Here is a 56,650-nt window from a genome sequence, read left to right on the forward strand (position 1 = left end):
AAGGAACGCATCGTCCGGATTGTCACCGAAGCAGAAGCCGCCGGCGCGGCGATGGTCGTTGACGGCCGCGACCTCGTGGTCCCCGGCCATGAGGAAGGCTTCTGGGTCGGACCCACCGTGATCGACCACGTCAAGACCGAAATGACAGCCTACACCGAGGAAATCTTCGGACCCGTCCTCGTGGTGGTCCGGGTGGAGGATCTGGACGCGGGCATCAAGCTCATCAACTCCAACCCCTACGGCAACGGCACCGCGATCTTCACCTCCTCCGGTGCCAACGCCCGCAAGTTCCAGCGCTCCGTGACCGTGGGCATGGTGGGCATCAACGTGCCCCTGCCCGTGCCGGTGGCCTACCACTCCTTCGGTGGCTGGAAGGCCTCGCTGTTCGGCGACAAGCACATCTACGGTCCCGAAGGCGTCTCCTTCTACACCCGCGGCAAGGTCATCACGTCCCGCTGGCCCGAACCCACCCACGCCTCCGGCGCCTCCTACAACTTCCCCTCCAACTGAGAGCCTGCAATGACAGAAAACAAACTCATCATCGGCACGGCCCCGGACTCCTGGGGTGTCTGGTTCGCAGATGACCCCAAGCAGACCCCGTGGGAGCGTTTCCTGGACGAAGTGGCCGAGTCTGGCTACAAGTGGATCGAACTTGGCCCCTATGGCTACTTGCCGAACGATCCCACCCGCCTCGCCGAGGAACTCAAGCAGCGCGACCTCAAGGTCACGGCTGGAACTGTCTTCACAGCCTTCCACCGCGGTGCCGCACAGTACGAGGAAGCCTGGGAGCCCGCACGCAAAGTCGCAGAGTTGACGGCGGCCATGGGCGGCGAGCACATCGTCGTCATCCCGGCCATGTGGCGCGACGACGTCACGGGCGAGGCTGTGGAAAGCGGGGTACTCACCGAGAAAGCCTGGAACGATCTGTTCGCCGGCCACAACCGCATGGGCAAGGTGCTGCTGGAAGACTTCGGCCTGAAGCAGCAATTCCATTCCCACGCAGATTCCCACGTTGGCGCCCAATCCGACATCGAGCACTTGCTCGCCGAGACCGATCCGCAGTACCTGAACCTCTGCCTGGACACCGGACATGCCGAATATTGCGGTGCGTCCAGCTTGGAACTGATCAAGAACTACCCCGACCGCATCGGCTACCTGCACCTGAAGCAGATCAACCCGGATGTCCTGAGACAAGTCAACGAGGAGAACATGACCTGGGCCGCGGCCAACCTGGCCGGTGTCATGACCGAACCGCCGAACGGCCTCCCGGATCTCCGCGCAGTCATTGAGGCCGTTGAAGGACTCAACCGACCGATCTTTGGCATTGTGGAACAGGACATGTACCCCGTGGCCTTCGACGTCCCCATGCCCATCGCCAAGCGCACCCGCAATTACCTGCTCTCGTGCGGCTCCCGCACTACGGTGCAGTAGTACAACAGCCCAGACACCTAAGGACAGAAACAATGACTGACATTCTCCGCGTGGCCGTCATCGGCGCAGGCCGCATGGGCGCCGACCACATCAAGCGGCTCAGCACCCGCATCCACGGCGCCGAAGTGGCCGCCGTCGTCGACGTCGACCTCGCCCGCGCGCAGGCCGCCATTGCAGGGATCGACGGCGCAGTGGCCCTCGCCAGCGCCGAAGAGGCCCTCAATAACGGCGACGTCAACGCCGTGCTGATTGCCACCCCCGGTTTCCTGCACGAGGAAATCCTCTACAAGGCACTTGAGAAGGACTTCCCCATCCTCTGCGAAAAGCCGCTTACCCCGGATGCCGAGAGCGCCTGGAAGGTTGTCCAAGCCGAAACGGCAACCGGCCACAAGCGCATCCAGGTGGGCTTCATGCGCCGCTTCGACGCCGAATACGCCGCCTTGGGTTCCGTGATCCGCGACCGTGAACTCGGCGAGCTGCTCATGCTGCACCACCAGCACCGCAACCCGAACACCCCCGAGGGTTTCACCAACGAGATGCTCATCAACGACTCCGTGGTCCACGAATTCGATGCCATCCGTTTCTTCACCGGCGAGGAAATCACCTCCGTGCAGGTCCGCCTGGGCAAGGCAACGCGCAACGCCCCGAACGGCCAGCACGACCCCCAGCACGTCCTGATCGAGACCGAGTCCGGTGTCCTGGCCGACGTCGAGATCTACGTGAACGCGAAGTTCGGTTATGAAGTTGCCACGCAGGCGTCCTTCGAGGACGGCATCGTGAGCATCGGTGGCGACGGCGGTCCTTACGTCCGCAGCGCCGGCCGCTGGGGCGGCAAGGTCACGCCAGGTTTCGAAGAGCGCTTCGGTGCCGCGTACGACGTCGAGGTCCAGGCTTGGGTGGACGCCGCGCGCCGCGGCGAAATCGGCGGTCCTACCGCCTGGGATGGCTACGCCACCGCTGCTTGCTGCGAGGCAGGCGTCGAGGCCCAGAAGTCGGGCGAAAAGGTCGCGGTACAGCTCAACACCAAGCCCGAGCTGTACAAGTAGGAGTGACCATGAAGATTGCCCTCGACCCCACCCCGTTCCACCACAGCCACGGTCTGCTGGAATTTCCGCGGCTGGCCGCCGATCTCGGCTACAAATACCTCCAGCTGACCCCGCACGCGGACTTCATCCCGTTCTTCAACCACCCCAAGGCCGACGACGAGCTGGTGGGCCAGTTGAAGAAGGCCTGCAAGGACGCCGACGTCGAGATCGCCTCGGTGCTTCCCGTGCTGCGTTGGTCCGGACCGGATGAGGACGCCCGCGAGGCTGCCGTCCGCTATTGGAAGCGTGCCATCCAGATCACGGTTGATCTTGGCGTGCAGACCATGAACACCGAATTCAGCGGGCGCCCGGAGAAGGCAGAGGAGTCCGAAAGGGCCTTCTACCGCTCCATGGAAGAGCTGCTTCCGATCATCGAGCGTGAGGGCTTGGACGTCCTCATCGACCCGCACCCGGACGACTTCGTGGAGGACGGACTTGCAGCCCTGCGTGTCATCCGTGGCGTGAACTCGCCCAACATCGGCATGGTCTACGTTGCCTCCCACACATTCCACATGGGCAACAAGCCGCTCGACATCATGCGGGCGGCGGGGGACAAGCTGCGCCTGGTCCACGTGTCCGACACCATGGACCACCACGCCTCCCACGGGCTGCGCTACATCACCAACCCGCCCGGCAACGCCGTCCGCGTGCACCAGCACCTCAAGATCGGCGACGGCGACGTCAACTGGGACGAGTTCTTTGGTGGGCTCAAGGAAATCGGGTTCCTGGACAAGGACAACACCGTCATGGTGTCCAGCGTCTTCGCCGAGGACGACAACGCCAACGAGGTCTCCCGGTACCAGCTGGAGACTATGGGCAAGTACATTTCCAAAGTCCAGTAGGGGCTACGGGTTCTTGTCGGGGTTGTGGGTGGCGCGTGCGCGGGCGACGTGACTCCGGGCGTGTTCCACGGCGGGGGCCAGTTCGGTGAACAGGTGTTTGTGGTGGCGAAGGGAGTCCAGGACCCCCACCTGGGTGACGAGCCGAAGGTGGCGCTCCTGGATCCCTTTGATCAGCACGGTGATTCCGCGCCGTTCCAGGGCCTGGACGATGTCTGTGATTGTTCTGGCCCCGGTTGCGTCCAGGATCTGCAGTTGCGACATGCGGATGATCACGACGTCGACGTTCCGGATGGCGCTGACCCGCTCCAGGACGCGCTCGGCGGCGGCGAAGAACAAAGCCCCATCGAGCCGGAACACAGCGATGTGCTCGTCCCCTTCGTGGACCGGGCCGGGGATTTCCTCGCGGTGCACTCCGCTGGACCGGACCAAGGCACGCAGGGCGAAGAAGGCGGCGACCGCGATCCCGATTTCCACGGCTTGGATCAGGTCGAAGGACACAGTGATCAGGGCGGTGACGAAGAATACGACCGTGTCGGCGCGTGTTGATCCGATCACGCTGCGCAGCGTCTTGAGGGAGACCATGCGTGTCGCGGTGACCATCAACACCCCGGCCAGCGCGGCAAGGGGGATGCGGGAAACCGGGCCGGTGGCCAGGTACACCACGGCCAGCAGGACCAACGCGTGGGTTATGGCGGCGAGGCGTGTCCGGCCGCCCGCGCGAATGTTCACCGCGGTGCGGGCGATGGCACCTGTGGCCGGCATGCCACCGAAGAATCCGGACGCGACGGACGCCAGGCCCTGGCCCAGGAGTTCACGGTCCGCGTCGTAGGGGCCGGTATCGGAGATCGACGCCCCGACCCGTGCCGAGAGCAGCGACTCGATCGCGGCCAAGGCCGCGATCGTGGCCGCGGACCCGGCCAGCCCGGTGATCGTCGCCAGGTCCAGGGAGGGCACCATCGGGGCCGGCAGGGAAGCGGGCAGGGCTCCGATCCGGGTCACGGGCAGGTCGAGGAACTGCGCGGCCACAGTGGCGATGATGATCGCGATGAGCGAGCCCGGGATCCGGGGGTGGATCCGCGGTGCGGCAACCATGATCACCGCCACCAGAGCTACCACGGCAACCGGGGCAAGAACCGAGGTTGGGGACACAGTGCCGATGGCCTGGATGGCCGAGACGACGGCGTTGCTGCTGGGCCCGGGTTTGGCCCCGACCGCGGCAGGGACCTGCTGCAGGAAGATGATTACCGCGATTCCGACGGTGAAGCCCTCGATCACCGGCCAAGGCAGGAGCGTCACGACCCGCCCGAGTTTGAGTAGCCCGGCGGCCACCACTATCACCCCGGCAAGGACCGAGACTGCGGCCAGTGCACCGAGCCCGTGGGCTGCGATGACCGGGCCCAGAACCACGACCATGGCGCCGGTGGGTCCGGAGACCTGGATATTGGAACCACCGAAGACGGCCGCGATCACGCCGGCGATAACGGCGGTGATCAGTCCGCTGGCCGCCCCCGCGCCGGAACTGACGCCGAACGCCAAGGCCAGCGGCAGCGCGACGATGCCGACGGTGACCCCGGCGACCAGGTCTCCTTTCCAGGTACGCGGCAGCAGCGCGTAATCCCGCCGCACGGGCAGGAAAGCCCGGACCGCGATGAGGCCCTTCACCGGGTGCTAGCCGCTGAGGCTGACGCGGGCGCAGTCGCTTCCGAGGTCTCAAGCTGCGCCCGGGTGGTCTGCAGCATGTCGCCGAGCAGCAGTCTCGCCACGGAGAGGAGTTCCGCGACCTGCGGGTACGCCAAGGTGTAGAACATCTGCAGTGCCCGTCGCTCTCCCTTGACGAGGTGATATCGGCGCAGCACCGACAGATGCTGGGACAGGTGCGAAGCCTCCAGGCCCGTTGCGGCCAGAAGCTCTGTCACTGACACCTCGGGCGCCGCCGACAGCAGCTCCAGTACCCGGATCCTGACCGGGTGGGCCAGCCCCTTGAACAGATTGGCCTTCACCTCGTACAGCGGTGCCCGGAAATCCGCGAACTCTTCCATGACTGCCTCCTTGCCCGTTAGCACACGTCCTTGCTTGACTATTTTATGGATTCATCATCCAGCATACCAAGGACGGGAACGGAAGGCCTTGCGGGCCAGCGCCGAGGGCCTCATCCGAATCTCGGATGAGGCCCTCTCGTTGTCCCGGAACCTGCTATGCCGTCACGTTCAGCGACGCCGAAAGCGCAGCGTCTGCGTCACGCAGGACCTTCGCCGCCACCTCGAGCCCTTCGATCCGGCCGAGTGAAGTGTCTTCGTGTTCGATGTTGACCAGCATGTTCGGGTCCACTTCATGAAGCGCACGCAGGAACTCGGTCCAGTAGGCGGTGTCGTGCCCGCGGCCGAGGGCAACGAAATCCCAGGCCGAGTTCTTGGGCCACTCGTTGGCCCACTCGTCGCCGCCGAGGTTGGTGCGGCTTTCGTCCGGCGCGAGGCGACGGAAGCTGTTGTCGAGGACCCCGTAGAGAGCGGCGTTCGACGTGTTCACGCGGACGTCTTTCGCGGCTGCCTGGAAAACCAGCGGGCCGAGTTCGCGGACCACGGCCACCGGATCCATTTGCTGCCAGAACAGGTGCGAAGCGTCCAGTTCAACGCCCACGTGGGTGGCTCCCGTGAGCTCGATGAGCTTGCGAACATCGGCAGTGTTGAACACGATGTTCTGCGGGTGCAGCTCGAGGGCTACCTTCACGCCATGGTCGGCGGCCAGGCGGTCAGTCTCGCGCCAGAACTTCGCGGCGATGTCCCATTGGTAATCCAACACATCCAAAGCCGCCGAATTCCACGCGTTGACGATCCAGTTCGTCACGGTCGCGCCGGGCTCCCCGCCAGGCAGTCCGGACATGGTCACCACCCGGTTCTGGCCGAGGCGCTCTGCGAGCCGGATGGAGCGGCGGATGTCCTCGGCATGCTTCTCACCGATCTCACGCTTCGGGTGCAAGGGGTTGCCGTTGCAGTTCAGGCCTGCGATCGCGACGCCGGTCCCCTCGAAGATCGCGAGGTAGTCGTCCCGCGCGGCATCCGATACCAGGATGTCGTCGAAGGTGGGGACGTGCACGGCGGGCAGGAATCCGCCCGTGTTGACCTCGATTCCCGTGAGGCCCAGATCAGCAATGACCTTGAGGGCCTCGGGAAGCGGGCGGTCATGCAGGATTGCGTTGTAGACGCCGAGTTTCATAGCGTGATGGTCTTTCCGTTGTTGAGTGCGGATTCCGTGACGGCGCCGAGCAGTTCCATGTTGCGCACGCCTTCGTCGAACGTGGCGCAGCGGGGGAGTGACTCGGATTCCGGCAAACCGGCAACCTCTTCGAGGAACGCCCGGGCCTGGTAGCCGAAAGCGTCGTTCTGGCCGAAGCCGACCTCGGGGGCGTCCATGGCGAGGCCACCCGCAATGTAGGGGTGGCCCGGGCCGAGGATGACCTGGCGGTAGCCGTTCTCCTTGCCCGAGCCATCGTTGAGGAACAGCTGGATTTCGGAGGGACGGCGCTGGTCGAACTTGGCCGCACCGTTCTCGCAGAACACTTCGAAGTTGAGGCTGTTGGCGTGGCCGGCTGCAACGCGGGAGACTTCAAAGCTGCCTGCGCCGTTCTCGAACTCTGCGTTGAAGGCCGCATAGTCGTCGTTCTCCACGGCCTCGAAGGTGTCGCTTACTGCGGCGTGGTCGTGGCCCATGACGGCGGCGAGCGGCAGGGGGCGCTTGTCGATGACGGTGCTCAGGCGCCCGCCGCTGATCGACTTGATGTCGCCGCACAGGAACTCGGAGACGTAGGCTAGGTGGCTTCCGACGTCGGCCAATGCGCCGGAACCGGGGCCGCCCTTGTAGCGCCAGCTCATGGGAGCCGACGGGCTGAAGCCGTAGTCGGTCCAGTAGCGGCCGCTGAAGTGCAGCACCTTGCCGAGGACGCCGGTGCGGATCAGATCGCGGATGTAGGCAATACCGGGCGTGCGGCGGAAGGTAAAGCCGATGCGCGCGATGCTGGAAGCGCTGCGGGCGGCTTCGGCCATGGCACGGGCATCCTCGAGGGAGTCGCTCAGCGGCTTCTCGCAGAGGACATGCTTGCCTGCGGCCAGGAGTCCCTCGACCACCTCGCGGTGGAGGGAATTCGCGATGACGACACTCACGACGTCGATGTCATCCGCTTCGGCGATCGCCTCCCACGAGGTGTCATTGCGTTCGTAGCCAAAACGTCGGGCGGCGAGGGACCCGAACTCTGCGTTCACATCGCCGATGGACACGAGGCGCACCGGCGGAAGCACGGGGCTGTAAAGGGCGGACGCTGTGCGGTAGGCCGCCGCGTGTGCCTTGCCGGCCATTCCTGCGCCGATGACGGCGACCCCTAGGCTCTCAGCCATTGATTTCTCCTTCGAAATTAAGCCTGGGTGCCGAACACCCCTTGCGGCATTTTGGAGCGCTACAATTTAGCACTGGACTCAAAGCCTAATCATGTGAGTATGTCCTGTCAATGTCCTGCGAATACCCTTGACAACAGAGTGGAAAGGTTCCCCGAATCGTGAGTGCGACAAGTCCTAAAACCCGCCGCCCGACCATCTATGACGTTGCCAAACATGCCGGCGTTTCGCCGTCGTTGGTGTCCTTGGTCCTCCAGTCGCCGGAAAGGGTCAGCGACAAGCGCCGCCAAGCGGTCCAGACGGCAATGTCGGCGCTCGGCTACCGTCCCAGCAGGGCCGCGACCACGCTGGCGAGCAATCGGACCAAGAGCATCGGCCTGCTGATTGACGACTACAGGAACCTTTGGTTCGTCGATCTCCTCAGGGGCATGGAGTCGGTTCTTTCGGACCTCGGTTACCACGTCATGCTGGCCGACTCCCGGCCCGGCGAGAACCGTATCAAGGAAGCCGCCGATGGGTTGCTTGCCATGCATGTTGACGGGCTGGTGATCGCGGCGGAGCCGAGCGAGTCCATGCTGGACCGGACCTGGGTTCCCACGGTGGTGGCCGGGTGGCGCAAGGGGGTGCCGACCGGTGCCGATCTCATCACCAACGACGACGACGGCGGGGGCGGCATGGCCGCTGACCACTTGCTGGGGCTCGGTCATACCCGCATTGGCCATCTCTCAGGGTCCGACGGCGCGTCAGCCCACCGGCGCGCCGGTTTCCGGCGCCAGATCGAGGCGGCCGGCGTCGAACTTCTGGTTGCGGAGTCCAAAGGTACTTCGGAGGAAGATGGCTACGCCGCCGCCTCTTGGCTCCTGGACCACCATCCGGACACGACGGCGATCTTCGCGGCCAACGACACCATGGCCGTTGGGGCATTCGCCGCCCTCAAGGCGCGCGGGCTGGGTGTGCCCGGCGACGTCTCGGTGATCGGCTACGACAATTCTCCACTGGCTAAGTCGAGGTACCTGGACATCACCTCGGTCGACAACCGCAGCGACCTTGTCGGCATTGACGCCGCTCAAAGGCTGCTCGCCAGGATCGAGGACCCCGCCCTCAAGCCCGAGCGCACCTTGATTGATCCCGTCCTGGTTGTGCGAAGTACCACGGCCCGGCCGGCCCCCTAGCCCCGATCTGGACGGTGTTCGCGGGGGACCACATGACCAACTCACGTAAAAACATCCTAATGTCAGGACAAAGTATTGACATCTGTGAGGCGAGTCACCATGATCTGTGTAGAGGGCTTTGAGCTCCTGCAGAGTGGCAGGGCCACAACCCCAATCAAAGGAGATAAATCGTGAAGAAGTTTTCCTGGCGGAAGGCGGCACTCGTTGCGGCCGTCGTTCCGATGATGGCTCTTAGCGCTTGTTCCAGCCAAGGCGGGAAGCCAGCTGACAGCGGTAACGCCGCGGGCGGCGGACAAGCCGTCAGCACTCCGCGCATGAAAGTCGCCCTCATCACCCACGCGGCAGCAGGGGACACGTTCTGGGACATCGTCCGCAAGGGTGCAGAAGAAGCGTCTGCGAAGGACAATGTTGAGCTTCTCTACACAAGCGACCCCGAAGCCGGGCGCCAGGCCCAGCTCGTCCAGCAGGCCATCGACCAGAAGGTTGACGGTATTGCTGTCACCCTCGCCACCCCGGACGCCCTCAAGGACGTCCTCAAGAAGGCCACCGATGCCGGCATCCCGGTGGTGAGCCTCAACGCTGGTGAGGGCGTCTCGGCACAGCTCGGGGCTTTCACCCACTTCGGTTCGAATGAGAAGCTCGCCGGCGAGGCCGTCGGAACCAGGCTCGCGGCACAGGGCTTCAAGCACCCGGTCTGCGTGATCCAGCAGCAGGGCCACGTCGGCCTCGAAGCACGGTGTGCCGGCGTCAAGGCGAAGGTGCCCGGAACTGAGATCCTGTACGTCGACGGCAAGGACATGACCGCGGTCCAGTCCACCGCCACCGCGAAGCTCCAGGCAGCCAAGGATGCAGATGTCATCATCGGCTTGGGCGCGCCGATCACCCTCACGCTCCTCAAGTCCGTCACGGACGCCAGCAGCTCTGCAAAGGTGGCCAGCTTCGACCTGAATGCGGACCTCGCCCAGAAGATCGTGGACGGCTCTGTGATCTTCACCGTGGACCAGCAGCCGTGGCTCCAGGGCTACATGTCCGTTGACTCCCTGTGGCAGGCCAAGCGCGGAGGTTTCAAGCTCGGTGGCGGCCAGCCCGTCCTGACCGGTCCCACCATCGTGGACAAGTCCAACGCCTCCGACGTTCTCAAATTCGCCCAGCAGGGCGTCCGCTAGATCCAGGATTCTGGCCGCGCGGCGGGCGACCGCCGCGCGGCCTGACCAACAAGGAGTTCTTCCTATGGCAAACACAGCAACCCTGCCGCCGGCACCGGCTTCGGCCCCCGGCGATGAGCGGATCGGACGCCGTAGCCCGGTCCAGAAGTTTCTGGGCAGGCCCGAAGTCGGCGCCCTCGTGGGGGCGGTCGTCCTCTTCATCTTCTTCGCGTCCGTGTCCCAGACGTTCACGCAACCGAACGCGCTCGCGACCGTGCTGTATGGTTCCTCGACGATCGGGATCATGGCGGTGGGGGTGTCGCTGTTGATGATCGGCGGTGAGTTCGACCTTTCCACCGGCGTGGCCGTGATTTCCTCGGCTCTGACGGCCTCCCTGTTCAGCTGGTATTTCTCGATGAACGCGTGGGTCGGCGTCGTGCTGGCGCTCGTCGTTTCGCTCGGCATCGGCTTCATCAACGGCTGGATCCTGGTCAAGACGAAGCTGCCGTCCTTCATCGTGACGCTGGCGACGTTCCTGATGCTCACAGGCCTGAACCTGGCCTTGACCCGCCTCATCGGCGGCAGTGTTTCCTCGCCGTCGATTTCCAAGCTGGACGGTTTCGAGTCGGCCCACGCGGTGTTCGCGTCCTCGATCAGCATCGGCGGCGTCGAGGTCAAGATCACGGTGTTCTTCTGGATCATCCTGGTCGCGATTGCGTCCTGGGTGCTGTTGCGCACGAAGGTGGGCAACTGGATCTTCGCGGTGGGCGGGGACGCGAACGCTGCCCGTGCGGTGGGTGTCCCGGTGACCAGGACGAAGATCGGTTTGTTCATGGCGGTCGGGTTCTGCGGCTGGATCCTGGGCATGCACAACCTCTTCGCCTTCGACGCCGTGCAGTCCGGTGAGGGCGTGGGCAACGAGTTCCTGTACATCATCGCCGCGGTCATCGGCGGCTGCCTGCTCACGGGCGGCTACGGCTCGGCGGTGGGCGGTGCCATTGGTGCGTTCATCTTCGGGATGGCGAACAAGGGCATCGTGTACGCGCAGTGGAACCCTGACTGGTTCAAGTTCTTCCTGGGCCTGATGCTGCTGCTGGCCACCATCGTGAACCTCATCGTCAAACGCCGCGCAGAGCTCAAGTAGAAGGGCCGGACAAAACAATGAACGCGAAACAGATCGACCAGCAGACCCTGCTCAAGGATGAAAAGGACCCGCTGACCCACACCCCCGTGCACCTGCTCTCCCTGGACGGGGTGGGCAAGCATTACGGGAACATCATCGCCCTGCGGGACGTGACCATGGCCGTGGACAACGGCCGCGTCACCTGCGTGCTGGGGGACAACGGCGCGGGCAAGTCCACGCTGATCAAGATCATCGCCGGACTCCACCAGCACGACGAAGGCGTGCTGAAGATCATGGGGGAGGAGCGGAAGTTCAACTCGCCCCGCGACGCCCTGGACGCCGGGATCGCCACCGTGTACCAGGATCTGGCGGTGGTGCCGTTGATGCCGATCTGGCGGAACTTCTTCCTCGGCTCGGAACTGACCACCGGCTTCGGCCCGTTCAAGTCCATGGATGTCCAGAAGATGAAGGACATCACCCTGACGGAACTGGCCGCGATGGGCATCGACCTGCGCGATGTGGAACAGCCCATCGGCCAGCTCTCCGGCGGTGAACGCCAGTGCGTGGCGATCGCCAGGGCCGTGTACTTCGGGGCGAAGGTCCTGATCCTGGATGAACCCACCGCCGCCCTCGGGGTGAAGCAGTCCGGCGTCGTGCTCCGCTACATCCTGCAGGCCCGCGACCGCGGGCTGGGGGTCATCTTCATCACCCACAACCCGCACCACGCCTTCCCGGTCGGTGACCGGTTCCTGCTGCTCAAACGCGGCAAGTCCATCGGCTACTACGACAAGAAGGACATCACCCTGGACGAGCTGACCGCCCAGATGGCCGGCGGCGCGGAACTTGCCGAACTCGCCCACGAACTCGAACAACTCGGCGGCCACACCCAGGCCCTCAAGGAAGTCCAAGCCGAAGTCGCCGAAGTAACAGAAGTGACCGACGTCGCTGGCGTTGCTGACGATTCAAGGGAAAGCAGCCCGCGGCACGCCTAGCGCGCAGGGAGATAGCGCGGACGGAGACGGGGGTCCGCCGGAAAACCGGACGGGCCCCCGCTCGCGATGCCAACGCGGGAACGTGAACGAACGTAAAAGACGGGAAGACAACATGCCGATCCGGGTAGGCGTCATCGGCGCCGGTGTCATGGGCGCAGACCACATCAGGAACCTCTCCACCACCATCAGCGGGGCCGAAGTCACCTTCGTGGCAGACCTCGACGCCGGACGTGCGGCGGCCGCGGCGCCGCCATCCGCACGCATCACCACCGACCCTTCCGAGCTGATCAACTCCAGTGACGTTGACGCCGTCGTCGTCGCTTCGCATGACTCCACCCACGCCGGACTGGTGCTGGAATGCTTCGAAGCGATGACCCCTGTTCTGTGCGAAAAGCCGCTGGCTCCTACGCTCCTGGAAAGCCGCGAAGTGGTGGAGGCCGAAGCCGATCTCCTTGCCGCAACGGGTGCCCGGCTGTTGTCGATGGGCTTCATGAGGCGGTTCGATCCCGGCTACGTCGCTTTGCGCGAAGCCACCCGGGCGCGCACCCAAGGCGAGCCCTTGCAGGTCCACTGCACTAGCCGGACTGCGTCCGCGGGGCCGGATACAAGCTCGGAATCCGCCATCACGAATTCCGCGATCCACGAACTCGACATCATCCCCTGGCTCCTGGACTCGCCCATCACGGAGGTGTCGTGGCAAGCGGGGCGGAGTTCCCGGCACAGCACCGGTGATTTGAGGGACCCCGCCTTCATGCTCCTGCGCGCGGCCGACGGCACCCTGGCCACCCTCGAGCTCTTCCTCAACGCGCAGTACGGCTACACCACCCGGTGCGAGGTCGTGTCGGAGTTTGGCACGGCTGCGTTGCCGGAACCGGCTGCCCTCGATGTCCGGCAGGCGGGAAGGCGCAGTTCCGAAATTCCCGCCGACTGGCGTCCACGCTTCGCCGATGCTTACCGTTTGCAGCTCCAGGCCTGGATTTCCGCGCTTGAAAAGGGAGAGCCCGCGCCGTTGGCTACAGGGGAGGACGGCCTGCGGGCATCGCAGCTTGCACAGGCCATGATCCGTTCACTCCACAGCGACGGTGCCTACACGAAAGTGGTCTACTGATGGCTTCATCCGGTCTGCCGGTGTCCCGCGTTCCGGATTCCCGTGACGCTCCCGCGTTGCGCTGGGGGATCATGGGGCCGGGGTGGATTGCCGAACGCTTTACGGAGTCGGTTCAGGCCCATTCACGGCAGGTGATCGCCGCCGTCGGCTCCCGTTCCTTGGACCGGTCCAAGGCGTTCGCGGACGCTTTCGGCGTGCCCGCCGCCTACGGGAGCTACGAAGAGCTGGCTGCGGCTCCGGACATCGACATTGTGTACGTGTGCACGCCCCACAACTTCCACCACGGCGCCGCAGTGCTCGCCCTCGATGCCGGCAAGCACGTCCTCATCGAGAAACCGATCGGCCTGAACGCGGCGCAGGCCCAGGATATCGCCGTGCGGGCCAAGGCAGCGGGCGTTTTCGCCGCCGAGGCCATGTGGAGCTTCTTCCTGCCGAAGTTCGACGTGATCCGGCAAGTGCTCGACGCCGGGACGCTGGGTACCGTGACGACCGTCCTGGCGGAGTACGGCGAGCACTTCGAGCGCAGCCACCGCATCTTCGATCCGGATCTGGCTGGTGGGCCTTTGCTTGACCTGGGCACCTACCCGCTGGCCCTCATCACCGAAGTCCTGGGGGCTCCGGAACGGTTGAGCGCTTTCGGCCAGCCGCACGAATCCGGTGTCAACGCCCAGCTCTCCGCCATCATGGAATTCCCGGGCGGAAACCAGGCCGTGATGAACACGCATCTGCATAATTTCACCCCGACGGCGGCGACGATCGTTGGCTCCGAGGCCACGTTGACCATTGATGGCCCCTTCAACATGCCCGGCGGCTTCGAGATCCGGTTCCCGGACGGCACGCGGCTCCGCCACAACGAACCCGCCGGCGGGCATTTCGAAGGCCTGCACTACGAAGCGGCCGCAGTGGCTCGCGCCATCGCCGCCGGCGAGACGGAAACCCCGCAGCGGACCCTGTCCTCCTCCATCCGCACCATGGAAGTTGCCGATGAGATCCGCCGCCAAGTGGGCATTGGATTCCCGGGTGAAGGCAACACCCCCGCCTGAACATTTGTTGTACTGACTATCGAAAGGATGGGCCCATGGCCTACATCGAACAGCACTCCTCCGGACTTCCCACCCCCGTGCGGCTTGGCCTCATAGGCTCCGGCTGGATGGGTGCGTTCCACGGCGAAAGCATAGCCCGCCGGGTTCCCGGTGCGGTCCTGGCCGCCGTCGCCGATCCCAACGTGGACTCCGCAGGGTCCGTGGCGGCCCAGCTTGGTACGGCGAAAGTCACGGCCGATGCCGCGGACATCATGGCCGATTCGGACATCGACGCCGTGATCATTGCCAGCCCGGCACGGTTCCATGCGTCCCTTATCGCCCAAGCCGCAGCCGCCGGCAAGCACGTTTTTTGCGAGAAGCCCGCTGCGCAAAGCCTCGAAGAGCTCGACGCCGCGCTCCTCGCCGTCGAAACGGCAGGGGTGCATTTCCAGATCGGCTTCAACCGCCGATACGCCACCGATTTCCAAGCTGCCAAGAAGGATCTGGCCGAGGGAATTGTGGGGGAACCCCAGCTCCTGCGCTCGCTGACCCGGGATCCCGGCACCGGGAGCATCGGCCATGCAGCCAGGATTCCGGCCTGGACGATCTTCCTGGAGACCCTCATCCACGATTTCGACACCCTGAACTGGTTCAACGAAGGTGCCGAGCCGGTGGAGGTCTACGCTGCGGCCGACGCGCTCGTGGAACCGAGCCTGCGTGACCAGGGATTCCTGGACACCGCCGTGGTCACCATCCGCTACAGCAATGGAGCCCTGGCCGTGGCCGAAGCCAACTTCAGTGCTCTTTACGGCTACGACGTCAGGGGAGAGGTCTTCGGTTCCAAGGGCATGGTGCAGGCCGGACGGCCCACTGAAACGGCCGCCCTGAGGTACACAGCAGAGGGCCTTTCCGCCGAAACTCCGAGGCTCAACGTGGAACTGTTCCGCGATGCCTACACCGATGAACTCGTGGACTTCGCGGCGGCAGTCCGCGCACGCCGTGACGGCGAGCAGCCGCCGCCGGGCGCTTTCACCCTCACCCCGGGAGCAGCTGACGCGCGCCGCGCCCTCGCGATGGCTTTGGCCTGCATCGAGTCGGTCAAGCAAGGCGGACCGGTGGCGGTCCCCGCCGTGTCGAGCAACAGCAAGGCCGGTGTCTGATGCGGCTGGCCGTATGCGCCGAAATGGTCTTCACGGAACTGCCGTTCGCCGAACGGGTACGTCGGATCCACGAGGCCGGATTCGACGTCGAACTCTGGGACTCGAGGAGCAAGGACATCGCGGCACTCAAGGCGAGCGGCGCAGTCTTCTCCTCCATGACCGGGTACACCGCCGGGAGCCTGGTCGACGCCGACACCGCCGACGACGTGGTGAAGACGGCCGAAACGCTGATCCCGACCGCCTTGGAACTCGGCGTCAGCCGCATGGTGGTGCACTCGGCGGAGTTGATCGACGGGAAGGCAGCCCGTCCGGTCTACCGCTCCAACGGCAACATGTGGATCACGGGTGCCCGGACCTTGGAGCGACTCGGCGCACTCGGGGAGAAGCACGGGTTGACGTTCTGCCTTGAGAACCTCAACACCGTGCTGGACCACCCCGGAATTCCACTGGCCCGTGCCAAGGACACTTTGGCGCTGGTGGAAGCCGCCGGACACCCCAATGTGAAGATGATGCTGGACCTGTACCACGCACAATTGGGGGAGGGAAACCTCATCGAGCTGGTCCGCGCAGCCTTGCCTCACATCGGCGAGATCCAAGTGGCGGATGTGCCGGGCCGCTGCGAGCCCGGCACCGGCGAAATCAACTACTCGGCCGTGGCCCGGGCGCTCGCGGCTGCGGGCTATGAAGGGACCGTCGGCATGGAGGCGTGGGCCAGCGGAGACGACATGGCGGCGCTTGAGGCGTTCCGCCGGGCGTTCACGGTTGAGGCTACGGAGTCCCGGAACAGTTCAGCTTTTTCAACGGAGGTAGCACTATGAAAGACGTCGTTCTCGGGCTGGTTGGAGTAGGGCGGATCGGCGTGATGCACGCCAACAACATCGCCGCCCTCAACGGGGAACTGAATTCCCAGGGCATCAACGTGGAGTTACGGCTCACGGACGTCGCCGAAGACCACGCCCGCAAGGTGGCGGCTGGTCTCGGCGCTAAATTCCTGCCGTCGGTAGAGGCCTTGATCGCCTCCGGAGTGGACGGACTGGTGATCGCGACCGGAACGGGCACCCACCCGGAATTGATCCGCGCGGGAGTGGACGCCGGTATCCCGGTGTTCTGCGAGAAGCCCGTGGCCATGAATGTGGCCGATTCGCTGCCCGTCCTGGAACACATCCGTGCCAACGACGGCGTGGTGCAGATCGGCCACCAGCGCCGCTTTGATGCCGGTTACCTCGAGGCCAAGCGCGCCTACCAGGCCGGGGAGCTCGGCTGGATCCACTCGCTGCGTGCCGTGACCTGCGACATGGCCCCGCCGCCCGTGGAATTCCTGGCGACGTCCGGCGGGCTGTTCCGCGATTGCTCGGTCCACGACTTCGACGTCCTGCGCTGGTTGACCGGCCGCGAAATCGTGGAGGTCTACGCCAAGGGTTCCAACAACGGTGATCCCGCCATCGGGGCAGTGGGGGATGTGGACACAGCGCTGGCGTTGATCACGTTCGACGACGGGACAGTCGGCACGGTATCCGCCACCCGTTACAACGGTGCAGGGCACGACGTCCGCCTCGAAATCCAGGGTTCGAAGCGTTCCATCATGGTCGGCCTGGACGACAAGACAGCCATGGAATCAGCCGAGGCCGGGATCGCCTTCCCGTCCGGAGAACCCCACAAGACCTTCGCCGAACGCTTCGACCAGGCCTATCGCTCCGAAATGGCGGCCTTCGTTGAACTGGTCCTGGGCCAGCGGGAAAACCCGTGCACCCCGGAGGACGCAGTCGCGGCGTCACGCGTGGCGGATGCCGCGCAGGAGTCCCTGGCAAGCGGTGTTCCGGTCAGGGTGGAGCTTGTGACGGCCTAGGCCGGTTAGGCGTTAGGGGCCCCAACTGACTCGCAGTTGTTGTCGTTTTGGGCCGTCGAAACGACAACAACTGCGAGTTAGTTGGGTGCGCGGACTCCTTAGGCGCCGAACGGCAGTCGGGGGTCGATGTCCTGTCCATCCCAGCTTTGCCGCACCCAGCCATGGTGGGGGTCGTCGCTGATGAGCCATTCGCGCACGGGTCCCGGGCCGGCCATGACGTTCAGGTAGTACAAGTCGTAGCCGGGAGCAGCCATGGCCGGGCCGTGCCAGCCATAGGGAACCAGCACGACGTCGCCCGTGCGAACCTCTGCGGCCACATCGATCGGGCGCTCATCGGAGGCGTAGACGCGCTGGTAGCCGATCGCATCGGCGTCTATAGGGGCAGCAGAGCCGTCAGCCACGCGGGTCTCGAAGTAGTAGATCTCCTCGAGTTGCGTCTCGCCGTCCTTTTCCTCGTCGTGCTTGTGCGGGGGATAGGAGGACCAATTGCCTGCGGGGGTAAGCACTTCGCACACGATGAAACGGTCTGCCTCGAGGGCTGCGGGGGTGCCGAAGTTGTGCACCTGGCGGGAACAATTGCCTGCGCCACGCAGTTCCACGGGGGTTTCCGCGGCGGTGACCAACCGGGTCGGATACGAAGCGTTGGCCGGGGCCGTCGCAACGGCGACGCGGCCGCCGTCGGGCGAACTAATGGTGACAGCGGTGTTGGTGCCGGAATACAGGACATCGCTGGGGCCGTGGAAAACGGACGCCCGCCCCGCGAGGGGGTACTCGACGTCGTCGACCCTCACCGTAAAGCCGCCGTTGAGCGGCACAATGATCCGCTCTTCCGCTGCGGCGGGGAGTTCGACGGCGGTGCCCGCGGCGAGCGTGGCGACCTTGAGCCCGGTGTGGGCCCAACCATCCACGGCCAAGGCGGAATCGGAGGTTCCGAGCGAAATGTCCCAATCGCCGTCGTTGGCGGTTCCCAGTGGATAGACCCAGTTGGCCATGAAGTTAAGTCCTTGCGTTAGCGCTGTACGAGTGTCATTTCAAAGCTGTAGGAGTCCGCCCGGTAGACATGGTGGCCGGTTTCCACCATGCGTCCCGTGTCGTCGACGGCGGTGCGCTCCATGGTGACCAAAGCCGAGCCGACTTCCGCCTCCAAGAGCGGAGCCTGGTAGTCGTTGGCGATCATGGCGCCGATCCGCTGCGAGGCGAGGCGGAAGTTGACGCCGCCGCGGCGCAGGATAGCGTAGAGGCCTTCTGCTGCGAGCATGGACTCGTCCATGGTGGCGATGTCGTCCCGGACCCAGTTCTCCATGAGTGCGAGCGGCTTGCCGCCCACTTTGCGGAGACGGGTGAAGTGATAGACCTTGGAACCGGCTGGAAGCTGGAGGGCGGTCAGCGTGGCTGCGTCGGCTTCCATGTGGGAGAAGCTGAGCACCTGTGTGGTGGGCTTCTTGCCGTTGTTCGTCAGATCGTCGTAGAGACTGGAGAGCTCCAGGGGCCGGCGGACCTGGCTCGACACCACCTGCGTGCCGACCCCGCGCTTGCGGACCAACAGGCCCGAGCGGACGAGTTCATCCATGGCCTTGCGCATGGTGGGCCTGGACAGGTTGAGTTGGGCGGCGAGGTCTATCTCGTTATCCAAGCGGCTGCCGGGTTCCAGCACCCCGCTGTGGATGGCGGCCTCGATGCCCTGAACCACCTGGTGGTACAAGGGCACAGGGGAAGAACGGTCGATAGTGAGGCCAAGTTGATTCGCCATTGCATGCTCCCTCGTGTTCCGGGACTGTCCCGGACGTGGCAGCATGTCCGCTCATGTTCGCTTGATAGGACATACTGCTTTATCGATGATAGCAGGAGCGTTGGGCTGGTCAAGGGAATTGGAGGCGGGTGTTCGGGCCGCTGGTTGGCGCGTTTTAGGACATGTCCAGTCGTCAGTACCAATCGTGGTCAACGTGCCGCACGTGCATTTCAGCGGAGCCGGACGCCCCCTTCAGCGAAGGGGGCCGCGTGTCGTTCACCGACGGCGTCGCCGGGCGCTGCCGCGTTGCCTGAGGTAGCCGACGCCTGCCAGGGCGGCGCCCAGTCCCTCGGCGACGGCGCTGAGGGACTTCTCGAAAAACCATACGGGCTCGTACATGGAGGGGATCGGACCTAGGGCAGGTATGTCGACGTAGCGGTAGAGAAGCACCGCAATGAAAGCGCTTCCAGCGACGACCACCGCGGCCGCGTAGGCCGGCCGACTGCCGCGGAGCAGGACATACAGGCCGACGAGAACTGCAGCGACGGCCTCAATCCGGAACAGGTTGCCTTCCCCGATTCCGCCAGGGGCACCCAATTGGTAGCCGGAGGCAAGATCGAAGTGCACCACTGCGTCGACGACCAGGGCTGCCGCCACAAACAGTCGCAGCAGGATGTCCTTGGGCCTGCGGTTTATCGGCTTGCGGCGGGCCGGTTCACGGGTGCTCATTTCACTGTGCTCATTTCCCGCGCGCTCATTTCACGACCAGGGTTCCATGCATATTGGAGTGGTACGCGCAGTGGTAGGGATAGCTGCCCGGGTTGGTGGGTGCCGTGAACTGGCCTGTTCCGCCCCCGCCGTCGACGGCCGCGTCGAAGGCTTTTCCATCGTCTGAGGTGATCGTGTGGGCCTGGGTGTCCTCGTTCTTCACCGTGACTTTGGCGCCTGGGCTCACCGAGACCGGTCCTTGATAGCCGAAGTCCTTGATGGTGATGGTGAGCGATTGGGAGGACGCGGCGGAAGGTGGGCTCGACGATGCGCCCTGGTAACCACCACCAGACGACCCGCACCCGCTCACGGCGATCAGGGCGGCCGCAGCAACGATCGCCAACGTGGCTTTGGGGTGGTTCCTCATGATTGGTTCCCCGCTTCTCGTGTCCGGTGGCCCGAATGTGCTTGCCACATTGATGAGACGAATTCCAGAGCGGTCGGGTTCACGGGGACGGGCAATTGCCTCCGGCGGGCGGAGGCTGGCCGTCTCGCTCACCCCACGGGACGCAGCGTCCTGCAGACCTCCACGAAAGCCTTGAACGGGGCGAGGCGCTCCTCATCAGGCAGCTGCGAGGCCTCCGGGTGCCATTGCACGGATGCGACCCAGCGCTGTGGATCCTCAAGGGCTTCCACCGTGCCATCCTCTGCTACCGCGGTCACCACCAGGCCGTCGCCTACCCGGGCCACGGCCTGGTGATGTCCCGAAGCAATCCGCACCGAGTCCCGCGAGCTATAGAGCCCGGCCACTTTTGAACCCGGGGAAAGTTCGACGTCGTGCCACGCCCAGGTGCTTAGCCCACCCTCCGCCGGGGTCAGGCCGTTGTGCTCCACCGACGACGGGTGCATGTCCTGGATGAGCGAACCGCCGTACACCACGTTCAGGAGCTGGTGGCCGCGGCAGATCCCGAAGGTGGGCAAACCGGCGTCGAGCGATCCACGGGCCACCGCCAAGTCGAGGCGATCCTGGTCAGGGTTGACGTCGTAGCAGGCCTCAGTCGCTTCTTCTCCGTAAAGGCGCGGATCCAGGTCCCCGCCGCCCGGCAGCAGGACCCCGTTGAGGGAGCGGAGCTCGGTGGCCAGCCGGCCGGCTTCGTCGGTGAAGGAGGCGTCCAGCAGTACAGGCTCCGCACCGGCGTCGCGCACTAGTTCGACGATAAAGTCGAAGAGCTCATTCGCTTCTCCCACACGGGCATCGGCGTCTTCGGAGCTGCTGAGGCGGACGGGAATGCCGATCCGGGGCCGGATGCTGCTCTGCTGTTCGGAAGTCTGCATGCTCCATGATGCACCGGCCGGGTGACTCCTGCGCAACGGGAACCTCGGGCTTACGCTGATGCCATGAATCCGTCCCGCGCCCTGACTCCCAGTCCCCGCACGCTCGACATTGAGAGCGTGGCCCATTTCGACCGGCTGCTCAGCTCCGGCGCCGCAACGATGCACGGCTGGCACGCCCAGTCGCTGGACCTGCGGGGCCGTCGGGGCGACTTGGAACGGCTGGATCCGCAAGGCGCCATCTTCCTGGGCTGCACCTTCGACGACGGTGTGGAAGACTCCCTCCGCAGCCGCGGCGCCCTCATCTTTCCGAAGCTGCGCGGCGTGCCGTTCAACCCCTACCGCGGCAGCCTCTACAGCGCCGCCGAACTGTACGAGGACATCGACTCCACGGAGTACGAAGCCACGCTCGACGCCCAGGTGTACCAATGGAGCATCATGCCGGGGCAACGGACCAGCCTGGACGCCACCCTCGCCGCCGCGCTGCACGATCACGCCATCGGAGATGCCCTCGATGAACTCCTGGGCAACGGGGATTTCGCCGGGAACAAGATCGTGGGAGTCATGGGCGGGCACGTCGCGCAACGCGGAACACAGGATTTCGACGACGCCGCGCGACTGGGTCGGCTCTTGGCCCTGTCCGGCTTCACGGTGGCCACGGGTGGCGGGCCGGGGGCCATGGAGGCGGCCAACTTGGGCGCCTACCTGAGCGGCCTGCCCGACGGCGACTTCGCCGTCGCGCTCGAGGCGCTCGCGGCGGTGCCGGGTTTCCGTCCCTCGGTGACCGCGTGGGCGCGGGCGGCGGCCGCCGTCGTCGAGCACCATCCGAGCGGGACGACGTCGCTGGGCATCCCCACCTGGTTTTACGGGCACGAGCCGCCCAACCTCTTCGCCACCCACATCGCCAAGTACTTCGCCAACTCCATGCGCGAAGCGATCCTGCTCGAGCTATGCAACGGCGGGATCGTCTTCCTCCCGGGTTCCGCCGGCACCGTGCAGGAAATCTTCATGGACGCGTGCGAGAACTTCTACGGCGCCCCGGAAACCGTCACGCCCATGGTGCTCGTAGGGCGCGATCATTGGGAGCACAGGTATCCCGCGTGGCCTATGTTGCAGAGCCTTGCTGCCGGGAAGGTGATGGAGGGCCGGATCTTCCTGGTGGACAGCGTCGAGGAAGCGCTCGCCGTGGTCGCGGGCTAACTGCTTGGGTTCCGCCCGGCTGGCCCAACTAACTCGCATTTGTTGTCGTTATGGCGGCTCATAACGACAACAAATGCGAGTTACTTGGGAGTTAGTGCGGGGCGCGGCCGCCCAGGCGCGTGGTGATTTTGCGGGCTGCGTCTTGGCATGCCTCGCCGAGGCTAGCGAGCGTGTCCTGCGAGACCCGGAATTTCGGCGCCGGGATCAGGACGGAGGCCACGATGTCTCCGCGGTGGTCAAAGACGGGGGAGGCAACGCCGACTTCTTCGATGGATGTTTCGCCGAAATTGAAGGCCCAGCCCCGCTCCACAGACTCCTGGAGCCGGAGCAAGTAGGCCTCGAGGGCTTCCTCATCGAGACCCGGCAACGTGATGGAGCCGCTTCGCAGGAGCTTGCGCACGCGGTCGGCGTCTTCGGCGGCAAGGAAGACCTGCACCGAAGAGCTGAGCGCTTCGTTGTAGCGGGCACCCAGCGGAGTGAGGTGCTTGACCTGGTGACGGCTGGCGATTTGCTCAACGCACATGGATTCGTTCCCGTTCCACACCATGAGCGCGCTCGTCTCGCCCGTCCGTTCGCTCAGTTCGCGCAGCACGGGATAGGCCACCCGTCGCTCTTCCAGTTCGGCAAGGAGCGGGCCGGCAAGTGCGATCATCCCCAGGCCCAGCCGGAAGCGGCGGGACTCGGGATCGCGCTCCACGAGGTGTTCCTGTTCGAAGGTTGCCAGGATCCGGGACACGGTGCTCTTGTGCAAGCCGATCCTGCCGGCGATCTCGGTGACTCCCAGCAAGGGTTCCACGGCGGTGAAGCTGCGGAGCACGGCGATGGCGTTCTCGAGTACCGAAGCGCCTTTGGAGTCGCCGTTGGCCGGGGTTTCGCTCGTGGCTGCACGCGGTTCTGCTGGGGTCATGATGGTCACTATATGGCTCTTTTTATTAGGACATGCCCAGCCGTGGCCTGGAGCAATGAGCATATGAGTCATATGTCCACTGCTCGGGCGCAAGGCTGGGCATGTCCATTGGAGGTGGGGGTCAGGCGCCGATGATGTTGTATTCCGGGCCGAACGGGAACTTGGTGATGTTCTCGGCACCGTCTTCACCGACCACGAGAATATCGTGTTCCCGGTACCCGCCGGCACCCGGCTGGCCGTCGAGGACCGTGATCATCGGTTCCATGGAGACCACCATTCCTGGCTCCAGGACCGTGTCGATGTCTTCGCGCAGCTCCAGTCCGGCTTCGCGGCCGTAGTAGTGCGAGAGGACCCCGAAGGAGTGCCCGTAGCCGAAGGTTCGGTTGGCGAGCAGTCCGTGCGAAACGTAGATTTCGTTGAGCTCCGCGGCGATGTCCTTACAGACCGCCCCAGGCTTGATGAGCTCCAGTCCGCGCTTGTGCACCTCCACGTTGATGTTCCATAGTTCCAGCGAACGGGCATCGGGTTCGCCGTAGAACAAGGTCCGCTCCAGGGCCGTGTAGTAGCCCGAGGTCATGGGGAAGCAGTTCAGCGACAGGATGTCGTGTTCCTGGATCTTGCGGGTGGTGGCCCAGTTGTGGGCGCCGTCAGTGTTGATGCCGGACTGGAACCACACCCAGGTATCGCGGATCTCGGAGTCGGGGAACGTCCGGGCGATCTCGTGGACCATGGCTTCGGTGCCGATCAGGGCGACCTCGTACTCGGTGATTCCTGCCGTGATCGCATTGCGGATCGCCTCGCCGCCAAGGTCGCCGATCCGGGCGCCGTGCTTGATCACCTCGATCTCCTCGGAAGACTTGATCATGCGCTGGCGCATCGCGGCCTGGGCAACGTCCACGAGCGTCGCGCCGGAGAAGGCAGCCTGGATCTTGTTGCGGTTGTCCAGCGGAAGGGAATTGTCCTCCACACCCAGGCGCCGGACGCTGATCCCTCGGGTGCGCAGCACTTCCTGGATGCCGAAGATGTAGTTGTCCCGGCGCCAGTCCGTGTAGACCAGGTTGTCTCCATAGCTGCGGCGCCACGGCATTCCGGCGTCGATGTTGGCGGTCACCGTGACGGTGTCGTCGGCCGTGACCACCATGGCGTAGGAGCGGCCGAAATAGGTGAACAGGAAGTCGGAGTAGTACTTGATGGAGTGGTAGCTGGTCAGGACAACGGCGTCCAGTTCCTTCTCGGCCATGATCTGGCGAAGCCCGGCAAGGCGTCGCTCAAACTCTGCGTCGGAGAAGGTCAGGGAGACCTTCTCTCCGTTGTTGAGGACCTTGAGGCGCTCAAGCTTGCTGACGTCGCTTACGGCTTCATTCTCGGTGATGGTCATGGGTGGTGTTCCTTTCAATGGATGGGTTGTTTTCAGTCCTGCTGCAGGGGCTTCTTGGAAGTCTCCACAGCGAAGAGGACCGCGATGAGGGAGATGACGGCGGCCGCCACGAGGTACCAGCCGGGAGCCAGCTGGTTGTGGGTCAGGCCGATGAGGAGGGTTGCCATGAATGGGGCGGTGCCGCCGAACAGGGCATTGGAGAGATTGAAGCTGACGGCGAAGCCGCTGTAACGGACCCTCGTGGGGAAGAGCTCGGCAAGGAAGCTGGGCAGGGTGCCGTCGTTGAGCGTGAGCATGCCGCCCAGCAGGATCTGGACCAGGACAATGACCAGGAAGTTGCCGGTGTCGAGGAGCATGAACGCCGGAACGGTCAGCACCACGAACAGTACGGAAGCCGTGATGAGCATGCGCTTGCGGCCGAACCTGTCCGATGCGATCCCGGTCAGGAAGATGAATCCGATGTAGCTGAGGAGGGCAATGGTGGTGGCCAGGAACGATTCGGCCGCACCGAAGTGAAGCTCCTCGGAGAGGTACGTCGGCATGTAGCTGAGGATCACGTAGAAGCCGACGGCGTTGAGCAGCACGGCGCCCGTCGCGATGATCAGCTGCTTGCGGTACGTCTTGAACATCGCGAAGGCCGGAGCCTTGACCGCGGTGTCTTTCGCGGCCATTTCCCGGAATGCCGGGGTGTCCTCTAGTTTGGTGCGGATGTAGCGGCCGATCAGGCCCATCGGGGCGGCCAGGAGGAAAGGCAAGCGCCAACCCCATTCGCCGAGCTGCTCGGCGCTCAGCACCGAGCTGAGCAGTGCCGCGAGGAGGGAACCGAGCAGCAGGCCCGCCGCTGTACTTGCAGGTACGACGGCGGCATAGAGTCCGCGCCGATTGGCCGGTGCGTATTCCACCAGGAAGGCCGAGGCACCTGCGTATTCGCCTGCTGCCGAGAAGCCCTGGACAATGCGGACGAGCAGCAGGAGGACTGGTGCCATGACACCGATGGTGTTGTAGCCGGGGATCAGGGCGATGCAGAACGTTGCCACGGACATGAGCACGATCGACAGGGAGAGTGCCTGTTTGCGTCCGAGCCGGTCACCGATGTGGCCCCAGATGAATCCGCCCAGTGGACGGACGAAGAAGGAGACGGCAAAGACGCCAAACGTGGCGAGAAGGGCGGTCTGCCGGTCCGATGCGGGGAAGAAGACCGTCGAGATAATCCCGGCAAGGTAGCCGTAGACGGCGTAGTCGAACCATTCGACGAAGTTGCCGATGAAGCTTGCAGTGATGACGCGGCGGCGGGTGTCCTTGCTGACCGTGTGGTTGTTGGCGGGCTTTGACGGGCCGCCCGGGGTGGCTGTTGCGTCGGGAAGGCTGCCGGATCCGCCTTTGGATCCGGCACTAGCGCTTCCCGGGATGGCTGCCACGGAGGATGTTTCGTTTTTCATGAATCCACCAAGAATTTTGGGGTTGCATTCAACGCAACGCTGTTGCATCAGAATAGATGTGTTGCGCGTCACCGTCAAGAGGTGCCGGTTTCCGCCCAACTAGCTCGCATTAGTTGTCGTTATGAGGGGTCTAAACGACAACAAATGCGAGTCAGTTGGGGAGGGGTGGTTGCAGGTAGGGGGAAGGCGGCGCAATTACTGCAACGCGGTTGCGTTAGATGAGTGAGATGGAGCCTTGAAATGCAAAAAGAAGCTCCCCGGATCCAAGGATCCGGGAGCTTCACAGCGAGCGTTAAGGGACTATTTGAGCCAGGCAGCCACCACATCCGGGTGGGCGTCGACCCATTTCTTGGCCGCGGCGTCAGGCTTCATGCCGCTTTGGATATCGGTCGCGACGGAGTTCTGGTCAGCGTTGGTCCATGAGAAGGCCTTGGCCAGTTTGGCGGCGGGGGAGCCGCTATCCGCGAACTTCTTGGACATCACCTTGTTCAGCTTGTAGTCGGGGTAGTCACACGCCACCTTCTCGGCATTGGCATCGCAGCCCGGAGTGTACGCGGGCAGGCTGACTTTCTTGAGGGAGACCTCGGAAAGGAACCATTGCGGTTCGTAGAAGTAACCCAGCAGGGGCGTCTTGTTCTTCTCGGCCGATCGGAACGACTGGATCAGGGCTGCTTCCGAGCCGGAGAAGACCACTTTGTAGTCGAGGCCAAGGTTTTTGACGAGGGCCTCATCGTTGGTTACGAACGCGGGGTCGCCGTCCAGGACCTGGCCCTTGCCGCCTGATTCGGACGTGGCAAAGAGGGAAGCATATTTGTTCAGGTTCTTGCTGTCCGTGATGTCCGGGTACTTTGCTGCCATCCATGGTGGCACGTACCAGCCGATGTGGCCTTCATTGCCGGTGGGTCCGGCGTCCACCGCCACCTTCTGGTCGGTGATGTATTGCTTCGCGAGGTCATCGTGACCCCAGTTTTCAAGGACGACGTCGACTTCACCCGAAGCGAAGCCCTGCCAGGAAATCTGTTCCGACAGGTCCTTCTGGACCACCGTGCAGCCGAGCTTGTTTTGGGCGACGTAGCTGTACACGGCCGCATTCGCCGTGTAGCCCACCCAGGCGTTGAGGGCCACGTTGACGCTTCCGCAGGGGGTGCTCGAAGCACCGGCTGCGGCCGCCTGATTGACTGTGGCGCCGCCGCAGCCGGCAAGCAACAGGGCGGCAGCCGCGGTTCCGGCGAGTGTGGGGATTGTTCGTTTCAACAGCAGTCCAGCTTTACTCATGGTGGGATCTCCTTGTTGGGGGGGCAGTGCGTGAGCGTCAGAGCCGTTAGTGGGCGGTTGATTTTGCTGAAGGGACTTTTCGGACGGGGTGGGCTGCGGCAGCCTGCGTCATGCGGTCCAATAGGATGCCGAGGAAAACGATGGCCAGGCCTGCGGCGAGGCCCTTGCCGAACAGTGAACTTTGGACAAAGCCGGCGACGACGTCGTACCCGAGGCCACCTGCTCCGACCAGCGCTCCGACTACCACCATGGCCAGGACGTAGATCAGGCCCTGGTTGGCGGCCAAGGCCAAGGACTGCCGGGCCATGGGCAGCTGGACCTTGGTGATGACCTGCCACGGGGTTGAGCCGCTGGACACTGCGGCTTCCATGACGGTGGGTGAAATCGCGGCGATGCCGTCGGCCGTGATCTTGATGGCCACGGGTGCGGCGTAGATGATGCCGGCGATGATGGCGGTGAACCGTGTGGCGCCGAAGAGGCCCAGGAACGGAACCAGATAGACGAAAGCAGGCATGGTCTGTCCCGCGTCAAGCATGGGCCGCATGATCTGGTCCACCTTGTTGGACCTGCCCATGGCCACGCCGAAGATGACGCCCAGGACCATCACCACGGCGGTGGCAACGAGGGTGCCGGCCAGGGTGACCATGGCATCGCTCCACAGGCCAAGGTAGATGATCACGGCGAGGCACGATGCCGTGACCGCAGCAAGCTTCCAGCCGCCGAGGGCAAAGGCCGCTATGACAATGACCGCGACCAAGAGGTAGAACGGTGTTTCCGTCAGAAGCGACTGGAACGGGTTGAGGATCCCGTTGGTGACTGCCTCGCGGAAGGACACCGTGAACAGGAAGAGGTTGGTCTGCAGCCATTCGCTGGCCGAGCCCACTCCACTGACGATGGCCGGGCCAATGTTGAGGTCCTTCGGGAAGGCGGCGGCCCAGAGCATCGTGCGGGACAACTGGACCATGACGAGTACCACCAGCAGCGTCGCCGCCAGCAGGATGTACCTGGTTCGCCGCGATATCCGGCGTTTGCGGTTTGCCCCGGGTTCGGCCCGGCGGCTCGCGGCCGTTGTGACGCGGTCCAGCACGATGGCGAGCAGGACGATCGACAGTCCCGCGTTGACTGCTGTGCCGACGTCGAGCGATTGCAGGGCGCGGACAACCACTTGTCCCAGCCCGGGTGCAGCGATGAGCGCCGCGATGGTGACCATGGACAGCGCAGCCATGGTGCTCTGGTTGATCCCCATCACGATGGTGCGCCGTGCCAAGGGAAGCTGAAGGGTGAGGAGCCGCTGCAAACCGGTGGTTCCCAAGGAGTCGGAGGCTTCCCGGGTGTTCTCCGGGATGCACCGGATTCCATGCGCCGTCAGTCGGATGACCGGAGGTGCCGCGTAGATCACGGTGGCGATCACTGCGGAGGCGGGGCCGATCAGGAAGATGAGGGCCAATGGAGCCAGATACACGAAGGTGGGAAGGGTCTGCATAAAGTCGAGGACCGGAGTGATCACCTTGGCAACCCGGCCATAGACCCCGGCCAGTACTCCGAGGGGGATGCCGATAGCCAAGGTGAACAGCACGGCTGTGAGGACGAGGGCGAAGGTGTAAGCCGCTTCCACAAACAGCCCTTGGAGGCCGAAGAACGCGAAGACGGCTGCGGTGAGCAGCGCCACCCGGGCATTGCCCACTGCGAAGGCGATCCAGCTGAGCAGCGCGATGGTTCCCAGCCAGCCGATTTCCGGCAAGCGAAGCCCGGTGGAGCTGGCCGCGAAAATGCCGATGAACAGGTTTGCGACGGCGTCGACGGCGGCCCGGAAGGGAGTGAAGACGTACTGGAACACCGGATTGTCGGCGCGGTTCGCTGCCACCCAGGCGTTGAATTGGTTGAGGGAGCGATGGAGGTCCGTCAGCTCCGACGCCGGCAGCGTGAGGGTCGCCGTGCCGTGGAGGAACAGGAATCCAATGAGCCAGACGACGGCGGCCCCGCCTAGGAGCAGCGTGCGGCGGCTTAGCCGCTTGCGCGGTGCGCGGACGGGGATGTGGTTGGTATGAACCGGGGCTCGGTCACGAACGAGAGTGGACATCACGCCGCTACTTCCGTGCCGCGGATGACCGACAGGATGCTGTCGCGGTCGATCTGGCCGGTGATCTTGCCGGAATCTTCAACCAGGACGGGACACGATGAGTTCATGACCGTGGGGATGGCGTCGCGGATGATCGTGCCGGCGCTCAGGACGGGCGCGTCCCCGGGAGTGCCGGATCCTATGGGGTCGGTGATCCACTTGAGCGTCAGGACGTCCGCGCGGGGTACTTCGGAGACGAAATCGGCGATGTACTTGTCCGCCGGTGATCCGACGAGGTCATCGCCGGTGCCGCACTGGACTGTCTCGCCGTTGCGCATGATCAGGATGCGATCCCCGAGTTTGAGCGCTTCGGATAGGTCGTGGGTGACGAACACCATCGTCTTGCCCATCTCTTTGTGCAGCCGGATGACCTCCGCTTGCATGTCGCGCCGGATGAGCGGGTCCAGGGCCGAGAACGGTTCGTCGAAGAGAATGGTGTCCGGGTCGCCGGCCAAGGCGCGGCCCAGCCCGACGCGCTGCTGCATTCCGCCCGAGAGCTGATCGGGGAAATGCTGCTCGTAGCCCTTGAGTCCCACGAGGTCGATGATTTCGCGGGACCTGGCATAGCGCTCGTTCTTGGCGGCGCCACGGATCTGCAATCCGTAGGACACGTTGTCCAGCACGGTGCGGTGCGGTAGGAGGCCGAAATGCTGGAAGACCATGGACATTTTCCGTCGACGCAGCTCCCGAAGCTCGCCGGTTCCCGCCTGCATCACGTCCTTGCCGTCCACGAGGACACTCCCCGACGTCGGTTCGATCAGGCGGGTGAGGCATCGGATGAGGGTGGACTTTCCGGACCCGGACAGGCCCATGACGACGAACACCTCTCCCTTGGCGACGTCGAAGTTCATGTCCCGCACGGCAGCATTGCAGCCGGTGCGCTCAAGCAATTCGGCGGAACTCAAACTCGACAGCTCGGGATCCTTGGGGATCTTTTCCCCTCCGGGTCCGAAGACTTTCCAGAGGTTGCGCACTGATATGTCAGGACTGTTCATTGCTGTACTCCTGCCTGTGGCGGCTCGAACCAGTGGCTGGGCCCGGGGCTGATATTTTGCCAGATGTGTTTTGTTTCTCGGTATTCGGCCAAGCCCGCGAGCCCCAATTCGCGGCCATTGCCTGACTGTCCGAAGCCGCCCCATTCGGCCTGCGGAACGTACGGGTGGTAGTCGTTGATCCAGACCGTCCCGTGGCGCAGTGCCCCGGACACCCGCTGGGCCTTCGAAGCGTCCGCCGTCCATACGGCTCCGGCCAGCCCGTAGACAGTGTCATTGGCCAGCCGGATAGCTTCTTCCTCGGTGGCGAACGTTTCCACCGTCATGACGGGTCCGAAGGATTCCTCCTGCACCACACGCATCGAGGTGCTGCAACCGTCCAGGACGGTGGGCGGGTAGAAGCTGCCACCGGCCAGCTCCGGGGTTACGGGAATGAAGCCGCCGCACAGCAACCGGGCGCCTTCCGCAACACCGGCCTGCACGTACGCGTGGACTTTTTCCCGGTGGGCCGTGGAGATCAGCGGACCGGTCTGTGCTTCCTCGTCGAAGGGGCCGCCTAGCCGGATCAGCCGTGCACGACGCACCACCTCGGCCACGAATTCATCGTGGATGGATTCTTCGACAATGAGCCGTGCTCCCGCCGAGCAGACTTGGCCCGAGTTCAGGAAGACGGCAGTCAAGGCGTTGTCGATCGCGGCCTCCCGGTCGGCGTCGGCGAAGACCACATTCGGGTTCTTGCCGCCGAGCTCCAGGGCCACGCGCTTGACCGAGGCCGCGGCGGCCACCATGATCCGCTTGCCGGTTTCCAGTCCGCCTGTGAAGGAGACAAGATCGACCCGCGGATCCGAACTGAGCACAGCCCCCACGTCCGGTCCCGTTCCCGTCACGAGGTTCGCGACGCCGTCGGGCACGCCTGCTTCGCGGAGGGTGTCCATGAGCAGGATGGACGTGGAAGGTGTCAGCTCACTGGGCTTGAGGACAAAAGTGTTGCCGGCCAAGAGCGCAGGAGCAACCTTCCACGAAGCCTGGAGGAGCGGATAGTTCCACGGCGTGATGAGGCCGCAGACGCCTACGGGCGCATGGACAACCCGGCTGATTGCGCCGGGCCGGCCGGTATCGATCACGCGGCCCGCGTCAGTTCCAGCCACGCTGCCGTAGTAGCGGAAGCAGGCGATGACGTCGTCGATGTCGTACTCGGCCTCGACCAGGCGCTTGCCGGTGTCCAGGGCTTCGGCCGCGGCGTATGCGGCCTTGTCCCGCTGCAGCAGCTCGGCGACGCGAAGCAGGATCGCGCCGCGTTCCAGTTCCGGCGTGCTCGGCCACGCGCCGTCGTCGAACGCCTTCCGGGCGCTCGCCACCGCGGCTTCGGCGTCCGCCGCACTGCACTCGGCGACGTCGGCAACATGCGTGCCGTCCGCCGGGCAACTGATGCTGCGGATTCCTCCGGTGGACTGCCGCCAGCCGCCGTCGACGTAGCTGCCGCGAACGGTGTGGGCCTGCGTGAGTTGTGGACTGTTCATGCCGCCCCCTAGTTCCGTGCCGAGCTGGCTTCGGGCTGGCTGTCTAAGCCGTCGAGGCTGTCCGGAACCGGCCCGTCCGCCTCCGGAACCGGAGTCGCGCCGTGACGGTAGAACTCGGCGGCGATCGGAGCGAGGGGTTCGCGGCCCTGAATCAAGTCCGCGGCCTTCTCGGCCAGCATCATGACCGGTGCGTAGATATTGCCGTTGGTCACGTACGGCATCGCCGAGGCATCCGCCACGCGCAAGCCCGAGGTGCCATGCACCCTCATGCTGAGCGGATCCACCACGGCCATGGGATCTGTCGCCGGACCCATCTTGGCTGTGCAGGACGGGTGCAAGGCGGTCTCGGCGTCGCGGGCTACCCAGTCGAGGATTTCGTCGTCTGTCTGGACAGATGGACCGGGGAGAGCTCGCCGCCATTGAACGGGGCCATGGCCGACTGTTCCAGGATGTGCCGGGAAATCCGGATGGCTTCCACCCACTCGCGCCGATCCTGGTCCGTGGAAAGGTAGTTGAACTTCATGGACGGGTGGGCGGTTGGATCCGTGGAGGTGATCTTCAGGCTGCCACGGGCATCGGAGTACATGGGGCCGATGTGCACTTGGTAGCCATGCTTGGCATCGGCCTTCTGGCCGTCGTAGCGGACGGCAACGGGCAGGAAGTGGAACATGAGGTTGGGGTAGGCCACGTCCTCGTTGGAGCGGACAAAGCCGCCTCCTTCGAAGTGGTTGGTGGCCGCAGGGCCCTTGCGCCCGAACAGCCACTGCAGGCCGATCCACGGATAGCGCCACAGGCTCAGGCTTGGCTGCATGGACACCGGTTGGGTGCAGGCGTGTTGGATGTAGACCTCCAGGTGGTCCTGCAGGTTTTCGCCGACGCCCGGGAGGTCAACAACGGGTTTGATGCCCAGCGATTTGAGGTGCGTTGAGTCCCCGACGCCGGACAACTGCAGCAGTTGCGGGGTGTTGATGGCTCCGCCGCACAGGATGACTTCCTGGGCATCCACGCTGTGCTTCTTGCCGTTCCGGCGGTAGCTGACGCCCGTGGCCCTGACGCCGGAAGTACCGGTGCCGTCGAAGTTGATTTTCGATACGAGCGCCCGGGTCCTTACCGTGAGGTTGGGGCGGTTGAGGTGTGGGCGCAAGTAGGCCCGGGAGGCTGAGAGCCGCTGGCCCTTGTGCACGTTGCGGTCGAAGGGGCCGAAGCCCTCCTGCCTGTACCCGTTGACGTCGTTGGTCCGTGCGAATCCGGCCTGTTGGGCGGCGCGGAAGAATGCTTGGAAGAGGGGATTGCGCGCCGGGCCGCGTTCCAGGACCAGCGGTCCGCTGTGTCCCCGCAATTCATCGTCGGGTTCGGCCGCGAGGGCGGTCTCCATGCGGTTGAAGTACGGGAGACAGTGCGCGAAGTCCCAGGTCTCCATCCCGGCGTCGGCTCCCCAGCGTTCGTAGTCCAGGGGGTTGCCGCGCTGGAAGATCATCCCGTTGATGGAACTGGAGCCGCCCAGGACCTTGCCGCGGGTGTGGGCGATCCGGCGTCCGTGCATGTGCGGCTCGGGGTCGGATTGGTAGCGCCAGTCGTAGAACCTGTTCCCGCTTGGGAAGGTGAGCGCCGCGGGCATCTGGATGAACAGGTCCCAGGGGTAGTCGCTGCGGCCCGCTTCCAGGACCAGGACGGTCTTGGTGCGGTCTGCGCTGAGCCTGTCCGCCAGCACCGATCCGGCACTGCCCCCACCGACAATGACGTAGTCAAACTTTTCGTTAGCCATTAGTTGAACTCCTTTAAAGTGATCCCCATTGCTGTGTCCGGTAGCCAGGAGGGGCGTCAGCCCCGCAGCTTTTCCATGTTTGGATCCACGAGGGGATCGGCGGAGATGGTGGCGGCGATCCGCTTGCCGAAATATTCGATCTCGACGGCGTCACCCTCGCCCGCTTCGGCGGGTAGCCAAGCATAGGCGATCGGCTTGCGGACCGTATAGCCGTAAGCGGCACTCGTGACATATCCGGAAGGCTCTCCCCGGAAATAGACAGGTTCCTTGCCCAACACCACTGACGTGCCGTCGTCGACCGTCAGGCAACGCAGGCGGCGGTTGACGGGCAGTTCGCGGCGGGCTTTGAGGGCCTCGGCGCCGACGTATCCTTCCTTGTCCTTGCTGACAGAGAAGCCCAGGCCGGACTGGAACGGCTCGTGCTCCGGAGTCATGTCGGTACCCCATAGCCGGTAGCCCTTCTCGAGGCGGAGGCTGTTGAACGCGCCGCGGCCCGCCGCGATGATGCCCTGCTCCTGGCCCGCCTCGAACAGCAGGTCCCAGAGTCTTTGGCCGTTTTCCGCCGTGGTGTACAGCTCCCAGCCCAGCTCGCCAACGTAGGAGAGCCGCATCGCAGTGACCGGAATCCCGCCGATCCGGACCTTTTTGGTCCGGAAGTACTTCAATCCGTCGTTGCTGAAATCGTCATCGCTGACCTTCGCGATCACTTCGCGGGCCAACGGTCCCCAGAGACCCACACAGCACGTGGAGCCGGTGATGTCGCGAACCTGGACCCACTGGCTGACGTCCTGGGCGGTCTGCTTGCGGGCTTCGGTGGTGAAGTAGTCGAAATCGATGTTGCCGTTGGCCCCCACCTGGAACGTGGTCTCATCCAGCCGGGCCACCGTGATGTCGCTGCGGATGCCGCCGTCGTCGTTGAGGAGCAGGCAGTACGTCACCGCGCCCGGCTTCTTGTCGACTTTTCCGGCGCTGAGGCGCTGCAAGAGGGTTACGGCGCCGGGACCGGAAACCTCCAGCCGCTTGAGCGGCGTCATGTCATAGAGCGCGACGGCGGTGCGCGTCTTCCATGCTTCGGCGGCGGAGATCGGGGAGTGGAACATGGCGGCCCAGGGCTCGCGCTCCGGCGCCTGCCATTCTTCCGGGAGCTTTTCAAGCAAGCCGCGGTTGGCCTCGAACCAGTGCGGGCGCTCCCAGCCGTGGGCTTCGAGGAAGAACGCCCCGAGCTCCTTCTGCCGGGCATTGAACGGGCTCACGCGCAGTTCGCGCGGGGAGACCCTCGGCTGCAGCGGGTGCAAGACGTCGTAGATCTCCACGAAGTTCTGTTGCGACGTTTCGCTGACGTAGCTCTCCGCGGTCTGGATCTCTTCGAAGCGGGAGACCTCGCATTCGTGGAGCGGAATGCGGGACTGGCCCTCGATGAGGCGCTCCGCCAGGGCACGGGCCACGCCGGCGGAGTGCGTCACCCATACGGCCTCGGCCACGAAGAAGCCATCAACGTCCTTGGACTCGCCCACGAGGGGACCGCCGTCGGGAGTGAACGAGAAGATCCCGTTGAAGCCATCGGCGATCCGGGCGCCGGCGAGTGCCGGAAGGAGTTCCTTCGAGTCTTCCCAGCAGGGCAGGAAGTCTTCTTCCGTGAAGGGCAGGCGGGACGGCATCCGGTGCTCGGACATGTCGGCCGCAGCAACCTCGGGCAGCTCCCGGAGGTCCACGGGCATGGGCTTGTGGGCGTAGGAGCCGATGCCCATCCGGTCCCCGTGCTCGCGGTAGTAGAGGTCTTTGTCCTGGTGCCGGAGGATCGGCATCCAGGCGCCGTTGGCCGGATCAAGCAGCCGCGAGGTATCGTTCCGGCCCACGAGCTCCGGCACGGCGGTGGTCTTGACGTATTGGTGCGCCAGGGGCAGGAGCGGCACGGACATGCCCACCATGGCGCCGATCTTGGGCCCCCAGAACCCGGCGCAGGAGACCACGATGTCTGCCGGGATCACGCCGTCGGGCGTTTCGACGCCGGTTACCTTACCCGCGGACTGTTCGATGCCAGTCACGGGTGTGGAACCGCGGAACGTGACCCCTGCGGCGCTCGCCTTGGCGATGAGCAGGCCGACGGCGCGGGCGGCGGAGGCCAAACCGTCGGAGGGAACGTAGAGCCCGCCGAGCACCTTTTCCTGGTTGAGCAGCGGATAATGCTTGGCGCACTCGTCCGGGTCAATGAGCCGGCCTTCCACCCCCCACGACGCCGCGTAGCCCAGCTTGCGCTTGAGGTCCTCCAGGCGCTCCGGAGTGGTTGCCACCTCGAGGCCACCCACCTGGTTGAAGCAGGAGACGCCGGATTCGCTGAGTGAGAGCAGCTTGTCCACGGTGTAGGAGGCGAATTGGGTCATGGTCTTCGAAGCGTTGGTCTGGAACACCAAGCCGGGGGCATGCGAGGTGGAGCCGCCCGCCAGCTTCAGCGGGCCCTGCTCGAGCACGGTGATGTTGGTCCAGCCGCGGGTGGACAGTTCGTCCGCGAGATTCGCGCCGACGATGCCGGCTCCGATGATGACGACGCGGGGTGTTGTGGACATGCGGGAAGCTCCTGAAGTAGAAGGGCAGGGTCTGGACGTTTTGGGGTACCTAGACGTGGCCGTCGACGGTCAGCCCCGGCGGTAGGTTGGGGGCGTCCTCGGATTCTTTGACCATGATCTGGCCGTCCACCACCAGGACTTCGTGGACCCGGACGGGCAGTTTGGCGGGAGGCGCATCGGCGGCTCCCGTGCGGAGGTTGAACTTGGAAGCGTGAAGGGGGCACTCCACCCAGCAGTCCTCCACCCAGCCGTCGGCGAGGGAAGCGTCTTGGTGCGTGCACGTGTCGTCAAGGGCGAAGAGTTCGCCCTCTTCGGTATGAAATACGGCAATGGGCGGGGACGTCTCGAGTCGAATCGCGTCCCCCGGAGCCAACGAGCTGAGCGGGCAAGCACTGTGCATCTCAAGAACCTCTTTCACCGGATTGGTCAAAACCTGTGGGGTGGTTGTCTCATGATCAACGCTGATCACAATACGCAACAGAGTGATTGACCTCACAGGGGCTTGTCAAGGGGTCGAAGTTTCCTCGCGGATTCCTTGACACGCGTTGTGAAGTCCGTCACGCTGTTTCGCATAATGAAGTTTGTTGCGTAATGCGCAATAAACTTTCGAACGGCTCGGCGAGGAGGAAGCCATGGAGACATTGGCGATCGTGGGCGCATCATTGGCGGGTCTTTCCGCCGCTCGCGCTGCCCGGGCGCAGGGCTTTGGTGGCCGGCTACTCATCATTGGAGATGAGCAACAGCGGCCCTATGACCGTCCGCCCCTGTCCAAGGAGTTCCTGGCAGGAAAGATCGGCATCAAGCACTTGATGTTGGAGGCGGAAGAGGCGGGATCGGAAGATCCCTTGCAGGCTGAATGGCTGCTTGGCTCGCCTGCGCGGAGCTTTGACGCCGCGACCAGGACCATCACCCTCGGCGACGGACGCACGGTGGCAGCTGACGGCGTCGTCATTGCCACCGGAGCCTCAGCCCGCACGCTGCCCGAACTTGCGGGCCTATCCAATGTTTTCACGCTGCGGACCCTCGAGGATGCGCAGGATCTGGCTCCGGAACTCGTTCCTGGCAGCCGACTGCTGGTGGTTGGCGCCGGCTTCATTGGCGCGGAGGTGGCATCGACGGCCAAGGGCCTGGGAATGGATGTGACCATCATCTGCAAAAGCCCGATGCCGCTGAGCGCTCCGCTCGGTCCGGAGATGGCTGCCGTCATGGCCACGCTCCATGGGATCAATGGAGTGGAGCTGATTTGTGACACGGGAATCGACTCGTATTACAGCTACGAAGGAAATGTGACCGGTGTCCGGCTCAACGACGGACAGTACCGTCCCGCAGATGTCGTACTCCTCGGAATCGGGGCAGTTCCCAATGTCGGATGGCTGGCCGGTTCGGGCCTGGCGATCGACGACGGCGTCACGTGCGATTCGATGGGACGGACAAACGTCCCCGGCGTGGTTGCCGTGGGGGACTGCGCGGCCTGGTTCGACGAACGCAGCGGGCGGCACCACCGCGTGGAGCATTGGGCCGGCGCACAGGAACGTGCCGCCCTTGCGGTCGCCGGGCTCTTGGATCACTCGGCCGCACCCCAACCGCTTAACCTGCCGTACTTCTGGTCGGACCAGTACGGAGTGACGCTCCAGTTCGCCGGCCATGCCCGGGACGCCGAGCGCGTCGAAATCGAAGCGGGGCAGCTCGAGAACCACAGTTTCCTCGCGGTGTACTACCGGGGCGAGGAGCCGGTGGGCGTCCTCGGGGTGAACCAGCCGCGTCTGTTCACCCGCTGGCGCCGCCAACTCAACGCCCGCAACTCCCAGCCTGTCCTGGCAACCCCATAAACCTTCCAAGCCTCAACCACGTTCATCACTGAATAGGAGTCAGCATGACCACTGAAGTTGTTTCCCCCAGCCTGATCCCCACTCTCCCCGGCCACACTTATGTCAGTGAAGACATCTTCCGTGCCGAGCAGGAACACATCTTCGAGCAGATGTGGTTCTGCGCAGTGCGGACCGCGGACCTGGAAAAAGCCGGCTCGTTCAAAACCGTGCAGATCGGCCGCGAGAGCGTGCTTATCAACCGCACCCGCAAGGGAGAGATCCGCGCGTTCTACAACATCTGCCGGCACCGTGGCGTCAAGCTGTGCATGGAGGAGTCCGGCGAGGCCAACCGCTCGTTCCAGTGCCCCTACCACGCCTGGACCTACGACCTCGAGGGAAAGCTCATCGCAGCCCCCAACCTGACCAAAATGCCGGATATCGACCGCAACGAATACGGACTCGTGAAGGTCCACGCCCGCGAATACATGGGCTACGTGTGGGTCTGCCTCGCGGATGAGCCGCCGTCGTTCGAGGAAGACGTCATGGGGGCTATCGAGGAGCGCCTCGGGGACCTGCGTGCCGTTGACGACTACGACATCGCCAACCTGAGCCTTGGCCGCCGCATCAAGTACGACGTCAAGGCCAACTGGAAGCTCATCATTGAAAACTTCATGGAGTGCTACCACTGCGCCACGATCCACCCCGAGCTGACCGAAGTCCTGCCCGAATTCGCCGACGGACTGGCAGCCCAGTACTTTGTGGGCCATGGCGCCGAGTTCGGTGAGGACATCAAGGGCTTCACGATCGACGGCTCCGAGGGCCTGGATCGCATCCCCGGAGTCGGCGACGACCAGGACCGCCGGTACTACGCGGTGACCATCAAGCCGAATGTCTTCGTCAACCTTGTTCCGGACCACGTCATCATCCACCGGATGTTCCCGCTCGCAGCGGACCACACGATCGTCGAATGCGACTGGCTGTACCTGCCCAGCGTGGTGGAATCCGGCAAGGACGTCTCGGCATCGGTTGAGCTCTTCCACAGGGTCAATGAGCAGGACTTCGACGCCTGCGAACGCTGCCAGCCGGCCATGGGCTCGAAGATCTACGCCAAGGGCGGCGTCCTGGTGCCCAGCGAGCACCACATTGAGGCGTTCCACAGCTGGGTCACCAGCAAGATTGCCGACGTCCCCGCTGAGGGCTAGCCGCCGCTGGATGCTGTGTAACCCATCTTGACGCTGATTGAATGCCCGGCCTGCTTGAGCGCATCAAGGAGGCCGGGTATTTTTTCCGGCTCGAAACGGAAGGCGGGGCCGGAAAGGCTGATGGCTCCGATCACCGTGCCACTGTGGTTGCGGATCGGAACGGCGACGGCGTTGAGTCCGCGTTCGAGTTCCTCATACGTGGCCGCGTAACCCTCCTCCGCAATGACCGGCATTTGCTGCTCCAACTCGTCGCGGTCGGTGATGGTGCGTGGCGTGTATTGCGCCTGGCCTGCTTCCCTGAGGACACGGTCGCGCGTCGCTGGAGGCAGGGCGGCAAGCATGACCTTGCCGCTGGATGTGGCGTGGAGCGGCGTGAGGCCGCCGATCCAGTCCTGCGTGCCAAGCGTATTGGGGCCAATGGCCTGGTCCACGTTGACCGCGAAGTTTGACCGCAGCACGGCCAGGTTGGCGGTCTCAGCGAACTTCTCGGCAAGGGCTTCGAGGTCTTCCCGCGCTTCCCTGACCAAGCTGAGGCGGGCCGGGATGGCACTGGCCAAGCGCAGGATGTTGAAGCCGAGTTGGTATTTTCCGCGCTCGTGGTTCTGCTGCACCATGCCGCGGGCATCCAAAGCGCTCAGCAGTCGCGACGCCGTTGATTTGTGGACGCCCATTTCCTCCGCGATCTCACTCACGCCGGCGTCGCCGTTGCGCGCCAGGATTTCGAGCACGGTGATGGCCCGGTCCACGGACTGCACACCGGCATGGTGTGCGCCGGCGGGATCGGTATCGGGGTCGTTGGCAGGGCTTGCGTCAGCGTCCATGTGGTTCATCGTCTCAAACGCGGTCAAGTGGGCGGCCACTCTGGGCTGCGTGTCTTGGGATGCTGCATCGTGTATTACCGGGTTATAGGATCGGGCGGTATGGGGTTGCGACTTGTTCAGGTGAATTTCAAGGCTCGGGATGACTCGGCGCTCGGCCGGTTTTGGGCAGACGCCCTCGGCTGGGGTGTCTCCAGCGAGGGACCCGGCGTGACAAATGTTGAACCCGTGGGCTTCGTCTGGCCGGACCCCGCAGCCGTCTGCATCGATGTCGTCACCGTCCCGGACCCCGAGACTGTGAGGTACCGCGCGCACCTCGATCTCGCCACTACCTCTACGGCCCATCAGGCGGAGCTGGTCGCGCACCTTTTGGAACTCGGTGCGACGCCCGCCGACGTGGGCCAAGGGGACGTGCCGTGGACGGTCCTTGCAGACCCGGAAGGAAACCTGTTCTGCGTGCTGGAGCCGCGATCGATCTACCTGGACACCGGGCCCATCGCCGCTGTGGTGGTCAACTGTGCTGATCCGCGGGCCATGGCCCGGTTCTGGGGCCAGGCGATGGAATGGACCCTGCACGAGGTGACTGACGATCTTGCGCGGCTGCGTTCGGCCAAGGGCGTTGGGCCGTATCTGGAGTTCGTTCGCACACCCGCCGTGAATGCCGTGTGTGGCCGGGTCCATCTCGACCTGAGGCCGTACCCGGGCGATGATCAAGCGGCAGAGGTGGCCCGGCTGCTGGCCCTGGGTGCTACCGACGCCGACGTCGGCCAGGGAGACGTGCCATGGGTGTGCCTCGCCGACTCAGAGGGCAACGAGTTCTGCGTCCTCACCCCGGGCTGACGCGGCCCGATGAGGGTTGGCTGGGGCGTCTAGAGGCCATCGTTGTAGTTCCAGTGCTCCTGCCAACGCCAATCGATCGGTTCCGAAGCCCGCTGGTAGCGGATGTCGGTGGAGAGCCGGATCCGGTTGAGTGGGTCGACGTTGTCGGTGCCCGCATGAACCATGTAAGAGGAATGGACCATGACGTCGCCGGCGCGGTAGTCGGCCAGCAGCCAGCGGCCGTCGTGCTCGTCGGCCAGCGCTGGCAGGTCGGCGGTCATTGAGGCAGCTGGACGCTGCAGTCCACGCTCCCGTTCATCGGCCATCGCCCAGTGGTGGCTTCCTTCCAGATAGGTCAGCCCGCCCATCTCGACGGGGCAGTCACCGAGCGGGATCCACATGGAAAGTACTCGTTCGCTGCCTTCCCGAAGGTAGATCAAGTCGTAGTGTGCCTGGGTTGCCGTGCCGATGCCGGCTTCTCCCGGGCGGATGTGGCGGATGATCTTGCGCTTGTGAAGGTGGACTTCACCTTCCAGGAGCCACTCGAACCATCCGTGAATGGCTGGATGGCTGGTCAACGCCTCGTAAGCAGCCCCGGGGACGATCTCCCCGAAGAGGATTTCCCGCACCTTCCCGAGGTCGACGGCGCCCGTCGCGCCGACGCCGGTGGCTGGATCGGTTCCGGGTTCCAGCAGTCCTGTGCCGACCATCTGTGAAAAGTAGTGTTCCCGGAACGATTCGACCATGCCCGCGTCAAGATGGTTGGTGAGATAGAGGTACCCGTCCCGGCGAAGCCTGGACCACAGGGAATCCCTGTCGCCTCGTTCTGTTGTGGGGACCGGCTCAAGGTAGCCCAGGCGTACCGGTGAATCGTCCAATTCGTACCCGTTTGATGTGACCATACTGATAGCCTCGTTCAGGCTTGGACAATTCTCCATGGACTATTGTCAGAAATCATTGGATTTTCGCGGGTCAGAACCATGCCTTGGATTATTCGCACAATTGGGCGCTCTATTCGACGTCACCATTAACGCTGGGCCATGCTGCTGTCGCCTGTCTTGGGGCCGGAGAACAGGTTGCCACCGTCCCGTCCCCGAGGGACCGGAAGCTTCCCTGCCACGCGGTGGTCTACATTTCATCGGGAACGGGCTGGTACATCGAAGGGGAGCCGCGAGAGCCCAAAAGGACGGTACGAGCTCCAGCCCTCATCTCGGTGCCTCCGGGCGTCCGCCACACCTACGGTCCAGACGGGGATGGGTGGACCGAACACTGGGTCTTATTCACCGGTGCAGGCGTCCAGCTTTACAGAGATCTGGGACTTCTAGACCCGGGTCGACCGGTCACGGGACTGCACGCAAAGCCGGAGCGGGTTGCGGCCGTGTTTGTTGAACTTCACGCCGCCCTGTCCACGGTGGGGCTGCGCGGGAGCATCGAAGCGTCCGTGGCTACCCAGCGGCTGCTCCTGGCCTTTCTGGCCTCGGGAGTTGTGGATGCCGCACCCATGGGCCGGGACCGTCAGGTACTGGCCGCTTTGAAGAGCACAGCTTTCCGGCCCCTTGCAATGTCCGACCGCGCCAAGGCGGCCGGGGTCTCGCTCACCGACTTGAGGCGGATCGTCCGCGAATCCACTGGCCTGAGCCCCTTGAGCTACATCCTCGAGACACGAATCTCCCTGGCACAGTCATTGCTGGCTGAAGGTCTGTTGCCGGTCGGCAAGGTGGCCAGCCGAGTTGGTTATGAAGACCCTGCGTATTTCACGCGGTTGTTCACCCTGCATGTCGGCGTCGCGCCCACAGAATTCCGGCTGCAGCAAGCCCGGCTTCCTGGCCTGGCCCCCGACGCCTGAGCACGACGGCGACACGCCTCGAAAAGGACGTGTCGCCGTCGTTGTTAGTTTCTTCATTGCGGACCGCCATTGATCGCTGAGGCCGTTCCTTCTGAGGCGCCGTCGTGCCACACTTGGTGGACTATCGATTGACTGGGGGGATCCGGGTCAGGAGATTGGTATGTGTGTTCTGATGCAACCCCGCACCTCGGGCCGCCGAGCGGTGGTGACCGAGCCATGATGGCCGGGTGGGCTTATTTCATGGCGGGAGTAATGACAGTGGATTCGCTCTTGCTGGGATTGCTGCTCTTGAACGTGAAGTGGCCGAAACACTGGAAGAGGAACGGCTAGCGGCAGCGGTATCCCACGAACCTAAAGCACCTTGCGGATCGTCTCTTCGAAACTCACCACGTGGTGCAGGGCGAGCGCGGCCGCGCGGTCTTCGTCGCCGTCGGCGATTGCGGTGAGGAGCTCAGCGTGCTCCGCGACGTGGCCCGTCACTGAGGGCATTTTGTCCAGCATGTGGCACCAGATGCGTGTTGCCAGGTTGTCGTAGCGGATCAGCACATCCTCGAGGTGCGGATTGGCCGCGGCTTTGTAGATGAGCCGGTGCACCTGGATGTCGTAGCGCATGAGTTCCTGCTGGCCGGCGTCGTGTCCTTCGAGGCCGCTGATCGCGGTGGCAACCTCGCGCAGTTCTTCCCGCAGCTTGGGGCTGGCCATGCGGGCGGCCCGCCTTGAGGCCAGGGGCTCAAGCAGTTCCCGGATTTCGGAGACATCCGCCAATTGCGTGATGTCGACGCCGGTAGCGAAGGTTCCGCGCCGGGGATAGGACACCACCAAGTGGTCGCTTTCGAGCCGCTTGATGGCCTCGCGAACGGGTGTTCGTCCAATGCCGAGTTCCGCGGCAATCTGGCCATCGTTGATGGGGTCGCCGGGTTTGATCTCCAGCATGATGAGCCGGTCGCGCAGGAGCAGGTAAGCGTTTTCCGCCAAGGATGTTCCCTGCGTGCCTGTGTCCAGTGCTTCCAATGCAGTGCTCATGTGCTCTCTCCCGTTTGCCGCAATTCCAAGTCTGGCGGATCAGTTGCTGCCGGGCTGTTGACGGTTCTGTGATCTTCAACATACTATGGCAATAGTTCTAATATATCAGTTGCTGATTAGTCAGTAAATATAAGTATCTCAAGAGGAGAACATGATGGTTGAACCGCTGATCCGCCCGCTCGCCCAGGCGGACCCGGAGGTTGAACAGGCGATCGCCCAGGAACTCATCCGGCAGCAGTCCACGCTGGAAATGATCGCCTCCGAAAACTTCGCCCCTGCCGCCGTCATGCAGGCCCAGGGCTCGGTCCTGACCAACAAGTACGCGGAAGGCTACCCGGGCAAGCGCTACTACGGCGGCTGCGAGCACGTGGACGTCATCGAGCAATTGGCCATCGACCGCGTGAAGGCACTCTTCGGCGCGGAGGCCGCAAATGTCCAGCCGCACTCCGGCGCCCAGGCCAATGCGGCAGCCATGTTCGCGCTCCTTGAGCCGGGGGACACCATCATGGGCCTCGACCTCGCGCACGGCGGCCACCTGACCCACGGCATGCGGATCAACTTCTCGGGCAAGCTGTACAACGTCATCCCGTACCACGTCCGCGAATCCGACCTCCGGGTGGACATGGCAGAAGTCGAAGCCCTGGCCCTGGAACACCGCCCGAAGCTGATCGTTGCCGGGTGGTCCGCGTATTCGCGCCACCTTGATTTCGCCGAATTCCGCCGCATCGCCGACCTCGTGGGCGCCTACCTCATGGTGGACATGGCACATTTCGCCGGCCTCGTCGCCGCGGGCCTGCACCCCAACCCCGTGCCGTATGCCGACGTCGTGACCACCACAACCCACAAGACCCTCGGCGGTCCGCGCGGTGGCGTGATCCTCTCCAAGGAGCAGTACGCACGCAAGATCAACAGTGCAGTCTTCCCCGGCCAGCAAGGCGGACCACTGGAGCATGTCATCGCGGCCAAAGCCGTGGCGTTCAAGATGGCCGCAGAGCCAGAATTCCAGGAACGTCAAGTACGGGTGTTGGAAGGCGCCAAAATCCTGGCTGAACGACTCCTGCGGGAAGACGTCGCCGCAGCAGGAATCTCGGTGGTCAACGGCGGTACCGACGTCCACCTGGTCCTCGTGGACCTGCGCCACTCAGAACTGGACGGCCAGCAGGCCGAGGACACACTTCACCGCATCGGCATCACCGTGAACCGCAACGCGGTCCCGTTCGACCCCCGCCCGCCGATGGTCTCCTCCGGACTCCGGATCGGAACCCCGGCACTCGCCGCCCGCGGCTTCGGGGCCGAGGAATTCGTGGAGGTCGCGGACATCATTGCGACGGCGCTGATCGCGGCAGCCAGTACGGGCATAACAAGCGATGGCACCCTGGGCGACCACACCGCCGTCGAACTCCGTGCGAGGGTGACCGCGCTTGCCGAACAGTTCCCGCTTTACCCACACCTTTCCCAGGAAGGCAGTGGCAACGACGCCGCCGCCACCGAACGTGAGGCAGAAATGATTGGAGCAGCCCAGTGAGCGCAGACCAACTCCCTGAACACCCGGATTTCCTGTGGCGTAACCCGGAGCCCAAGGCATCCTACGACGCCGTGATTGTGGGCGGTGGCGGCCATGGCCTGGCCACCGCGTACTTCCTGGCCAAGAACCACGGAATGACAAACATCGCCGTCCTGGAAAAGGGCTGGCTGGCCGGCGGCAACATGGCCCGCAACACCACCATTATCCGTTCCAACTACCTTTGGGACGAGAGTGCCGCGATCTACGAGCACGCGCTGAAGCTCTGGGAGATCCTGCCCGAGGAGCTTGAATACGATTTCCTCTTCAGCCAGCGCGGCGTCATGAACCTCGCCCACACGCTGGGTGACGTCCGCGAAAGCGTCCGCCGCGTCGGCGCGAACAAGCTCAACGGGGTCGACGCCGAATGGCTGGACCCGCAGCAGGTCAAAGAACTCTGCCCCATCCTGAACATCAGCGACAACATCCGCTACCCGGTCATGGGCGCCACCTACCAGCCCCGCGCAGGCATCGCGAAGCACGACCACGTCGCCTGGGCCTTCGCCCGCAAATGCGATGAACTCGGCGTGGACATCATCCAGAACTGCGAAGTGACGGGCTTCCTCAAGGACGGCAACCGCGTGGTGGGCGTCCAGACCAACCAGGGAACCATCCACACCGAAAAGGTTGGCCTCGCCGCCGCCGGCCACAGCTCCGTCCTCGCCGAAATGGCCGGCTTCCGCCTCCCGATCCAGTCCCACCCCCTTCAGGCGTTGGTGTCGGAGCTGCATGAACCCGTCCACCCCACGGTGGTCATGTCCAACCACGTGCATGTCTACGTTTCCCAAGCACACAAGGGCGAACTGGTCATGGGCGCGGGCGTCGACTCCTACAACGGCTACGGCCAGCGCGGCTCCTTCCACGTGATCGAGCACCAGATGGCTGCCGCCGTGGAACTCTTCCCGATCTTTGCCCGGGCCCACGTGCTCCGGACCTGGGGCGGAATCGTGGACACCACCATGGATGCATCGCCGATCATTGGGACCACCCCGGTGGAGAACATGTTCGTCAACTGCGGCTGGGGAACGGGCGGCTTCAAGGGCACGCCCGCTGCCGGCCTGACCTTCGCCCACACGATCGCCACCGGCACGCCGCACGAGCTCAACAAGCCGTTCGCACTGGAGCGCTTCGAGACCGGCGCCCTGATCGACGAACACGGCGCCGCCGCCGTCGCCCACTAGCCGCAGCCCCACTAGCCGCAGCCCTTTAGGAGACCAACCATGCTGCTCATCAGCTGCCCCAATTGCGGGCCACGAGACGAAACAGAATTCCACTACGGCGGCCAGGCCCACGTGGCCTATCCGGAAAACCCGGACGCGCTGACTGACCGCCAATGGGCCGAGTACTTGTTCTACCGCGACAACACGAAGGGCGCCTTCGCCGAACGCTGGGTCCACAGCACCGGTTGCCGCCAATGGTTCAACATGCTCCGCGACACCGTCAGCTACGACATCCAGGCCGTCTACGCAATGGGCGAACCGCGCCCTGACATGGAACGCGCCGTTGTGAACACCTCGGCAGCCACCACTCCGGAAGGAGCCACGAAGTGACCCCGCAGAACGCCCGCCTCGCCACCGGCGGCCGCATCGACCGCAGCATTTCCTGGCGGTTCACCGTGGACGGCCAGGAATACACCGGCCACCCGGGAGACACCGTTGCTTCAGCATTGCTTGCCAACGGCCGCATCAACGCAGGCAACTCGCTCTATGAGGATCGGCCCCGCGGCATCATGTCCGCCGGAGTGGAAGAATCCAACGCCCTGGTCAAGGTGGCCGCCCGCTTCCCCGGCCATGTCGCAGAGTCGATGCTTCCCGCGACCACCGTGTCCCTCGTGGACGGGCTCAGCGTCGAGCTCCTGAACGGCCTCGGCAAGCTGGACCCCAACGAGGACCGCGCCGAGTACGACAAGAAGTACGTCCACACCGACGTCCTGGTGGTTGGCGGCGGCGTTTCCGGCCTCGCCGCGGCCCGAGAGACGGTCCGCACCGGCGCCCGGGTCATCCTGATCGACGACCAGCCCGAGCTCGGCGGCTCGCTTCTCTCCAGTTCCACTGCTCCGGAACTGGCCGAGGTGATCGAGGGCAAAGCGGCGCTGGAGTGGATCGCCGACGTTGAGGCCGAGCTTGTTTCCGCCGCCGAATGCACCGTCCTCAACCGCACCACGGCCTTCGGCTCCTATGACGCGAACTATGTGATCGCGGCACAGAACCGTACGGACCACCTAGGCAGCCCGGCCGCGGACGGCGTCTCCCGCCAGCGTATTTGGCACATCCGTGCTAAGCAGGTCATCCTGGCCCCCGGCGCCCATGAGCGTCCGCTTGTTTTCGAGAACAACGACCGGCCCGGCATCATGCTGGCCTCGGCAGTCCGCAGCTACCTCAACCGGTATGCCGTCGCTGCCGGGCGGCGGGTAGTCATCGGTACCACCAACGATTCCGCGTACCTGTTGGCTGCGGATCTGCTGGCCGCGGGCGTCAAGGTCGCCGCCGTCGTCGACGCTCGTCCGAAGCTGAGCGACAAAGCGGCAGCCGCCGTCGAAAGCGGCATCCGCGTCCTCGTCGGCAGCGCTGTCGCCGATACCTCCGGCGCGGGGGAGAACGGCCGGATCGACGGCGTCACCATCCGCAGCCTCAACGACGACGGCGAAGTCACCTCCGGCGTCGAACGGCTCGCTTGCGATCTGCTGGCGGTTTCCGGTGGCTGGAGCCCGGTAGTCCACCTCCACAGCCAGCGACAGGGCAAGCTGCGCTGGGACGATGACCTGGCCGGCTTTGTGCCGAGCAGCCTGGTCAGGGACCAGCAGGTTGTCGGCTCAGGCCGCGGAAGCTACGAGCTCGGAGATTGCCTCGGCGAAGGCATCTCTGCCGGCGCCGCGGCCGCGATCGCCGCGGGGTTCAGCACCCAGACGGTGCCCGCCGAGACGAAAGCGCCCGTCGCCTCCGCCCCCACCCGCCAGTTGTGGCTGGTGCCGGGGCAGACCGGAAACGCGGGGGACTGGCGCCACCATTTCGTCGACTTCCAGCGCGACCAGTCCGTGGCCGACGTGCTCCGTTCCACCGGGGCCGGTATGCGCTCCGTGGAACACATCAAGCGTTACACCTCCATCAGCACCGCCAACGACCAAGGCAAGACGTCCGGCGTCAACGCCATCGGCGTCATCGCTGCGGCCCTTAAGCAGGCCGGCGAAGCATCCCGTGGCATCGGCGACATCGGAACCACCACGTACCGTGCCCCGTTCACGCCGGTGGCCTTCGCGGCGTTGGCCGGACGCCAGCGCGGCGAGCTGTTCGATCCCGCCCGCGTCACCTCCATCCACCCCTGGCACGTTGCCCGCGGAGCGCTCTTCGAGGACGTCGGCCAGTGGAAGCGCCCGTGGTTCTACCCGCAAGCGGGCGAGGACATGGACGCCGCCGTGCTCCGTGAATGCGCCGCGGTCCGGGAGTCGGTGGGCTTCATGGACGCCACCACGCTCGGCAAGATCGAGATCCGTGGCAAGGATGCCGGTGAGTTCCTGAACCGCATCTACACCAATGCGTTCAAGAAGCTCGCCCCGGGTTCCGCCCGCTACGGGGTCATGTGCACCCCGGACGGCATGATCTTCGACGACGGCGTGACCCTGCGCCTCGACGAGGACCGCTACTTCATGACCACCACCACCGGCGGCGCCGCCAAGGTCCTCGACTGGCTCGAGGAATGGCACCAGACCGAGTGGCCCGAACTTGACGTGGTGTGCACGTCTGTGACCGAACAGTGGACGACGATTGCCGTCGTCGGGCCCAAATCCCGTGCGGTGATCGCCAAAGTTGCCCCGCAACTGGCGGCCGACGGCGGGCTGGACGCCGAAGCGTTCCCGTTCATGACGTTCCGCGAGACCACGCTGGCCTCCGGGGTCCAGGCGCGGGTTTGCCGGATTTCGTTCTCCGGTGAGCTTGCCTACGAAATCAATGTCCCCTCCTGGTACGGGCTCAACACCTGGGAATCCGTGGCTGCCGCAGGGGCCGAGTTCAACATCACTCCGTACGGCACGGAGACCATGCACGTGCTGCGTGCCGAGAAGGGCTACCCGATCGTCGGACAGGACACGGACGGCACCGTCACCCCGCAGGACGCAGGGATGGAATGGATCGTTTCCAAGGCCAAGGACTTCATCGGCAAACGTTCGTACACTCGGGCTGACGCCCAGCGCGAGGACCGCAAGCACCTGGTCAGCGTCCTGCCGGTGGACGGCTCGTTCCGTCTTCCGGAAGGCACCCAGCTCGTGGAAAAGGGAATTCCGGTCAACCCGGCGTACGGCCCCGTGCCGATGCAGGGCTTCGTGACCTCGAGCTACCACAGTGCCGCTTTGGGTCGGTCCTTCGGCCTGGCACTGATCACCAACGGCCGCAACCGGATCGGCGAGACCCTGGTGGCCTCCGTCGGGGACCAGCTGTTGGACGTCGTTGTGGGAGAAACCGTACTTTTCGACGCTGAAGGGACCCGTAAAGATGGCTGAAACAGCAACACCCGCAAACCCCGAGACGCTCCGTGCGGCACGCCGCAGCCCGGCGTCGCACCTTGCGCCGACCTTCGAGTCCGGTTCCGTGGCTGGAACCGTGGCGTTGAAGGAGATCCCGTTCCAGACCATGGTGGGGATCCGGGTTGACAAGGATTCCGACGCCGGAGCCCGCCTCGCGTCCGTGACCGGCGGACTGCCGGCCGCCTGCGGTGAGATCAGCGGGGATGAGAGGGCAACCACTCTCTGGCTCGGGCCGGAAGAATTCCTGGTGGTCGCACCGGAATCTGCCCACGATTCCCTCGGCGGAGACCTGGTCCGCGCACTGGTGGAGGCCCTGGGCGAGGACCCGGGCCAAGTGGTGGACTTGTCCGCCAACCGCACTACCTTCGAGCTTTCCGGCATCCGCGCGCGGGACGTCCTTGAAAAGGGTTGTTCGCTGGACTTGCACCCCCGCGCCTTCAGCACCGGGACAGCCCTCGCCACGGAAATCGGCAACATCCCCGCGATGCTATGGAAGACCAGTGAGGAGAGCTTCCGGATCTTCCCGCGGGCTTCGTTCGCCGACTTCCTGGGCCGCTGGCTGCTTGACGGCATGAGGGAATTCGCCTCTCCTGAGGTCCCCTGATGGCACTGAGCGTGCTTGACCTGTTTTCCATTGGCATCGGGCCGTCGTCTTCGCACACGGTTGGCCCCATGCGGGCGGCAAAGCAGTTCACCGAAGGCCTGGAATCCTCCGGGCAACTCGCGGCAACGGTGCGCGTCCAGGCAGAGCTTTTCGGCTCATTGGGCGCCACCGGCCGCGGCCACGGCTCGGACAAAGCCGTGGTGCTTGGACTCCAAGGCCAGGCGCCGGAGACGGTGGACACGTCCACTGCCGACGACCAGGTAGCGGCCGCAGCCCTGGACGCCGAATTGCGGATCGCCGGACATCACCGCGTGGACTTCAACTGGGACGAAGACGTGGTCCTGCACCGACGCAAATCCCTGCCTGCCCACCCCAACGGCATGACCTTCCGGGCCCTCGACCATACTGGGGAAGTGCTGCGCGAACGCAGCTACTACTCAATTGGCGGCGGTTTCGTGGTGGACGGCGATGCGTCCGGAAGTGACAAAGTGGTTGCCGACAGCACAGTGCTGCCTCATCCCTTCAGCACGGCGGACGAGCTCCTCGCCATCTGTGCACGGGAGGACATGTCCATTTCCGACGTCATGCTCGCCAACGAGCTCGTGTGGCGAAGCGAGGCCGAACTTCGCGAGCGCCTGCTGCAGATCTGGGCTGTCATGCGCGAATGCGTGGACAACGGCTGCGCTGCGGAAGGAATCCTGCCGGGAGGCTTGAACGTCAGGCGACGGGCGCCGTCGTTGTTCAAGACGCTTGCCGCCACGGACGCCGGATTGCAGGGTTCAAGCTCGGCAGATCCGCTGCTTGCCATGGAATGGGTGAACCTGTTCGCGCTGGCCGTGAACGAGGAAAACGCCGCAGGCGGCCGCATCGTCACCGCGCCCACCAATGGTGCGGCCGGCATTGTGCCGGCGGTGCTGCATTACTACGCGAAGTTCGTGCAAGGAGCCGACGACGACGGTGTGGTCCGGTTCCTGCTCGCGGCGGCCGCCGTCGGGATCCTCTTCAAGATCAACGCGTCCATTTCCGGAGCGGAAGTCGGCTGCCAAGGTGAAGTGGGCTCTGCTTGTTCCATGGCAGCCGCCGGCCTGTGCGAAGTCCTAGGGGGTACCCCCGAGCAAGTGGAAAATGCCGCAGAAGTGGGTATTGAACACAACCTCGGCCTCACGTGCGATCCCGTAGGCGGGCTGGTGCAGATTCCGTGCATCGAACGCAACGCCATCGCCAGCGTGAAGGCCATCAACGCCGCCCGCCTTGCCCTGCACGGCGACGGCAGCCACAAAGTGTCCCTTGATAAAGCCATCAAAACCATGCGAGAGACAGGAGCGGACATGAAAAGCAAGTACAAGGAGACCTCCCGCGGAGGCCTCGCCGTCAACGTAGTGGAGTGCTAGCCATGACTGTCACACAGAACGAACCCGCCCAGCGACGTGGAGCGGCGCTGCCGGCCACCACCGTTGAGCATGTCCTGACGCTCGATTGCCCGGAAACGCGGGGGATTGTGCACGCTGTCTCCGGATTCCTCCTGGAACACGGCTGCGACATCATCGACAACAAGCAATTCGACTCCCAACTGGATCACCACTTCTTCATGCGAGTCCATTTCGCATCGGACGGGGACCAGTCGACCATTGACTCGCTGCGGGAAGCCTTCGCGCCTGTTGCCGAAAAGTTCGGCATGCGTTGGCAGCTGAACCGCCACGGGGCCAAGCGGCGGGTGCTGATCATGGTCTCCAAGTTCGAGCATTGCCTCAACGACCTCCTGTTCCGGGCCCGCATCGGGGAATTGCCCATCGACATTGTCGGGGTAGTCTCCAACCACCCGGACCACAGGCGGACCGTCGAATGGCATGGCATTCCGTTCTTCCATGTGCCCGTCACGCCGGACACCAAGGCGGCGGCCGAGGGGCAGCTTCTCGATCTCATCGATCGCCTGGACGTCGAACTGGTGGTCCTGGCGCGCTACATGCAGGTCCTCAGCGACGATCTTGCCCGGAAGTTGGATGGCCGTGCCATCAACATCCACCATTCGTTCCTGCCAAGCTTCAAGGGTGCCAAGCCGTACCACCAGGCCTACGCGCGAGGCGTCAAGACCGTGGGTGCCACTGCCCACTACGTCAACGGTGAGTTGGACGAGGGACCGATCATCGCCCAGCAGGTGGTGGAAGTGGACCACACCTTTGGTCCGGACGACCTGGTGGCAGCCGGTCGGGACACCGAGTGTAAAGCGCTCAGCAACGCCGTCCGCTGGCACTGCGAAGGCCGTGTGATCCTTCAAGGCAGCAGGACGGTGGTGCTGAAGTAGGGATTGAACGGCCCACCAACGGGTGGGCCGTTCAGGCTCGGCGGCGTGAGTAGTGGAGCAAAACCACGCCGTTGCCGAACGTCCGCGTCCCCTCAAGCTTGAGGTCCAGGTGGACCTCGGGGGACTCGAACAGCGGCCTGCCCTGCCCCAGGACCACGGGATGAACGAGAATTCGGAATTCGTCGATCAGGCCGTGCCGCATGAAGGTGGAAGCCAGATTGGCGCCACTCAAGGCGATGTCGCCGCCGGGCTGCGCTTTCAGTTCCGTGATCTGTTCAGGTACGACGTCGTGAATCACCGCTGTATTCCAGCCCGCCTGCGTGAGGGTCCGCGAAAACACGAACTTGGGCATCTCACGCCAGATCCCGGCGAACTCCGCCATAGGCGCCGAGATTTCCGGATCCTGCCCGGCAGTGGGCCAGTAATCGACCATCAGCTCATGGGTGACGCGCCCGTAAATGAAGGCTCCCATGGCTCGGAACTGCTTGTTCAAGTATCGGAGGAGCTCGTCATCCACCACGTGCCAGCTGATGTCGCGATCGAGCGTCTCGAAGAATCCATCCAAGGACACCGACATCATCAGGATGATCTTGCGCATTCGAGTACCTCCCGTTGCGGCGAAAGGCGACGCGGCCGCCGTCGTGCTTTCCAGTTAAGCACCCCAGGATCAGGCGGAACAGGACCCGGTCCAGCCGGCAGCCTACGCCGATCGTCCCGTTGCGGGCCGGGTCTTTCCTCGCATATGGTTGCACTTGCCGGACACCCGGCAAAATATTGGGGGGCGAGGTACTCGCCATTTAGAAAGGCGCGTACATTCGTGGTCCGTCGAAAAGGCGGCATAATAGCCGCGTGCATTTTTGCCGTCACTGCAGCCGCAGCGACAGCTGTCCCTGCCCAAGCCGTTGATCCAGTCATCACTATCGATCCGACACCTGCCTGGGCGCAGATCTACGCCAACAACCCACCGGTACAGCTGTCGTCGTCGGCCACGACCCTCGACCTTAGACTCCCGTCGGATGCTTCCGCGGTGCTCGGCAAGAGCGTGAACAGCACACTCCAATACAGGGTTTACAACACTGAGGACAACACGGCCACGCCGCTTCTCGCCGGCGACGCCGTGGCAGACTCCTCAACCCTCCACCTGTCGATCCCCATCCCGCAGGGTCTGGGGAGCCTGACCCCGGGATCCATGCAGTACTGTCATGACGCCACGGGGAACTGCAGCGCCAGCACTGTCCCGCCTCAGGACTATTCGGGCTTCGCAGTGGTGGTCACGGGGACCCCCATTGCGCCGGGAAACGGCGGGATCTTCGTCCAGAGCGGGCTGACGGCCGGAGGGCCAGCCGGGTCCCCGTCTGTTTCGATCGACCTTGGCCTTTCGCAGGCCTTGCCACGGACCTTCTTCATCCAGAAGGACTCCACCACCTCCTTTGCTTCCTACACGGACAAGCTGATCTTCCGCAGCGTGCCAGGGTATTTCACCTCCGGCCCGGACAAGACCTGGACCAACGCCTTCCCCTACGGCTACTTCTGGAAGACGGGCACTCCCGGAACCAGGATCGACGCCCAGGTGAGCTACAGCGCCGACGGAAGCAAGGCGATCGCCACGGTACCTACCGGCTCCATCCCGCAGGTGTGCTCCACACACCCGGAATATTTCGTCATGGGTGTCGCAGATGGCGCGATCGACGCGGCGCGGTACGCCCTCGCCAAGGTCGCTCTGGGAACCCCGCAGTGTACCCAGCGTTTCTCCGACGCCCCCATCAACAGCCAGTTCTATCGCGAGATTCAGTGGCTGGCGAGCCAGGGCATCACCACAGGCTACCTCGACGGAAGCTACGGGGCATCCCTCCCCGTGCACCGGGACGCGATGGCCGCCTTCCTCTATCGCCAGGCCGGCTCGCCCTCCTGGACGCCGCCCGCAACCTCACCATTCGTGGACATGGCACCCAATTCCCCGTTTTACAAGGAAGTCACGTGGCTGGCGTACTACGGCATCACCACGGGCTGGGTGGACCCCAACAACGGGCACCGAAGCTTCCGCCCCGGTGACAATATCAACCGGGATGCCATGGCCGCGTTCCTCTACCGCTTCAGCGGAGCACCCAACTGGACTGCTCCCGCCACGTCACCCTTTACCGACATCACCCCGCACTCGCCTTTCTACAACGAGATCACCTGGCTGGCTGCGGCCAGGGTCAGCACGGGCTACCAGGATGGAACGTTCCGGCCGTTGAACGCAGTCAACCGTGACGCCATGGCCGCGTTCCTCTACCGCTGGCAGACCGGGTGGTACCTGGGCACCCAGTAGTGGGCGGCCCCTACAGTGTCGCCAGGCGGGTTGCCAGATGAAGTGCCGCCAGCCGCCCGGTTCCGCGCGGGCCTCCACCGCACAGCTCGAAGAGCCGTTGGAGCCGGTGATGCATTGACGCGGTGGTGGGGGTGGGCCGGGCTACAGGGTGCGCCAGTCTACAGGTCGCTCCGGCATGGCGCGGATGCGAGTTTGTAAAGGCCGTTCAGGTCTCCGGCCGCCAAGCCATCCGGGGCGCCGATCTCTGGGTACATGAGTTGGATGGGATCGTCCACGTGGTCAAGGCCCACCACATGGCCCAGTTCGTGTTGCACCACCGCCGATACGTAGTGGGCGCCGCCGGGGACACCCAGGAGTTCCCTGATTTGCGGGCCGTCCAGGTCCAGGCTTCCCGTCACATAGCTTTTGGGGCCGGAGCCGAAACTGTACATAGTGCTGCCGCCGGTGCCGATAACCGATCCAGCCAACGCCGGGGCGGCCGCTGGAGTGGTCCACGAAATCAGCAGGGGTGCCCAACGATCCCCGTAGAGCGCTGGCTGGTATGGCTTGCGCTTCTCGGAGGGGGTTTCCGTGCTGGCGCCGTCGTTGACGAATCTGAGGCCCGTGGCAGCGGCGATCTTGGCGATGGCGTCGGCGATGAGCCCTTCGGAGCCGTCAGGGGCGAGGGTCGCATTGACCACGTAGTGCAAGGGCCGGCACGGTGAGTAGCCCACCGGAGTGCCGTCGGCGTTGGTGGCCAAGAATTTGTAGGAGTTGCTTGCCATTGCTGGCTTGGTGGGGGAGCCGAGCGCGTGGCCGGCTTCCTCCAGGCCAGGTGGCGGGGTGTCCGGGGCACGCGCGGCTTTTCGCGCACCTGGCCCGGGATCGGCGCCCTGGGAAGAGTTGTGGCTTGGGGCCTGGGCCGAAGGAGGCAAGTTCGGAAGAAGGCCCGTGATGCGGGGATCGCCCCGGAGGAAACCACTCACAAGCACGGCCACGGCCGCGACGATCGCCACTACCATCAGGTTCCGGAACAGTGCGACGGCGGTACTGGGACGCCGCTGCGGAGGCGGGGGACCGCCGTCGTACCCGTAGTTCGAATGCACGTCTTCCCCCAAGTCCCTGATTCCCGCGCCCCAAGCGGGCAGACGCTACTAACCGATGACCGCGCCGAAGACGAGTCCCAGCCCATACGTGGCCGCGGCCGCACCGAGTCCGATGGCGAGCTGCCGGAGGCCGCGGGTCAGCGGTGAGGTTCCGGACAACAGGCCGACGACGGCGCCCGTGGACAGAAGCGCAATGCCCACCAGCGTACCGGCCACAGCGAGCGCAGCGAAGCCCGTCATGCCGAAGATGAACGGCAGGATCGGCACAATGGCGCCCGAGGCGAAGAAGCAGAAGCTGGAGATGGCAGCACCCCAGGCGGAGCCAACCGCCTCGTGCTCGTCCACCGCCTCTTCAGCTTCGGGGTGGAGCGAGAGGCTGGGATCGCAATCGCAGTTGTAGAGGCCCATGCGTTCGGCGGCCCGGTGTTCCGCAGCTTCGTGGGACATGCCCCGGGCCAGGTAGACCAGGACGAGCTCATTGTGTTCGATGTCCAGGGACGGGGCCGCAGTCAGCGT

The 56,650-nt window shown here is 64.5% G+C and carries 50 protein-coding genes and 1 pseudogene (2 of these 51 only partly in view); 26 read left to right on the plus strand and 25 right to left on the minus strand.

Going from position 1 to position 56,650, the window contains the following annotated elements:
* The 4 genes in view from ACX5I4_RS04495 to ACX5I4_RS04510 are tightly spaced (at most 32 nt apart) and all read left to right on the plus strand, a layout consistent with a single transcriptional unit that may run on beyond the window.
* Nucleotides 1-510, plus strand: the 3' portion of a protein-coding gene (locus ACX5I4_RS04495; RefSeq protein ID WP_461835603.1) for a CoA-acylating methylmalonate-semialdehyde dehydrogenase. 999 nt of this gene lie to the left of the window's left edge; the window shows 510 of its 1,509 coding nt (coding positions 1,000-1,509); the start codon falls outside the window, past its left edge; it ends in the stop codon at nt 508-510.
* Nucleotides 511-519: 9 nt separating this feature from the next.
* Nucleotides 520-1,431 (plus strand): sugar phosphate isomerase/epimerase family protein, encoded by a 912-nt coding sequence (locus tag ACX5I4_RS04500; protein WP_461835604.1) that lies wholly within the window; start codon nt 520-522, stop codon nt 1,429-1,431.
* 32 nt (nt 1,432-1,463) lie between these two features.
* Complete coding sequence (locus ACX5I4_RS04505) at nt 1,464-2,477, plus strand: Gfo/Idh/MocA family protein (RefSeq protein ID WP_461835605.1); 1,014 nt, start codon at nt 1,464-1,466, stop codon at nt 2,475-2,477.
* Nucleotides 2,478-2,485: 8 nt separating this feature from the next.
* The gene (locus ACX5I4_RS04510) at nt 2,486-3,358 is read left to right on the plus strand and encodes a sugar phosphate isomerase/epimerase family protein (protein WP_461835606.1); all 873 of its coding nucleotides are present in this window, start codon (nt 2,486-2,488) and stop codon (nt 3,356-3,358) included.
* A 3-nt stretch (nt 3,359-3,361) separates the two neighbouring features.
* On the opposite strand, the gene ACX5I4_RS04515 is transcribed toward ACX5I4_RS04510, so the two are convergent.
* The 4 genes from ACX5I4_RS04515 to ACX5I4_RS04530 all read right to left on the minus strand — a co-directional run bounded on the left by ACX5I4_RS04515 (nt 3,362) and on the right by ACX5I4_RS04530 (nt 7,746).
* On the minus strand, nt 3,362-5,020 hold the full coding sequence (locus tag ACX5I4_RS04515; protein ID WP_461835607.1) for a SulP family inorganic anion transporter: 1,659 nt from the start codon (nt 5,018-5,020) through the stop codon (nt 3,362-3,364).
* Nucleotides 5,017-5,397 (minus strand): ArsR/SmtB family transcription factor, encoded by a 381-nt coding sequence (locus ACX5I4_RS04520; protein WP_461835608.1) that lies wholly within the window; start codon nt 5,395-5,397, stop codon nt 5,017-5,019. Before ACX5I4_RS04520 ends, ACX5I4_RS04515 begins: the two co-directional genes overlap by 4 nt.
* A gap of 154 nt (nt 5,398-5,551) precedes the next feature.
* Entirely contained in the window at nt 5,552-6,571 is a 1,020-nt protein-coding gene (locus ACX5I4_RS04525) for a sugar phosphate isomerase/epimerase family protein (RefSeq protein ID WP_461835609.1), read from the minus strand.
* On the minus strand, nt 6,568-7,746 hold the full coding sequence (locus ACX5I4_RS04530; RefSeq protein WP_461835610.1) for a Gfo/Idh/MocA family protein: 1,179 nt from the start codon (nt 7,744-7,746) through the stop codon (nt 6,568-6,570). Before ACX5I4_RS04530 ends, ACX5I4_RS04525 begins: the two co-directional genes overlap by 4 nt.
* A gap of 158 nt (nt 7,747-7,904) precedes the next feature.
* Here ACX5I4_RS04530 and ACX5I4_RS04535 point away from each other — a divergent pair, with 158 nt between their 5' ends.
* The 9 genes from ACX5I4_RS04535 to ACX5I4_RS04575 all read left to right on the plus strand — a co-directional run bounded on the left by ACX5I4_RS04535 (nt 7,905) and on the right by ACX5I4_RS04575 (nt 17,311).
* Nucleotides 7,905-8,915, plus strand: a complete 1,011-nt coding sequence (locus ACX5I4_RS04535) for a LacI family DNA-binding transcriptional regulator (RefSeq protein WP_461835611.1) — start codon at nt 7,905-7,907, stop codon at nt 8,913-8,915.
* Between the two features lie 170 nt (nt 8,916-9,085).
* Nucleotides 9,086-10,081, plus strand: a complete 996-nt coding sequence (locus ACX5I4_RS04540) for a substrate-binding domain-containing protein (protein WP_461835612.1) — start codon at nt 9,086-9,088, stop codon at nt 10,079-10,081.
* A 64-nt stretch (nt 10,082-10,145) separates the two neighbouring features.
* Nucleotides 10,146-11,204 (plus strand): ABC transporter permease, encoded by a 1,059-nt coding sequence (locus ACX5I4_RS04545; protein WP_461835613.1) that lies wholly within the window; start codon nt 10,146-10,148, stop codon nt 11,202-11,204.
* 17 nt (nt 11,205-11,221) lie between these two features.
* Nucleotides 11,222-12,175: an ATP-binding cassette domain-containing protein gene (locus tag ACX5I4_RS04550; RefSeq protein WP_461835614.1), complete on the plus strand. Its 954-nt coding sequence runs from the start codon at nt 11,222-11,224 to the stop codon at nt 12,173-12,175.
* Nucleotides 12,176-12,287: 112 nt separating this feature from the next.
* The gene (locus ACX5I4_RS04555) at nt 12,288-13,283 is read left to right on the plus strand and encodes a Gfo/Idh/MocA family oxidoreductase (RefSeq protein WP_461838645.1); all 996 of its coding nucleotides are present in this window, start codon (nt 12,288-12,290) and stop codon (nt 13,281-13,283) included.
* Nucleotides 13,283-14,326, plus strand: coding sequence for a Gfo/Idh/MocA family protein (locus ACX5I4_RS04560; protein WP_461835615.1), 1,044 nt, complete (start codon nt 13,283-13,285; stop codon nt 14,324-14,326). Before ACX5I4_RS04555 ends, ACX5I4_RS04560 begins: the two co-directional genes overlap by 1 nt.
* A gap of 35 nt (nt 14,327-14,361) precedes the next feature.
* Nucleotides 14,362-15,465 (plus strand): Gfo/Idh/MocA family oxidoreductase, encoded by a 1,104-nt coding sequence (locus tag ACX5I4_RS04565; protein WP_461835616.1) that lies wholly within the window; start codon nt 14,362-14,364, stop codon nt 15,463-15,465.
* Nucleotides 15,465-16,283, plus strand: a complete 819-nt coding sequence (locus ACX5I4_RS04570; RefSeq protein ID WP_461835617.1) for a TIM barrel protein — start codon at nt 15,465-15,467, stop codon at nt 16,281-16,283. Before ACX5I4_RS04565 ends, ACX5I4_RS04570 begins: the two co-directional genes overlap by 1 nt.
* A complete protein-coding gene (locus ACX5I4_RS04575) occupies nt 16,280-17,311 on the plus strand; it encodes a Gfo/Idh/MocA family oxidoreductase (protein WP_461835618.1) in 1,032 nt (343 codons plus the stop codon). Before ACX5I4_RS04570 ends, ACX5I4_RS04575 begins: the two co-directional genes overlap by 4 nt.
* A gap of 98 nt (nt 17,312-17,409) precedes the next feature.
* Here ACX5I4_RS04575 and iolB read toward each other — a convergent pair whose 3' ends face one another.
* From iolB to ACX5I4_RS04600, 5 genes are all read right to left on the minus strand, one after another.
* Nucleotides 17,410-18,303, minus strand: coding sequence for a 5-deoxy-glucuronate isomerase (iolB, locus tag ACX5I4_RS04580; RefSeq protein WP_461835619.1), 894 nt, complete (start codon nt 18,301-18,303; stop codon nt 17,410-17,412).
* A 17-nt stretch (nt 18,304-18,320) separates the two neighbouring features.
* Complete coding sequence (locus ACX5I4_RS04585; RefSeq protein WP_461835620.1) at nt 18,321-19,061, minus strand: GntR family transcriptional regulator; 741 nt, start codon at nt 19,059-19,061, stop codon at nt 18,321-18,323.
* 255 nt (nt 19,062-19,316) lie between these two features.
* A complete protein-coding gene (locus tag ACX5I4_RS04590; RefSeq protein WP_461835621.1) occupies nt 19,317-19,769 on the minus strand; it encodes a hypothetical protein in 453 nt (150 codons plus the stop codon).
* A 25-nt stretch (nt 19,770-19,794) separates the two neighbouring features.
* Nucleotides 19,795-20,175: a cupredoxin domain-containing protein gene (locus ACX5I4_RS04595; RefSeq protein WP_461835622.1), complete on the minus strand. Its 381-nt coding sequence runs from the start codon at nt 20,173-20,175 to the stop codon at nt 19,795-19,797.
* Between the two features lie 128 nt (nt 20,176-20,303).
* Nucleotides 20,304-21,083, minus strand: a complete 780-nt coding sequence (locus ACX5I4_RS04600) for a gamma-glutamyl-gamma-aminobutyrate hydrolase family protein (protein WP_461835623.1) — start codon at nt 21,081-21,083, stop codon at nt 20,304-20,306.
* Nucleotides 21,084-21,146: 63 nt separating this feature from the next.
* On the opposite strand from ACX5I4_RS04600, the gene ACX5I4_RS04605 reads away from it, so the two are divergent.
* Nucleotides 21,147-22,280, plus strand: coding sequence for an LOG family protein (locus ACX5I4_RS04605; protein WP_461835624.1), 1,134 nt, complete (start codon nt 21,147-21,149; stop codon nt 22,278-22,280).
* 91 nt (nt 22,281-22,371) lie between these two features.
* Here ACX5I4_RS04605 and ACX5I4_RS04610 read toward each other — a convergent pair whose 3' ends face one another.
* The 10 genes and pseudogenes from ACX5I4_RS04610 to ACX5I4_RS04655 form a co-directional block, all read right to left on the minus strand.
* A complete protein-coding gene (locus tag ACX5I4_RS04610; protein WP_461835625.1) occupies nt 22,372-23,187 on the minus strand; it encodes an IclR family transcriptional regulator in 816 nt (271 codons plus the stop codon).
* Between the two features lie 121 nt (nt 23,188-23,308).
* The gene (locus ACX5I4_RS04615; protein WP_461835626.1) at nt 23,309-24,565 is read right to left on the minus strand and encodes an aminopeptidase P family protein; all 1,257 of its coding nucleotides are present in this window, start codon (nt 24,563-24,565) and stop codon (nt 23,309-23,311) included.
* A gap of 32 nt (nt 24,566-24,597) precedes the next feature.
* Nucleotides 24,598-26,004, minus strand: a complete 1,407-nt coding sequence (locus tag ACX5I4_RS04620; protein ID WP_461835627.1) for an MFS transporter — start codon at nt 26,002-26,004, stop codon at nt 24,598-24,600.
* Between the two features lie 300 nt (nt 26,005-26,304).
* The gene (locus ACX5I4_RS04625) at nt 26,305-27,279 is read right to left on the minus strand and encodes an ABC transporter substrate-binding protein (protein WP_461835628.1); all 975 of its coding nucleotides are present in this window, start codon (nt 27,277-27,279) and stop codon (nt 26,305-26,307) included.
* Between the two features lie 46 nt (nt 27,280-27,325).
* Nucleotides 27,326-29,359, minus strand: coding sequence for an ABC transporter permease (locus tag ACX5I4_RS04630; RefSeq protein ID WP_461835629.1), 2,034 nt, complete (start codon nt 29,357-29,359; stop codon nt 27,326-27,328).
* Complete coding sequence (locus tag ACX5I4_RS04635; RefSeq protein ID WP_461835630.1) at nt 29,359-30,393, minus strand: quaternary amine ABC transporter ATP-binding protein; 1,035 nt, start codon at nt 30,391-30,393, stop codon at nt 29,359-29,361. The genes ACX5I4_RS04630 and ACX5I4_RS04635 overlap by 1 nt, the downstream gene beginning before the upstream one ends.
* Nucleotides 30,390-31,910, minus strand: coding sequence for an aldehyde dehydrogenase family protein (locus tag ACX5I4_RS04640; RefSeq protein WP_461835631.1), 1,521 nt, complete (start codon nt 31,908-31,910; stop codon nt 30,390-30,392). Before ACX5I4_RS04640 ends, ACX5I4_RS04635 begins: the two co-directional genes overlap by 4 nt.
* An 8-nt stretch (nt 31,911-31,918) precedes the next feature.
* A pseudogene (gene betA, locus ACX5I4_RS04645) lies at nt 31,919-33,675 on the minus strand (choline dehydrogenase).
* 56 nt (nt 33,676-33,731) lie between these two features.
* The gene (locus tag ACX5I4_RS04650; protein ID WP_461835632.1) at nt 33,732-36,239 is read right to left on the minus strand and encodes a GcvT family protein; all 2,508 of its coding nucleotides are present in this window, start codon (nt 36,237-36,239) and stop codon (nt 33,732-33,734) included.
* 49 nt (nt 36,240-36,288) lie between these two features.
* Entirely contained in the window at nt 36,289-36,639 is a 351-nt protein-coding gene (locus tag ACX5I4_RS04655; protein WP_184738179.1) for a bifunctional 3-phenylpropionate/cinnamic acid dioxygenase ferredoxin subunit, read from the minus strand.
* Between the two features lie 232 nt (nt 36,640-36,871).
* Between ACX5I4_RS04655 and ACX5I4_RS04660 the strand changes: the two genes are divergently transcribed.
* Nucleotides 36,872-38,068: an NAD(P)/FAD-dependent oxidoreductase gene (locus ACX5I4_RS04660; protein ID WP_461835633.1), complete on the plus strand. Its 1,197-nt coding sequence runs from the start codon at nt 36,872-36,874 to the stop codon at nt 38,066-38,068.
* A gap of 44 nt (nt 38,069-38,112) precedes the next feature.
* Entirely contained in the window at nt 38,113-39,249 is a 1,137-nt protein-coding gene (locus ACX5I4_RS04665; RefSeq protein ID WP_461835634.1) for an aromatic ring-hydroxylating oxygenase subunit alpha, read from the plus strand.
* On the opposite strand, the gene ACX5I4_RS04670 is transcribed toward ACX5I4_RS04665, so the two are convergent.
* On the minus strand, nt 39,246-40,070 hold the full coding sequence (locus ACX5I4_RS04670; RefSeq protein WP_461835635.1) for an IclR family transcriptional regulator: 825 nt from the start codon (nt 40,068-40,070) through the stop codon (nt 39,246-39,248). The genes ACX5I4_RS04665 and ACX5I4_RS04670 overlap by 4 nt on opposite strands.
* Before the next feature lie 99 nt (nt 40,071-40,169).
* On the opposite strand from ACX5I4_RS04670, the gene ACX5I4_RS04675 reads away from it, so the two are divergent.
* Nucleotides 40,170-40,907: a VOC family protein gene (locus ACX5I4_RS04675; RefSeq protein ID WP_461835636.1), complete on the plus strand. Its 738-nt coding sequence runs from the start codon at nt 40,170-40,172 to the stop codon at nt 40,905-40,907.
* A 29-nt stretch (nt 40,908-40,936) separates the two neighbouring features.
* Here ACX5I4_RS04675 and ACX5I4_RS04680 read toward each other — a convergent pair whose 3' ends face one another.
* The gene (locus ACX5I4_RS04680) at nt 40,937-41,788 is read right to left on the minus strand and encodes a phytanoyl-CoA dioxygenase family protein (RefSeq protein ID WP_461835637.1); all 852 of its coding nucleotides are present in this window, start codon (nt 41,786-41,788) and stop codon (nt 40,937-40,939) included.
* Nucleotides 41,789-42,009: 221 nt separating this feature from the next.
* Here ACX5I4_RS04680 and ACX5I4_RS04685 point away from each other — a divergent pair, with 221 nt between their 5' ends.
* Nucleotides 42,010-42,732, plus strand: coding sequence for a helix-turn-helix transcriptional regulator (locus ACX5I4_RS04685; protein ID WP_461835638.1), 723 nt, complete (start codon nt 42,010-42,012; stop codon nt 42,730-42,732).
* A gap of 351 nt (nt 42,733-43,083) precedes the next feature.
* Here the strand turns inward: ACX5I4_RS04685 and ACX5I4_RS04690 are convergent, their stop codons facing one another.
* A complete protein-coding gene (locus tag ACX5I4_RS04690; protein ID WP_461835639.1) occupies nt 43,084-43,755 on the minus strand; it encodes a GntR family transcriptional regulator in 672 nt (223 codons plus the stop codon).
* A gap of 154 nt (nt 43,756-43,909) precedes the next feature.
* Here ACX5I4_RS04690 and glyA point away from each other — a divergent pair, with 154 nt between their 5' ends.
* From glyA to purU, 7 genes are read left to right on the plus strand one after another with little or no spacing between them, the layout of a single operon-like run.
* Entirely contained in the window at nt 43,910-45,280 is a 1,371-nt protein-coding gene (gene glyA / locus ACX5I4_RS04695) for a serine hydroxymethyltransferase (protein ID WP_461835640.1), read from the plus strand.
* A complete protein-coding gene (locus tag ACX5I4_RS04700; protein ID WP_461835641.1) occupies nt 45,277-46,497 on the plus strand; it encodes a sarcosine oxidase subunit beta family protein in 1,221 nt (406 codons plus the stop codon). Before glyA ends, ACX5I4_RS04700 begins: the two co-directional genes overlap by 4 nt.
* Nucleotides 46,498-46,536: 39 nt before the next feature.
* Nucleotides 46,537-46,866 carry a sarcosine oxidase subunit delta gene (locus ACX5I4_RS04705; protein ID WP_461835642.1) on the plus strand — a complete coding sequence of 110 codons (330 nt, stop codon included), beginning with the start codon at nt 46,537-46,539 and terminating at the stop codon, nt 46,864-46,866.
* Entirely contained in the window at nt 46,863-49,808 is a 2,946-nt protein-coding gene (locus ACX5I4_RS04710) for a 2Fe-2S iron-sulfur cluster-binding protein (RefSeq protein ID WP_461835643.1), read from the plus strand. The genes ACX5I4_RS04705 and ACX5I4_RS04710 overlap by 4 nt, the downstream gene beginning before the upstream one ends.
* Nucleotides 49,801-50,436 carry a sarcosine oxidase subunit gamma gene (locus tag ACX5I4_RS04715; protein WP_461835644.1) on the plus strand — a complete coding sequence of 212 codons (636 nt, stop codon included), beginning with the start codon at nt 49,801-49,803 and terminating at the stop codon, nt 50,434-50,436. The genes ACX5I4_RS04710 and ACX5I4_RS04715 overlap by 8 nt, the downstream gene beginning before the upstream one ends.
* The gene (locus tag ACX5I4_RS04720) at nt 50,436-51,827 is read left to right on the plus strand and encodes an L-serine ammonia-lyase (RefSeq protein WP_461835645.1); all 1,392 of its coding nucleotides are present in this window, start codon (nt 50,436-50,438) and stop codon (nt 51,825-51,827) included. The genes ACX5I4_RS04715 and ACX5I4_RS04720 overlap by 1 nt, the downstream gene beginning before the upstream one ends.
* Nucleotides 51,828-51,829: 2 nt before the next feature.
* Nucleotides 51,830-52,738, plus strand: coding sequence for a formyltetrahydrofolate deformylase (gene purU, locus ACX5I4_RS04725; RefSeq protein WP_461835646.1), 909 nt, complete (start codon nt 51,830-51,832; stop codon nt 52,736-52,738).
* A 31-nt stretch (nt 52,739-52,769) separates the two neighbouring features.
* Here the strand turns inward: purU and ACX5I4_RS04730 are convergent, their stop codons facing one another.
* Complete coding sequence (locus ACX5I4_RS04730; protein WP_461835647.1) at nt 52,770-53,336, minus strand: dihydrofolate reductase family protein; 567 nt, start codon at nt 53,334-53,336, stop codon at nt 52,770-52,772.
* A 219-nt stretch (nt 53,337-53,555) separates the two neighbouring features.
* Here ACX5I4_RS04730 and ACX5I4_RS04735 point away from each other — a divergent pair, with 219 nt between their 5' ends.
* Complete coding sequence (locus ACX5I4_RS04735) at nt 53,556-55,049, plus strand: S-layer homology domain-containing protein (RefSeq protein WP_461835648.1); 1,494 nt, start codon at nt 53,556-53,558, stop codon at nt 55,047-55,049.
* Nucleotides 55,050-55,207: 158 nt separating this feature from the next.
* Here ACX5I4_RS04735 and ACX5I4_RS04740 read toward each other — a convergent pair whose 3' ends face one another.
* Together ACX5I4_RS04740 and ACX5I4_RS04745 are read right to left on the minus strand one after the other, a co-directional pair.
* Nucleotides 55,208-56,050: a matrixin family metalloprotease gene (locus tag ACX5I4_RS04740; protein WP_461838646.1), complete on the minus strand. Its 843-nt coding sequence runs from the start codon at nt 56,048-56,050 to the stop codon at nt 55,208-55,210.
* Between the two features lie 132 nt (nt 56,051-56,182).
* Nucleotides 56,183-56,650 carry the end of a VIT1/CCC1 transporter family protein gene (locus ACX5I4_RS04745; protein ID WP_461838647.1) on the minus strand. Its footprint extends 657 nt past the window's final position, so only the last 468 of its 1,125 coding nucleotides appear in the window; its start codon lies beyond the right edge, outside the window — the gene reads right to left on this strand; the stop codon is at nt 56,183-56,185.

This window comes from Arthrobacter sp. MMS24-S77 (genome assembly GCF_054888235.1).

What these genes read in the sequence shown, in the direction of transcription:
- ACX5I4_RS04500 (WP_461835604.1), top strand. Translation starts at nt 520, where the DNA reads ATGACAGAAAACAAACTCATCATCGGCACGGCCCCGGACTCCTGGGGT.
- ACX5I4_RS04505 (WP_461835605.1), top strand. Translation starts at nt 1,464, where the DNA reads ATGACTGACATTCTCCGCGTGGCCGTCATCGGCGCAGGCCGCATGGGC.
- ACX5I4_RS04510 (WP_461835606.1), top strand. Translation starts at nt 2,486, where the DNA reads ATGAAGATTGCCCTCGACCCCACCCCGTTCCACCACAGCCACGGTCTG.
- ACX5I4_RS04520 (WP_461835608.1), bottom strand. Translation starts at nt 5,397, where the DNA reads ATGGAAGAGTTCGCGGATTTCCGGGCACCGCTGTACGAGGTGAAGGCC.
- ACX5I4_RS04525 (WP_461835609.1), bottom strand. Translation starts at nt 6,571, where the DNA reads ATGAAACTCGGCGTCTACAACGCAATCCTGCATGACCGCCCGCTTCCC.
- ACX5I4_RS04530 (WP_461835610.1), bottom strand. Translation starts at nt 7,746, where the DNA reads ATGGCTGAGAGCCTAGGGGTCGCCGTCATCGGCGCAGGAATGGCCGGC.
- ACX5I4_RS04545 (WP_461835613.1), top strand. Translation starts at nt 10,146, where the DNA reads ATGGCAAACACAGCAACCCTGCCGCCGGCACCGGCTTCGGCCCCCGGC.
- ACX5I4_RS04550 (WP_461835614.1), top strand. Translation starts at nt 11,222, where the DNA reads ATGAACGCGAAACAGATCGACCAGCAGACCCTGCTCAAGGATGAAAAG.
- ACX5I4_RS04555 (WP_461838645.1), top strand. Translation starts at nt 12,288, where the DNA reads ATGCCGATCCGGGTAGGCGTCATCGGCGCCGGTGTCATGGGCGCAGAC.
- ACX5I4_RS04560 (WP_461835615.1), top strand. Translation starts at nt 13,283, where the DNA reads ATGGCTTCATCCGGTCTGCCGGTGTCCCGCGTTCCGGATTCCCGTGAC.
- ACX5I4_RS04565 (WP_461835616.1), top strand. Translation starts at nt 14,362, where the DNA reads ATGGCCTACATCGAACAGCACTCCTCCGGACTTCCCACCCCCGTGCGG.
- ACX5I4_RS04570 (WP_461835617.1), top strand. Translation starts at nt 15,465, where the DNA reads ATGCGGCTGGCCGTATGCGCCGAAATGGTCTTCACGGAACTGCCGTTC.
- ACX5I4_RS04575 (WP_461835618.1), top strand. Translation starts at nt 16,280, where the DNA reads ATGAAAGACGTCGTTCTCGGGCTGGTTGGAGTAGGGCGGATCGGCGTG.
- iolB (WP_461835619.1), bottom strand. Translation starts at nt 18,303, where the DNA reads ATGGCCAACTGGGTCTATCCACTGGGAACCGCCAACGACGGCGATTGG.
- ACX5I4_RS04585 (WP_461835620.1), bottom strand. Translation starts at nt 19,061, where the DNA reads ATGGCGAATCAACTTGGCCTCACTATCGACCGTTCTTCCCCTGTGCCC.
- ACX5I4_RS04590 (WP_461835621.1), bottom strand. Translation starts at nt 19,769, where the DNA reads ATGAGCACCCGTGAACCGGCCCGCCGCAAGCCGATAAACCGCAGGCCC.
- ACX5I4_RS04595 (WP_461835622.1), bottom strand. Translation starts at nt 20,175, where the DNA reads ATGAGGAACCACCCCAAAGCCACGTTGGCGATCGTTGCTGCGGCCGCC.
- ACX5I4_RS04600 (WP_461835623.1), bottom strand. Translation starts at nt 21,083, where the DNA reads ATGCAGACTTCCGAACAGCAGAGCAGCATCCGGCCCCGGATCGGCATT.
- ACX5I4_RS04605 (WP_461835624.1), top strand. Translation starts at nt 21,147, where the DNA reads ATGAATCCGTCCCGCGCCCTGACTCCCAGTCCCCGCACGCTCGACATT.
- ACX5I4_RS04610 (WP_461835625.1), bottom strand. Translation starts at nt 23,187, where the DNA reads ATGACCCCAGCAGAACCGCGTGCAGCCACGAGCGAAACCCCGGCCAAC.
- ACX5I4_RS04615 (WP_461835626.1), bottom strand. Translation starts at nt 24,565, where the DNA reads ATGACCATCACCGAGAATGAAGCCGTAAGCGACGTCAGCAAGCTTGAG.
- ACX5I4_RS04620 (WP_461835627.1), bottom strand. Translation starts at nt 26,004, where the DNA reads ATGAAAAACGAAACATCCTCCGTGGCAGCCATCCCGGGAAGCGCTAGT.
- ACX5I4_RS04625 (WP_461835628.1), bottom strand. Translation starts at nt 27,279, where the DNA reads ATGAGTAAAGCTGGACTGCTGTTGAAACGAACAATCCCCACACTCGCC.
- ACX5I4_RS04630 (WP_461835629.1), bottom strand. Translation starts at nt 29,359, where the DNA reads ATGTCCACTCTCGTTCGTGACCGAGCCCCGGTTCATACCAACCACATC.
- ACX5I4_RS04635 (WP_461835630.1), bottom strand. Translation starts at nt 30,393, where the DNA reads ATGAACAGTCCTGACATATCAGTGCGCAACCTCTGGAAAGTCTTCGGA.
- ACX5I4_RS04640 (WP_461835631.1), bottom strand. Translation starts at nt 31,910, where the DNA reads ATGAACAGTCCACAACTCACGCAGGCCCACACCGTTCGCGGCAGCTAC.
- ACX5I4_RS04650 (WP_461835632.1), bottom strand. Translation starts at nt 36,239, where the DNA reads ATGTCCACAACACCCCGCGTCGTCATCATCGGAGCCGGCATCGTCGGC.
- ACX5I4_RS04655 (WP_184738179.1), bottom strand. Translation starts at nt 36,639, where the DNA reads ATGCACAGTGCTTGCCCGCTCAGCTCGTTGGCTCCGGGGGACGCGATT.
- ACX5I4_RS04660 (WP_461835633.1), top strand. Translation starts at nt 36,872, where the DNA reads ATGGAGACATTGGCGATCGTGGGCGCATCATTGGCGGGTCTTTCCGCC.
- ACX5I4_RS04665 (WP_461835634.1), top strand. Translation starts at nt 38,113, where the DNA reads ATGACCACTGAAGTTGTTTCCCCCAGCCTGATCCCCACTCTCCCCGGC.
- ACX5I4_RS04670 (WP_461835635.1), bottom strand. Translation starts at nt 40,070, where the DNA reads ATGGACGCTGACGCAAGCCCTGCCAACGACCCCGATACCGATCCCGCC.
- ACX5I4_RS04675 (WP_461835636.1), top strand. Translation starts at nt 40,170, where the DNA reads ATGGGGTTGCGACTTGTTCAGGTGAATTTCAAGGCTCGGGATGACTCG.
- ACX5I4_RS04680 (WP_461835637.1), bottom strand. Translation starts at nt 41,788, where the DNA reads ATGGTCACATCAAACGGGTACGAATTGGACGATTCACCGGTACGCCTG.
- ACX5I4_RS04690 (WP_461835639.1), bottom strand. Translation starts at nt 43,755, where the DNA reads ATGAGCACTGCATTGGAAGCACTGGACACAGGCACGCAGGGAACATCC.
- glyA (WP_461835640.1), top strand. Translation starts at nt 43,910, where the DNA reads ATGGTTGAACCGCTGATCCGCCCGCTCGCCCAGGCGGACCCGGAGGTT.
- ACX5I4_RS04705 (WP_461835642.1), top strand. Translation starts at nt 46,537, where the DNA reads ATGCTGCTCATCAGCTGCCCCAATTGCGGGCCACGAGACGAAACAGAA.
- ACX5I4_RS04715 (WP_461835644.1), top strand. Translation starts at nt 49,801, where the DNA reads ATGGCTGAAACAGCAACACCCGCAAACCCCGAGACGCTCCGTGCGGCA.
- ACX5I4_RS04720 (WP_461835645.1), top strand. Translation starts at nt 50,436, where the DNA reads ATGGCACTGAGCGTGCTTGACCTGTTTTCCATTGGCATCGGGCCGTCG.
- purU (WP_461835646.1), top strand. Translation starts at nt 51,830, where the DNA reads ATGACTGTCACACAGAACGAACCCGCCCAGCGACGTGGAGCGGCGCTG.
- ACX5I4_RS04730 (WP_461835647.1), bottom strand. Translation starts at nt 53,336, where the DNA reads ATGCGCAAGATCATCCTGATGATGTCGGTGTCCTTGGATGGATTCTTC.
- ACX5I4_RS04740 (WP_461838646.1), bottom strand. Translation starts at nt 56,050, where the DNA reads ATGGTAGTGGCGATCGTCGCGGCCGTGGCCGTGCTTGTGAGTGGTTTC.